Annotated in this window: 56 protein-coding genes (1 of these 56 running past the window's edge); 23 read left to right on the forward strand and 33 right to left on the reverse strand. The window is 37.2% G+C overall.

Annotated features, from left to right (window positions below):
• Nucleotides 1–281 precede the first annotated feature (281 nt).
• From ABD769_RS23200 to ABD769_RS23210, 3 genes are all read right to left on the reverse strand, one after another.
• Complete coding sequence (locus tag ABD769_RS23200; RefSeq protein ID WP_344853748.1) at nucleotides 282–899, reverse strand: porin family protein; 618 nt, start codon at nucleotides 897–899, stop codon at nucleotides 282–284.
• A 73-nt stretch (nucleotides 900–972) separates the two neighbouring features.
• On the reverse strand, nucleotides 973–2190 hold the full coding sequence (gene chrA / locus ABD769_RS23205; RefSeq protein WP_344853749.1) for a chromate efflux transporter: 1218 nt from the start codon (nucleotides 2188–2190) through the stop codon (nucleotides 973–975).
• A gap of 35 nt (nucleotides 2191–2225) precedes the next feature.
• Complete coding sequence (locus ABD769_RS23210; protein ID WP_187594816.1) at nucleotides 2226–2561, reverse strand: tetratricopeptide repeat protein; 336 nt, start codon at nucleotides 2559–2561, stop codon at nucleotides 2226–2228.
• Nucleotides 2562–2690: 129 nt separating this feature from the next.
• Here ABD769_RS23210 and ABD769_RS23215 point away from each other — a divergent pair, with 129 nt between their 5' ends.
• The 5 genes from ABD769_RS23215 (at nucleotide 2691) to ABD769_RS23235 (ending at nucleotide 7891) form a co-directional block, all read left to right on the forward strand.
• Nucleotides 2691–3428 carry an electron transfer flavoprotein subunit beta/FixA family protein gene (locus tag ABD769_RS23215; RefSeq protein ID WP_344853750.1) on the forward strand — a complete coding sequence of 246 codons (738 nt, stop codon included), beginning with the start codon at nucleotides 2691–2693 and terminating at the stop codon, nucleotides 3426–3428.
• Between the two features lie 102 nt (nucleotides 3429–3530).
• Complete coding sequence (locus ABD769_RS23220) at nucleotides 3531–4499, forward strand: electron transfer flavoprotein subunit alpha/FixB family protein (RefSeq protein ID WP_344853751.1); 969 nt, start codon at nucleotides 3531–3533, stop codon at nucleotides 4497–4499.
• Between the two features lie 69 nt (nucleotides 4500–4568).
• The gene (locus ABD769_RS23225) at nucleotides 4569–5183 is read left to right on the forward strand and encodes a bifunctional nuclease family protein (RefSeq protein WP_344853752.1); all 615 of its coding nucleotides are present in this window, start codon (nucleotides 4569–4571) and stop codon (nucleotides 5181–5183) included.
• A gap of 184 nt (nucleotides 5184–5367) precedes the next feature.
• Nucleotides 5368–6747, forward strand: coding sequence for a nucleoside permease (locus tag ABD769_RS23230; RefSeq protein WP_344853753.1), 1380 nt, complete (start codon nucleotides 5368–5370; stop codon nucleotides 6745–6747).
• Between the two features lie 22 nt (nucleotides 6748–6769).
• Nucleotides 6770–7891, forward strand: coding sequence for a DUF3667 domain-containing protein (locus ABD769_RS23235; protein WP_344853754.1), 1122 nt, complete (start codon nucleotides 6770–6772; stop codon nucleotides 7889–7891).
• A 173-nt stretch (nucleotides 7892–8064) separates the two neighbouring features.
• Here the strand turns inward: ABD769_RS23235 and ABD769_RS23240 are convergent, their stop codons facing one another.
• The 8 genes from ABD769_RS23240 to ABD769_RS23275 all read right to left on the reverse strand — a co-directional run bounded on the left by ABD769_RS23240 (nucleotide 8065) and on the right by ABD769_RS23275 (nucleotide 14720).
• Nucleotides 8065–9354: a citrate synthase gene (locus ABD769_RS23240; protein WP_344853755.1), complete on the reverse strand. Its 1290-nt coding sequence runs from the start codon at nucleotides 9352–9354 to the stop codon at nucleotides 8065–8067.
• A 132-nt stretch (nucleotides 9355–9486) separates the two neighbouring features.
• Entirely contained in the window at nucleotides 9487–10017 is a 531-nt protein-coding gene (locus ABD769_RS23245) for a DUF3347 domain-containing protein (protein WP_344853756.1), read from the reverse strand.
• 97 nt (nucleotides 10018–10114) lie between these two features.
• Nucleotides 10115–10666: a hypothetical protein gene (locus ABD769_RS23250; protein WP_344853757.1), complete on the reverse strand. Its 552-nt coding sequence runs from the start codon at nucleotides 10664–10666 to the stop codon at nucleotides 10115–10117.
• A gap of 150 nt (nucleotides 10667–10816) precedes the next feature.
• A complete protein-coding gene (locus tag ABD769_RS23255) occupies nucleotides 10817–11326 on the reverse strand; it encodes an outer membrane beta-barrel protein (RefSeq protein WP_344853758.1) in 510 nt (169 codons plus the stop codon).
• Between the two features lie 117 nt (nucleotides 11327–11443).
• The gene (miaA, locus tag ABD769_RS23260; protein WP_344853759.1) at nucleotides 11444–12373 is read right to left on the reverse strand and encodes a tRNA (adenosine(37)-N6)-dimethylallyltransferase MiaA; all 930 of its coding nucleotides are present in this window, start codon (nucleotides 12371–12373) and stop codon (nucleotides 11444–11446) included.
• Complete coding sequence (locus ABD769_RS23265; protein ID WP_344853760.1) at nucleotides 12373–13155, reverse strand: PDDEXK family nuclease; 783 nt, start codon at nucleotides 13153–13155, stop codon at nucleotides 12373–12375. Before ABD769_RS23265 ends, miaA begins: the two co-directional genes overlap by 1 nt.
• Before the next feature lie 54 nt (nucleotides 13156–13209).
• Nucleotides 13210–13572 (reverse strand): hypothetical protein, encoded by a 363-nt coding sequence (locus ABD769_RS23270; RefSeq protein WP_344853762.1) that lies wholly within the window; start codon nucleotides 13570–13572, stop codon nucleotides 13210–13212.
• 53 nt (nucleotides 13573–13625) lie between these two features.
• Nucleotides 13626–14720 carry an MBL fold metallo-hydrolase gene (locus tag ABD769_RS23275; protein ID WP_344853763.1) on the reverse strand — a complete coding sequence of 365 codons (1095 nt, stop codon included), beginning with the start codon at nucleotides 14718–14720 and terminating at the stop codon, nucleotides 13626–13628.
• A gap of 376 nt (nucleotides 14721–15096) precedes the next feature.
• Here ABD769_RS23275 and ABD769_RS23280 point away from each other — a divergent pair, with 376 nt between their 5' ends.
• Complete coding sequence (locus ABD769_RS23280; protein ID WP_344853764.1) at nucleotides 15097–15234, forward strand: hypothetical protein; 138 nt, start codon at nucleotides 15097–15099, stop codon at nucleotides 15232–15234.
• 18 nt (nucleotides 15235–15252) lie between these two features.
• Nucleotides 15253–16269 carry a LacI family DNA-binding transcriptional regulator gene (locus ABD769_RS23285; RefSeq protein ID WP_344853765.1) on the forward strand — a complete coding sequence of 339 codons (1017 nt, stop codon included), beginning with the start codon at nucleotides 15253–15255 and terminating at the stop codon, nucleotides 16267–16269.
• A gap of 21 nt (nucleotides 16270–16290) precedes the next feature.
• Here ABD769_RS23285 and ABD769_RS23290 read toward each other — a convergent pair whose 3' ends face one another.
• A complete protein-coding gene (locus ABD769_RS23290) occupies nucleotides 16291–17223 on the reverse strand; it encodes a helix-turn-helix transcriptional regulator (RefSeq protein ID WP_344853766.1) in 933 nt (310 codons plus the stop codon).
• A 99-nt stretch (nucleotides 17224–17322) separates the two neighbouring features.
• Here ABD769_RS23290 and ABD769_RS23295 point away from each other — a divergent pair, with 99 nt between their 5' ends.
• On the forward strand, nucleotides 17323–19392 hold the full coding sequence (locus ABD769_RS23295) for a TonB-dependent receptor plug domain-containing protein (protein ID WP_344853767.1): 2070 nt from the start codon (nucleotides 17323–17325) through the stop codon (nucleotides 19390–19392).
• A gap of 28 nt (nucleotides 19393–19420) precedes the next feature.
• The gene (locus ABD769_RS23300) at nucleotides 19421–20494 is read left to right on the forward strand and encodes an HmuY family protein (RefSeq protein ID WP_344853768.1); all 1074 of its coding nucleotides are present in this window, start codon (nucleotides 19421–19423) and stop codon (nucleotides 20492–20494) included.
• A 250-nt stretch (nucleotides 20495–20744) separates the two neighbouring features.
• Here ABD769_RS23300 and ABD769_RS23305 read toward each other — a convergent pair whose 3' ends face one another.
• The 4 genes from ABD769_RS23305 to ABD769_RS23320 form a co-directional block, all read right to left on the reverse strand.
• Entirely contained in the window at nucleotides 20745–20924 is a 180-nt protein-coding gene (locus ABD769_RS23305) for a histone H1 (RefSeq protein WP_344853769.1), read from the reverse strand.
• Between the two features lie 185 nt (nucleotides 20925–21109).
• On the reverse strand, nucleotides 21110–21694 hold the full coding sequence (locus ABD769_RS23310; protein WP_344853770.1) for a biliverdin-producing heme oxygenase: 585 nt from the start codon (nucleotides 21692–21694) through the stop codon (nucleotides 21110–21112).
• An 89-nt stretch (nucleotides 21695–21783) separates the two neighbouring features.
• Complete coding sequence (locus ABD769_RS23315; protein WP_344853771.1) at nucleotides 21784–22203, reverse strand: response regulator; 420 nt, start codon at nucleotides 22201–22203, stop codon at nucleotides 21784–21786.
• A gap of 1 nt (nucleotide 22204) precedes the next feature.
• On the reverse strand, nucleotides 22205–24418 hold the full coding sequence (locus tag ABD769_RS23320; RefSeq protein WP_344853772.1) for an ATP-binding protein: 2214 nt from the start codon (nucleotides 24416–24418) through the stop codon (nucleotides 22205–22207).
• Nucleotides 24419–24565: 147 nt separating this feature from the next.
• Here ABD769_RS23320 and ABD769_RS23325 point away from each other — a divergent pair, with 147 nt between their 5' ends.
• Nucleotides 24566–24934, forward strand: a complete 369-nt coding sequence (locus ABD769_RS23325; RefSeq protein ID WP_344853773.1) for a response regulator transcription factor — start codon at nucleotides 24566–24568, stop codon at nucleotides 24932–24934.
• A gap of 3 nt (nucleotides 24935–24937) precedes the next feature.
• On the opposite strand, the gene ABD769_RS23330 is transcribed toward ABD769_RS23325, so the two are convergent.
• Genes ABD769_RS23330 through ABD769_RS23340 form a run of 3 tightly spaced genes read right to left on the reverse strand, consistent with a single transcriptional unit; the run spans nucleotide 24938 to nucleotide 26305 of the window.
• Nucleotides 24938–25744, reverse strand: a complete 807-nt coding sequence (locus ABD769_RS23330; protein WP_344853774.1) for a mechanosensitive ion channel family protein — start codon at nucleotides 25742–25744, stop codon at nucleotides 24938–24940.
• A 20-nt stretch (nucleotides 25745–25764) separates the two neighbouring features.
• Complete coding sequence (locus ABD769_RS23335; protein WP_162799987.1) at nucleotides 25765–25917, reverse strand: hypothetical protein; 153 nt, start codon at nucleotides 25915–25917, stop codon at nucleotides 25765–25767.
• 19 nt (nucleotides 25918–25936) lie between these two features.
• Nucleotides 25937–26305 (reverse strand): SpoIIAA family protein, encoded by a 369-nt coding sequence (locus ABD769_RS23340; protein WP_344853775.1) that lies wholly within the window; start codon nucleotides 26303–26305, stop codon nucleotides 25937–25939.
• Nucleotides 26306–26449: 144 nt separating this feature from the next.
• On the opposite strand from ABD769_RS23340, the gene ABD769_RS23345 reads away from it, so the two are divergent.
• Nucleotides 26450–27568 carry an alpha/beta hydrolase gene (locus ABD769_RS23345; protein ID WP_344853776.1) on the forward strand — a complete coding sequence of 373 codons (1119 nt, stop codon included), beginning with the start codon at nucleotides 26450–26452 and terminating at the stop codon, nucleotides 27566–27568.
• Nucleotides 27569–27650: 82 nt separating this feature from the next.
• Here ABD769_RS23345 and ku read toward each other — a convergent pair whose 3' ends face one another.
• On the reverse strand, nucleotides 27651–28421 hold the full coding sequence (ku, locus tag ABD769_RS23350; RefSeq protein WP_344853777.1) for a non-homologous end joining protein Ku: 771 nt from the start codon (nucleotides 28419–28421) through the stop codon (nucleotides 27651–27653).
• A 129-nt stretch (nucleotides 28422–28550) separates the two neighbouring features.
• Here ku and ABD769_RS23355 point away from each other — a divergent pair, with 129 nt between their 5' ends.
• Nucleotides 28551–30821: a glycosyltransferase family 4 protein gene (locus tag ABD769_RS23355; RefSeq protein ID WP_344853778.1), complete on the forward strand. Its 2271-nt coding sequence runs from the start codon at nucleotides 28551–28553 to the stop codon at nucleotides 30819–30821.
• 846 nt (nucleotides 30822–31667) lie between these two features.
• Here the strand turns inward: ABD769_RS23355 and ABD769_RS23360 are convergent.
• Entirely contained in the window at nucleotides 31668–33140 is a 1473-nt protein-coding gene (locus ABD769_RS23360; protein WP_344853779.1) for a glycoside hydrolase family 130 protein, read from the reverse strand.
• Between the two features lie 146 nt (nucleotides 33141–33286).
• Here ABD769_RS23360 and ABD769_RS23365 point away from each other — a divergent pair, with 146 nt between their 5' ends.
• Nucleotides 33287–34363, forward strand: coding sequence for a sensor histidine kinase (locus ABD769_RS23365; protein ID WP_344853780.1), 1077 nt, complete (start codon nucleotides 33287–33289; stop codon nucleotides 34361–34363).
• Here ABD769_RS23365 and ABD769_RS23370 read toward each other — a convergent pair.
• The gene (locus ABD769_RS23370) at nucleotides 34356–35447 is read right to left on the reverse strand and encodes a metallophosphoesterase (RefSeq protein WP_344853781.1); all 1092 of its coding nucleotides are present in this window, start codon (nucleotides 35445–35447) and stop codon (nucleotides 34356–34358) included. The two genes, ABD769_RS23365 and ABD769_RS23370, sit on opposite strands and share 8 nt — an antisense overlap.
• A 331-nt stretch (nucleotides 35448–35778) precedes the next feature.
• Between ABD769_RS23370 and ABD769_RS23375 the strand changes: the two genes are divergently transcribed.
• Entirely contained in the window at nucleotides 35779–36981 is a 1203-nt protein-coding gene (locus ABD769_RS23375) for a DUF763 domain-containing protein (RefSeq protein WP_344853782.1), read from the forward strand.
• A gap of 990 nt (nucleotides 36982–37971) precedes the next feature.
• On the opposite strand, the gene ABD769_RS23380 is transcribed toward ABD769_RS23375, so the two are convergent.
• Together ABD769_RS23380 and ABD769_RS23385 are read right to left on the reverse strand one after the other, a co-directional pair.
• On the reverse strand, nucleotides 37972–38973 hold the full coding sequence (locus ABD769_RS23380; RefSeq protein ID WP_344853783.1) for a PorP/SprF family type IX secretion system membrane protein: 1002 nt from the start codon (nucleotides 38971–38973) through the stop codon (nucleotides 37972–37974).
• Nucleotides 38970–41342 carry a T9SS type B sorting domain-containing protein gene (locus ABD769_RS23385; RefSeq protein WP_344853784.1) on the reverse strand — a complete coding sequence of 791 codons (2373 nt, stop codon included), beginning with the start codon at nucleotides 41340–41342 and terminating at the stop codon, nucleotides 38970–38972. Before ABD769_RS23385 ends, ABD769_RS23380 begins: the two co-directional genes overlap by 4 nt.
• A gap of 448 nt (nucleotides 41343–41790) precedes the next feature.
• On the opposite strand from ABD769_RS23385, the gene ABD769_RS23390 reads away from it, so the two are divergent.
• Entirely contained in the window at nucleotides 41791–42201 is a 411-nt protein-coding gene (locus tag ABD769_RS23390; RefSeq protein WP_344853785.1) for an organic hydroperoxide resistance protein, read from the forward strand.
• 176 nt (nucleotides 42202–42377) lie between these two features.
• Here the strand turns inward: ABD769_RS23390 and bioB are convergent, their stop codons facing one another.
• From bioB to ABD769_RS23420, 6 genes are all read right to left on the reverse strand, one after another.
• A complete protein-coding gene (gene bioB, locus ABD769_RS23395) occupies nucleotides 42378–43379 on the reverse strand; it encodes a biotin synthase BioB (protein ID WP_344853786.1) in 1002 nt (333 codons plus the stop codon).
• A 100-nt stretch (nucleotides 43380–43479) separates the two neighbouring features.
• Nucleotides 43480–44829, reverse strand: coding sequence for a magnesium transporter (mgtE, locus tag ABD769_RS23400; protein ID WP_344853787.1), 1350 nt, complete (start codon nucleotides 44827–44829; stop codon nucleotides 43480–43482).
• A gap of 93 nt (nucleotides 44830–44922) precedes the next feature.
• On the reverse strand, nucleotides 44923–45225 hold the full coding sequence (locus tag ABD769_RS23405) for a type II toxin-antitoxin system RelE/ParE family toxin (RefSeq protein ID WP_344853789.1): 303 nt from the start codon (nucleotides 45223–45225) through the stop codon (nucleotides 44923–44925).
• Nucleotides 45218–45469: a type II toxin-antitoxin system ParD family antitoxin gene (locus tag ABD769_RS23410; RefSeq protein ID WP_344853790.1), complete on the reverse strand. Its 252-nt coding sequence runs from the start codon at nucleotides 45467–45469 to the stop codon at nucleotides 45218–45220. The genes ABD769_RS23405 and ABD769_RS23410 overlap by 8 nt, the downstream gene beginning before the upstream one ends.
• A gap of 61 nt (nucleotides 45470–45530) precedes the next feature.
• Nucleotides 45531–46652, reverse strand: coding sequence for a magnesium/cobalt transporter CorA (gene corA / locus ABD769_RS23415; protein WP_344853791.1), 1122 nt, complete (start codon nucleotides 46650–46652; stop codon nucleotides 45531–45533).
• A 3-nt stretch (nucleotides 46653–46655) separates the two neighbouring features.
• Nucleotides 46656–47267 carry a WbqC family protein gene (locus tag ABD769_RS23420; protein ID WP_344853792.1) on the reverse strand — a complete coding sequence of 204 codons (612 nt, stop codon included), beginning with the start codon at nucleotides 47265–47267 and terminating at the stop codon, nucleotides 46656–46658.
• 39 nt (nucleotides 47268–47306) lie between these two features.
• Between ABD769_RS23420 and ABD769_RS23425 the strand changes: the two genes are divergently transcribed.
• Complete coding sequence (locus ABD769_RS23425) at nucleotides 47307–48179, forward strand: lysophospholipid acyltransferase family protein (RefSeq protein ID WP_344853794.1); 873 nt, start codon at nucleotides 47307–47309, stop codon at nucleotides 48177–48179.
• 5 nt (nucleotides 48180–48184) lie between these two features.
• On the forward strand, nucleotides 48185–49198 hold the full coding sequence (locus tag ABD769_RS23430) for a glycosyltransferase family 2 protein (RefSeq protein WP_344853795.1): 1014 nt from the start codon (nucleotides 48185–48187) through the stop codon (nucleotides 49196–49198).
• Between the two features lie 104 nt (nucleotides 49199–49302).
• Here the strand turns inward: ABD769_RS23430 and aroQ are convergent, their stop codons facing one another.
• Nucleotides 49303–49719 carry a type II 3-dehydroquinate dehydratase gene (gene aroQ, locus ABD769_RS23435; protein ID WP_344853796.1) on the reverse strand — a complete coding sequence of 139 codons (417 nt, stop codon included), beginning with the start codon at nucleotides 49717–49719 and terminating at the stop codon, nucleotides 49303–49305.
• A 61-nt stretch (nucleotides 49720–49780) separates the two neighbouring features.
• Here aroQ and xerD point away from each other — a divergent pair, with 61 nt between their 5' ends.
• On the forward strand, nucleotides 49781–50680 hold the full coding sequence (xerD, locus tag ABD769_RS23440; RefSeq protein ID WP_344853797.1) for a site-specific tyrosine recombinase XerD: 900 nt from the start codon (nucleotides 49781–49783) through the stop codon (nucleotides 50678–50680).
• A 204-nt stretch (nucleotides 50681–50884) separates the two neighbouring features.
• On the opposite strand, the gene prmC is transcribed toward xerD, so the two are convergent.
• On the reverse strand, nucleotides 50885–51736 hold the full coding sequence (prmC, locus tag ABD769_RS23445; protein WP_344853798.1) for a peptide chain release factor N(5)-glutamine methyltransferase: 852 nt from the start codon (nucleotides 51734–51736) through the stop codon (nucleotides 50885–50887).
• Nucleotides 51737–51817: 81 nt separating this feature from the next.
• Between prmC and ribD the strand changes: the two genes are divergently transcribed.
• The 5 genes from ribD to ABD769_RS23470 all read left to right on the forward strand — a co-directional run bounded on the left by ribD (nucleotide 51818) and on the right by ABD769_RS23470 (nucleotide 57334).
• Nucleotides 51818–52873 carry a bifunctional diaminohydroxyphosphoribosylaminopyrimidine deaminase/5-amino-6-(5-phosphoribosylamino)uracil reductase RibD gene (ribD, locus tag ABD769_RS23450; protein ID WP_344853799.1) on the forward strand — a complete coding sequence of 352 codons (1056 nt, stop codon included), beginning with the start codon at nucleotides 51818–51820 and terminating at the stop codon, nucleotides 52871–52873.
• The gene (locus tag ABD769_RS23455; RefSeq protein WP_344853800.1) at nucleotides 52870–53736 is read left to right on the forward strand and encodes an EamA family transporter; all 867 of its coding nucleotides are present in this window, start codon (nucleotides 52870–52872) and stop codon (nucleotides 53734–53736) included. The genes ribD and ABD769_RS23455 overlap by 4 nt, the downstream gene beginning before the upstream one ends.
• On the forward strand, nucleotides 53723–54337 hold the full coding sequence (locus ABD769_RS23460; protein WP_344853801.1) for an IMPACT family protein: 615 nt from the start codon (nucleotides 53723–53725) through the stop codon (nucleotides 54335–54337). Before ABD769_RS23455 ends, ABD769_RS23460 begins: the two co-directional genes overlap by 14 nt.
• Nucleotides 54338–54458: 121 nt before the next feature.
• The gene (locus ABD769_RS23465) at nucleotides 54459–55319 is read left to right on the forward strand and encodes a nucleoside phosphorylase (protein ID WP_344853802.1); all 861 of its coding nucleotides are present in this window, start codon (nucleotides 54459–54461) and stop codon (nucleotides 55317–55319) included.
• A 56-nt stretch (nucleotides 55320–55375) separates the two neighbouring features.
• Nucleotides 55376–57334, forward strand: a complete 1959-nt coding sequence (locus tag ABD769_RS23470; RefSeq protein ID WP_344853803.1) for a tetratricopeptide repeat-containing sensor histidine kinase — start codon at nucleotides 55376–55378, stop codon at nucleotides 57332–57334.
• Between the two features lie 57 nt (nucleotides 57335–57391).
• Here ABD769_RS23470 and ABD769_RS23475 read toward each other — a convergent pair whose 3' ends face one another.
• Nucleotides 57392–57671, reverse strand: the 3' portion of a protein-coding gene (locus ABD769_RS23475; RefSeq protein ID WP_344853804.1) for a DUF1398 domain-containing protein. Its footprint extends 116 nt past the window's final position; 280 of the gene's 396 nt are visible here — the last part of the coding sequence; its start codon lies off the right edge, out of view — the gene reads right to left on this strand; its stop codon occupies nucleotides 57392–57394.

Below are 57671 nucleotides of genomic sequence, written 5' to 3' on the forward strand. Positions count from 1 at the left end.
ACTTCTCTTGAATTCAATAGTATAATAATGATAGCTTTTGCGTAATAAACCTAATGCACCCGAAGACTGATGATGGTCAACCCATTTCCTGATGATAGAAGTGGAAAGTTTCCACTTTGTTGATAGCGCGCGGATAGAAATACCACGTAGCTTTTCTTTCACAATTTTTAGCCTAAACTCAGCTGTGTGACTTCTGTTTTTTCTCATAAAAATGCCCCCAAATAGTGTCTAACTTTTTGGGGGCAGTCTAAATTTGAGGCATTTTTTGTTTAATGAACATTCTATAAACTGAAAAGCAGACCAGCGTTTAAGCTTGATCTTCCCGTTCTAATTTGATATCCCTGGTTTTGCTTAAACAAATCGGTAATACCCGACTGTCCGTCAGCTTCCAGCAATACCTTAATTTTGTTTGCGATTGGCAATTTTACTCCGATACCCAAATCAAAACCGATATCGCGGTTGTGCACAAAATCTTTTAAATCAATATTAAATTTTGATTCTTTTGCATCTAGCAGAATACCAAAATAAGGCCCAAAGTTTAAATACCAGTTTCTTTTTCTACCGAAATGCCAGTTGGCCATTACAGGAATGGTTAAGTAATTAATCTCGTAATTGGTAACAAAACTTTGTCCATTATCCAGGTTGGTTAAATATCCATTATCCCAGCCTTTTTGGTCATAACCAATTTTGGCTTTAATACTCCACCTGTCCGAAAAGAAGTAATCTCCAACCGCTGTAACGTTAAAGCCACTTCTAAATTCGCTGTTGGTTTGGGTACTTGTTGTAACAGTAGCCGCATTGTAGCCTACATGCAGTCCCACTTCAAAACTGTTTTTTTCCTGGGCCCGGGTAGTTACGCCTAGCCCGCTTAATAATAGAAGCGTTAATAGTTTCCTCATAATTTTATCTGATTTTAAATTTGCCGAAGATATAACTAAAATCTTCTTTATAAAAAATCCATGTGAAGAAATACTAAAAAATATAAGCAAGCAGAATTCCGGCGAGTACAATAACCGGCGGACTTACTTTGGTAAAATTGAGCAGTAAAAATGTAGCCACCATAATCCCTAAAAACAGCCAGTTAAACCCCATCGGAATTAACAAGAGTACAAATGCAGCAATAATGAAGCCTACACTCACTGCATTGATTCCAGATAAACTGTGACGGATCCTCGAAATCTTTTTCAGGTCATCCCAAAAAGGAACGATAAATAAAACGAGGATTAAACCGGGTAAATTGATGCCTATTACGCCAATTAATCCACCTAAAATCTGCCCCCATAAACCATAACCAAAATTTTTCATGCTCAGGGCACCCAAATAACTGGTAAAAGAAAATGTAGGTCCGGGTAAGGCTTGCTGAAGCGCAAAACCAGATAAAAATCCTGATGATGGCAAATAATGCTTCATCTCTACAAACTCGGTAAACATCAATGGTACAAGCACTTGTCCCCCACCAAATACCAATATACCGTTACGGTAAAAATTTTCGAGCAAACGGATTGGCAAACTAAAAGGCGATGTTCTGTTGATAATGGCACCAACTAATGCAAATAAGAGCAGTGCACCTAAAAAGTAGATCAGTTTTTTCGGATTGATGTTCGAGAAAAGCTTAACCCGCAATTCAGTTTCTTCTTTTGGCGTCTCAATAGCTGAGGAAATCATTCCACCGATTAATATAGACAATGGGAATACATATGCATTCCTTAAAACCAGCGTAGCAATTACCGAAGCAATGGCCAAAAAGATAGAAACCTGCGAGGAAAGTACTTTTTTACCCAGTTTCCATGCACCATAAGCCACAATACCTAAGGCAATGGGCTGGATGTATTCTAAAATATCGTTAAATTTTTGTTTTTGATCCAAAAGGGCATAACTAATCGCTGCAAAAGTCATGATTGCGGCAGTGGGCAAAATCCAGATCAAAAAAGTAATGATGGCCAGTTTTAATTTACCAACCTTCCATGCAATTCCCACCAGTGTTTGCGTAGATGCAGGTCCCGGCAACACTTGCGCCAGTGCATTCAGCTCCAAAAGTTCTTCTTCTGAAATGAATTTTGTGCTTTGAACAAAATATTTTAGCAACAATGCCAGGTGTGCCTGCGCACCGCCAAAAGAAGTGAAAGTAAAAAAAATTACATTCCGGATAAAAAGCCACTGTCTTTTAGCAGCTATGGGTTTGGTTTGCATTAATTTAAAAGGCTAACTGTAAACTGAAAATTGGCTTAATCATCTTCATAATCTAATCCGGCAGCCGAATTATATGCACCCTGTAATTCAGAAAACGCATGCATATCTCTTTTATTCCGGGCCACCTGCATTCCTTTCTGATAGGTTTCGATCGCTTTCTCTTTTTCCCCGTCTTTTTCCAGTAATTTGCCTAAATGGTAATAAGTTCCTACATAATCAGGATGTTTATCGGTTAACTGAAGGTAAAAAGAATAAGCTTTTTCTTTATCATTTAGATTGTTATACTCTGTGGCTAAGGCATATAGTATAAACGGATCGTTAGCATCACTTTCTAAAAATTCCAATAACTTACTTAAACGGGTAGATGACATTTTATTTCCTTGCTTTTTTAATTAAATTTGCAGAAAGACCTTATATAATAATGATATCATATATGAATCGATTAACAGTGAACAATTATAGTTCCAGATCGTTCATTAAATAAAAACCACTATTAACATATGAAAATATTAGTTTGTATCAGTAACGTGCCAGACACGACGACAAAAATAACTTTTACTAATGATAATACCGAATTCAATACGGCGGGAGTGCAATATATTGTTAATCCTTACGATGAAATTGCTTTATCAAGGGCCATCGAGTTAACCGAAGGCGGTAAAGGAACGGTAACGGTAATTAACGTAGGCGAAGCAGCCAACGATCCTACCATTAGAAAAGCTTTGGCTATTGGTGCAGATGATGCTGTACGCGTTAATGCAGCACCACGCGACGCTTATTTTGTGGCTAAACAGATAGCTGAGTATGCTAAAGACAAAGATTTTGATATTATTTTAACCGGTCGCGAATCTATTGATTACAATGGAAACCAGGTTGCGGCTATGGTTGGCGAATTTTTAGATATCCCATCGGTATCCATCATTAAAAAATTAACTTTCGAAGGTGATACCGCAACTATTGAAAGAGAGATTGAAGGTGGAAAAGAAGTATTAACAGTTTCTGGTAAGTTTATTGCGAGCTGTGCCGAAGGTGTTGCGGAGCCAAAAATACCAAATATGCGTGGTATTATGAGTGCGAGAACAAAACCTTTAACCGTAGTTGATGCTGTGGCAATTGAGGAAGTGAGTAAAGTAACTAAATACGAAACCCCAGCCCCACGTGGTACGGTAAAGTTAATTCCTGCCGATCAAACAGAACAGCTGATCATCTTGTTACATAGCGAAGCAAAGGTAATTTAGTTGGCAGTTTGGAGTTTTCAGTTGTCAGATAAAGAGATAATTAATCGAATTAATTCAATATAAAATTTAATTCCCAAATAAGGGAATTCAGGGAATAAATATATGTCAGTATTAGTATATGTAGAACAAGCTGAAGGTAAATTCAAGAAATCTGTTTTTGAAGCCGTTTCTTATGCCAAAGCCATTGCCGACCAACAATCAACCAGCCTAACTGCTATTTCTATCGGTGATGTTGCCGAAAGTGAGTTAAAAGAATTAGGTAAATACGGCGCAGCTAAAGTTTTAAATGTAAGCGCCGATCAGTTAAAAACTTTCGTAAACCAGGCTTACGCAAGCGTTATTGCTGCTGCTGCCGAAAAAGAAGGCGCTGATATTGTTGTTTTATCTAACTCCTTCTCGGGCAAAGGTTTAGCACCACGCATTGCAGTAAAACTTAAAGCAGGTTTGGCAGATGGTGCAGTAGAATTACCAAGCACCGATGGAAAATTTGCCGTTAAGAAAACAGCTTTTTCAGGTAAAGCATTTGCCATTACCGAATTAACTTCTGCAAACAAAGTAATCGCTTTAAATCCAAACGCTTTTGGCGTTAAAGAAAATGCAACAGATGCAGCGATCGAAGCTTTTAGTGCCGATATCAAACAATCGGATTTAGGTACGTTAATTAAAGATATTGTAAGGGCAACAGATAAAGTTTCGTTGCCTGATGCAGAACTGGTAGTATCAGCAGGGAGAGGTTTAAAAGGACCTGAAAACTGGGGAATGATCGAAGAGCTTGCCGGTTTATTGGGCGCAGCTACAGCTTGTTCTAAACCGGTTTCGGATGCAGACTGGAGACCTCACTCTGAGCACGTTGGTCAAACCGGTATAGCCATCAGTCCTAATTTATACATTGCAATCGGTATTTCTGGCGCTATCCAGCATTTGGCTGGTGTGAGTTCATCAAAAGTTATTGTAGTAATCAACAAAGATCCTGAAGCACCTTTCTTTAAAGTGGCCGATTATGGTATTGTTGGCGATGCTTTTGAAGTGGTACCAAAATTAATCGAAGCATTAAAAGCACATAAGGGATAATTTTTGTCATCCTGAGCCTGTCGAAGGATTAAATAATGTTTCGGCAAGCTCAACATGACATCGACAAATATGAAAAAAGTAAAATTAGATATTGTAGGTTTATCTTACAGCCAGACTCAATCTGGTGCTTATGCCCTTGTTTTAGGAGAAGTAAATGGTCGCAGGCGTTTACCCATAATTATTGGTGCTTTCGAGGCGCAAGCCATTGCCATAGAAATTGAGAAAATGACTCCCAGCAGGCCATTAACACACGATCTTTTTAAATCGATGGCTGATACTTTTCATATCAATATTCAGGAAGTAATTATTTACAACCTCGTTGATGGTGTTTTTTATGCAAAGCTGATTTGTAGCGATGGCAAGAACACCCATGAGGTTGATGCCCGCACTTCTGATGCTATTGCCCTGGCCGTTAGGTTTAACGCCTTAATTTATACCTACGAATTTATTCTTGCTTCTGCAGGGATCGTAATTGAAGGAAATGATTTTCTTTTCCTTGAGAATATGGATTCGTTAACGAAAGAACCCGAAGCAGACAGTTTACCAGGTGCCGGCAAACAACAGGGCTTTGGCGATCTAACGCTGGAAGAACTTCAGCAAAAACTGCAGGAAGCCATAGCAGAAGAAGCTTACGAGAAAGCCGCAAGGTTACGCGATGAACTTAATAAACGCGGAACATCTTAATTTTTCTTTAAAAATACCCAACAGATCAAAATATCTATAGATTTTTCTAAAAAATCAATAAATAAAAAAGCTAAATACCAAAATGAGCCAGATTGTTTAAAATAATTTAAGCTCATTTTGGATTATCATTCAAAATAGTTCTATATTCAGCTTTTACTTTCAATAATCAAACTAAACTATTATTATGAACGTTAAGTTTCGCTTAACTATAATGAGTTTCATGCAATTTTTTGTATGGGCTGCCTGGTTAATTACGATTGCAAATTACTGGTTTGGAACCAAACAATGGGATGGTGCAGATTTCGGGATTATTTTTTCTACAATGGGTATTGCATCCCTTTTTATGCCAACCATAACCGGTATCATCGCCGATAAATGGATCAACGCAGAAAAACTCTATGCTATTTTACACATCCTTTACGCCGCTACCATGTTCTATCTTCCTCAGGTAGAAAATCCTCATACATTTTTTTGGGTAATATTGGTGGCCATGTGTTTTTACATGCCAACCATTGCGTTAAGCAATTCCATCAGCTATACCACTTTAAAAAACGGCAATTTTGATGTTGTAAAAAATTTCCCTCCTATTCGTGTATGGGGAACCGTTGGTTTTATTGCAGCCATGTGGATTACCAATTTAACAGGTAACAAAGCCAGTGCAAATCAATTTTACATTGCCGGGATAAGTGCTTTATTTTTGGGCCTGTATTCTTTTACTCTTCCGGCATGTAAACCTTTAAATTTAATCAGCGAGAAAAAAACATTTGCTCAAAAACTGGGATTAGAATCGTTTAAACTTTTCGCCGATTACAAAATGGCACTGTTTTTTATTTTCTCTATGTTTTTAGGCGCAGCATTGCAGCTAACCAATGCCTATGGTGATGTTTTTTTAGATGAATTTAAGCTATTCCCTGTCTTTGCAGAATCTTTTGTGATCAAGTATTCTACTATCATTTTATCGATCTCCCAAATATCAGAAACGCTTTTTATCCTGGCCATTCCATTCTTTTTAAAACGGTTTGGAATCAAATGGGTAATTGCCATTGCTATGTTTGCCTGGGTGTTACGTTTTGGTTTATTCGCTTTTGGCGATCCTTCAGCCAACCTTTGGATGATTATCACCTCTTGTATCGTTTACGGCATGGCTTTCGATTTCTTTAATATATCCGGATCATTATTCGTGGAAACCTCTACTACACCAAAAATACGCTCATCAGCCCAGGGCTTGTTTATGATGATGACCAATGGTTTTGGTGCCGTATTTGGAAGTTTAATATCAGGCTGGATGATCAGTAAATATTTTACGACCTATTATACCAATATCGGCTCATTATCAAAATATGTAAAAAGCGAAGCAGATAACGAACATCTGCTTAAATTTTTACAAAATAAAGGCATCAGCGTATTACAGAATGGCGATCTAAGCCGGGCACTGGATGTTAAAGACTGGCACAATATCTGGCTAACTTTTACCATTTACGTTTTAGTGATTGCTGTTGTTTTTGTGGTTATTTTTAAACACAAACATACCCGTGCAGAAGTAGAAGCCATTAACCATTTATAACCTCTCCATTCCATTTTATCCTATGTCAGCTGGTAAGTATAGAAAAGAACATAATTGTTTAAACTGCGGTTCTCATGTCGAGAAACATTATTGCAGCAGCTGTGGCCAACCAAATCTAGAATTAAAAGAAAGTTTCTGGACTTTTATCAGCCATAGCATTGCCCATTATTTTCATTTCGACAATAAATTTTTTCAAACCCTTTCACCCCTTTTAACTAAGCCAGGCCAGGTTACATTAGATTATTTAGCAGGTAAAAGAGCCCGCTACATCAATCCGGTGAGCATGTACATTTTTGTTTCTATTGTTTACTTTTTGGTAGTGTACTCTCCAAAACATGTAGAAAAAGATTCAAACCATGATAATATAGATATTGAACATAACAAGGGTGAAAATGTAACTGATAGTGTAAATAAAGCGCTTAAGCTTACCGGAATGCCTAAAAGCATTGCGGATAGGACCACAAAATCGATTAATAAAGCGATTCAGAAAAAAGAATTTATAAAGCTGGGCTTTGCCGGTCAGGAAAAAGAACTGAACAGGCTCAAAACAGAAAATACCACCTTAAAATCGGATTCCATTTCGGATTTGATCGAAGATTTTAATGAGATCCATATTGAAAGAAACGACAGTACCTACTCAGCCTACCTGTCCCGCCAGAAAAAATTAACACCTGCCGAACAGGATAGCTGGTATGAAAGATTGATTAAAAAAAGGGCGATTACCATTGGAGAGAAATCAGAAGTAATTCAGGAAACCCTCGAACATAACCGGCCTAAACAATATTTCTTACTGATGCCTTTACTGGCCTGGTTTATTATGCTCAACTTCAGGAAGAACCATATCTATTATTTAGATCACCTGATTTTTACCATCCATGGCATGATGGTTTACTTTATCGTCTCAATTATTACCCAGCCCATTATGAAACATGTGTTTGGGGAAGATTCTATAGTGAGTAGTATTATCGAGGTTGGCGTTACCATATATTTATTCTGGTACATGTTTAAGGCACTTACCGTTTTTTATCAGCGTAAAACCTGGAGTACAATTTTTAAAATATTCTGGATTTTAATTCTTTATGCGGTTGCCTTTAAGCTTTCAGAAATAGCAATGATCAATTTGATTTATTACGTGGCTACTTAACTTAAGATTCGTCATCTCGACCGAAACGCAGTGTAGTGGAGATCCTTCGACTACGCTCAGGATGACAACTTAATAAATGGCCGTCACAGCAATGACGACTATTGGTAAAGGAAAGTAAACCCACAAAAAAAACCACCCGATATTATCGAGTGGTTTTTTTATGCTTAACTAAATTATTTTCTGTCTTTCAGCTCAACAAATTCTCTATCTGTTTCACCAACATAAATCTGGCGCGGACGACCGATAGGTTCTTTATTTTCGTGCATTTCTTTCCATTGTGCAATCCATCCTGGTAAACGGCCTAAAGCAAAAAGAACGGTGAACATTTCTGATGGGAAACCTAGGGCACGGTAAATAATTCCTGAATAGAAATCTACGTTTGGATATAATTTACGCTCAATGAAATATTGGTCAGTTAAAGCGGCTTCTTCTAACTTTTTAGCAATTTCTAAAATCGGATCATCAATACCTAAGTTTTCCAGGATATCATCACATGCTTTTTTAATGATTTTTGCTCTTGGATCGAAGTTTTTGTAAACGCGGTGACCAAAACCCATCATACGGAAAGGATCGTTTTTATCTTTGGCTTTAGCAATCCATTTTTCTGTATCGCCACCATCGGCTTTAATTAACTCCAACATATCGATAACCGCCTGGTTTGCACCACCATGTAATGGTCCCCAGAGTGCAGCAATACCTGCAGCAATTGAAGCATATAAATTACAGTCTGATGAACCGACAATACGTACAGTAGAAGCCGAACAGTTTTGCTCATGATCTGCGTGCAGGATCAGCAATTTATTCATTGCATTAACCACAATCGGGTTTACATCATAATCTTCGGTACGCTGGCCAAATGTCATCCAAAGGAAATTGGTCACATAATCATATTTATTTTTCGGATAAATAAGCGGATGGCCCAATGATTTCTTATAAACAAAAGAAACAATGGTCGGGAATTTAGCCAATAACTTAATAATGGTTAAATCCTGCTCTTCTGCGCTTTGATTTGGCTTCAAACACTCAGGGTAAAATGTAGACAGCGAAAATATTAATGAACCTAACTGACCCATCGGATGCGATCTTGACGGATAACCATCAAAGAATTTTTTCATATCCTCATGAATCAGTGTGTGCTTGCTGATATCGGCCTGTAAATCTTCCAGTTGTTTCTGTGTTGGAAGATCTCCATAAATAATCAGATAAATAACTTCTAAGAAACTTGATTTGGCTGCAAGTTCTTCAATAGAATAACCCCTGTATTTTAAAATGCCTTTTTCACCATCTAAAAAAGTGATTTTACTTTTTGTAGAACCCGTATTTTTAAAACCAGTATCTAAAGTTACAAAGCCTGTAAGATCTCTTAATTTCGAAATATCAATGGCCTTCTCGTCTTCTGTTCCTGTTATTACTGGCAATTCTATTGTCTTACCATCAACTTTAATCTCTGCAATATCTGACATATTATTGTATTGTGTTTATAGCTTTCTAAATTATATAAAATTAATATACATGCATAACAAATCTGTTAAATTAATATGAATAATTGGTCAAAATGACGTAACAATCATGCTTAATTATACAGCTTTTGGAATTTACTTCGCCTTTATCTCCTCAGCCACTCTCCCACATTCCAGCATTTCGTTACCATAATAAGGATTCTTAATTTCCTTTTCAGTTGATAACCAGTCGCCTCCATCTCCCTTGTTTGCCATCGGGCAGTGCTGCACATAAATTGTACCTTTTTCAATCTCGGTTCCTTTTAACAAAGCAATTAAATCGGCACTTAAAACTGTAAAATCTTTTCGTTGCGAAACGAGATCACTACTTGCTGCAATTTTACCGGCCACAGCAGCTGTTGGCTCACAGCCTTTGTAGGCAGCCAAACTGGTTTGTAACTGAACAGCCGATTTTTGGGCATTTGCAGCATCAGATTTTACCAGCGCATCTTTTAAAACCACATATTGGTTAAAAATCGCTAATTTCTGTTTGTCTTTTATAGCAATCTCATTTTTAACAGCAACTGAATCTGTTTTTGTCGAGTCTTTGCTTGCTGTAGAATTTTTATTCGCCTGGTTGCAGGCCATTAAAGCAGTAAGTATTGCTATTCCGAATATTCTGTTCATTGTATTTGGTTTTCGGCTCAAAATAGCAATTTAAATATTAAATAAATAAAAAAGTCCCGATTTTCATCGGGACTCGCAAAATATTATGATGTTTTAATTATAATTTGAAATTATATCCAAGTCTTAGGTTAAACTGTCCTGTTTTCATAAAGTAAAGATCAGAAGCGCTATTATTTACGTAACCTTCGTATTTAACACCAAGATCCAGGCCGTTTTTCCATTCGTAACCTAAACCACCGGTATAAATAAAGTTCATGTTGGCACCATCTTTAATAGCCAGTCCTGATCCCAGCTCAGTAGCCAAATACATTCTTTCGATCGGGAAAACCCTTACACCACCCATTACAGGGATAAATTCGAATTTAAGTGGGCTACCTTTCCATTTTAATCTGGTATAACCACCAGAAGCAGTAACAGCCACATACGGACTTAAGTCGTATTGAAGTTTAACATCAGCGCCATAACCATAATCCATTTCAGAACGGTCAGGAAATAAGCCACCATTTACACCGACACCAATTTTGAATGCCATGCCGCTTCCGCTTGTCATTGGCTGTGTCGAATCCATTGTTTGTGCTTTTAAATTTGAAGTGGTTAAAACTGCAAGTGCGGTTAAGCTTGTTGCAAAAAGTTTAGTAATTGTTTTCATTGTCAGATATTTTAATTTATTAATTAAGGGTTTAAGTCATATACGTTAAAATATCATTTGTGGATTTTTATATTTTCATTTTTTTCAGAATGTTATGAAATAAAAAAAGCCCCCTTAAAAGGAGGCTTTCAGTTTTATTGTGGCTTGATTTTACAGATTAAATCCGTAAGCTAAACGCAGACCGAAAAATCCGGTGCTACCACCATCTTTAGCCAGACCTTCGTATTTTACACCTAGATCTAATCCGTTACTCCATGCATAACCAACAGCTGGTGAATACACAAATGAAGTTCCACTGCCTGAACTTGTACCGAAACCAGCACCTAATTCTGCTAAGCCATATATACCTGAACCAGTGGTATTAAAGAAATATTTAACACCTGCTTTTACCGGAATATAACCGAAACTTGGATAATCAATACCTGTATTACCGATTTCTTTTCCACTTAAATGGGTATAGCCTGCAGTAACTGGAATAGATAATTGTTTATCGATATCGAACTGATAGCGTAAATCTGCACCTAGTGCAACACCATAAGCATCACTAGTTGGGATACCTGCAGTTACACCTATTCCTAATTTTTGTGCATTAGCATTTGTAGAAAAAAATAATGCCACTACAGCTGCTGAAGTAGCAATGATTTTAGTAATTGTTTTCATTTTAAGGATAATTTATGAGTTAAAACTAATATGCTTCAACAAACACAAAGGTTGTGCCAAAAGGGCTTTTTTGAAGCTTTTTAACCTATAAACCAACCTTAAGATGACCAATGAATATTAATTTACCTGAACTGAAACTTTTTCTAGTATCAACTGTTTTAAGTGGTCTGCTGGGGCTGATGCGTCAAGCCAGATGATATGAACATTGTCTTTTTCCATTTTCCTGAAAAACGTATTCTGCCTTTTGGCATACTGGCAAATGGCTATTCCAAGTTTAAGCTTAAGTTCTTCTAGTGTAAGCAGCCCATCAAGGTAATTCACAATGAATTTATATTCCAGGCCGTAAAAAATCAGCATTTCTTTACTAATCCCATCTTTAATCAGCTGTTCTACTTCATCGATCAATCCCGCTTTAAACCTTTCTTCCAATCTGGCAAGAATTTTAGCCCTGGTTACTTCCACTTCATTTTTTAAACCAAAAATAACGGGTTTAAGTTCCGGCCTTTCTACGGGTTCCAATTGATTGTTTTTTAAATATTCAGCAATTTCCAAAGCCCTGATTAACCTCTTTTTTGAAGAAAGGTCAGCATGTCCGGTATTTTGAATGTTATCCTGTTGTATTTTAAAAATCAGTTCTTCTATAGATAACAAATCAAGCTGATCCCTTAATCCCTGGTTTACGGGAATTGCCGTAAAAGTTTGGTTCTGCAACAAACTATGAATATACATGCCTGTGCCGCCACAAAGAATCGGGATTTTATGTTTTGCGGTTATGCTTTCAAAAGCTTTGTAAAAATCGTTTTTAAAAGCATCTACATGGTAACGTTCGCCCGGCTCTAAAATATCGGTTAAATGATAGGGAATGCTTTTTCCATTTATATGATACTCTTGCAAATCTTTCCCGGTGCCAATGTCCATGCGTTTAAATACCTGGCGGCTATCGGCGCTGATAATTTCTCCGTCCAGGGCATCGGCAATCTGCACGGCAAGTTTTGTTTTACCCGATGCCGTTGCACCCAAAATAATGATGAGGTTATGCTGATCCATTAAAATTTTAGGATAAATTTTAAACTTCCTGTATTAAATACTTCCTGAGCTGAAATCTGATTCTCTTTTTTTAGCTGACGATTTAAATGCTCATCCAAAATATAAATCTGAGGTGATAAAAAGGTGGTTTGAACAAAACCTAAGGTATCATAAGCCTCGCCTGCAGACCAATCGCAATCGGCATAAGTCATCAGGTCATTTGGTTTATAGGTTTCTGCAAAATAAGCAATCAACTTGCTTAATCCGCCGGTAATGGAATAGCCAGCTTTAACGGCAAACCTGATTAATTCTGCCGATTTGTAATTTTCAGTATGATTCATTTTTCGAAGTGCCGAAAAAGTAGCCACCGCCACAAGATCCTCTTTTTCAAATAATCCAACTTTATATCGGCTGCTCACCGGTCCCTGTAGATGGTTTTTGGTTAAAAAAGCATCAGCAACCGGCTTTGTGATTTTAAATACCTTTGTTTTCCGACCATGAATGCGGATATTTTGCCCGAGTAAAGATTTAATCCTGCCCAAAACCTGAGCCGGTTTTAAGAGCCAAACATCCTCCCAAAGGTGAATGAGTCTGATATTTTTTTTGAAATATTTTTCTTTAAGCCTGATCAGATCACCTGGTTTAAAGGAATTATTTAGACCAACTAAATTAATCAACAGACTTGTATTAACTTCTACAAGTTTAAAATCATCTTCCAAAAAAAAATGGCATTCAATTTTATGTTCAGCTAATGCTATACTAAATTGATGATGCCAGTTATAATCAGGGTTTAAAATATTCAATCGGCAGAAGGTTATTCAGAAAAATTATCTGCCGCAAATTTAACCATCAGATTTTTAAATCCATTCTTTTTCTTTAAAGTTGGTATGGATAATTTCGACCAGTGTTCCTACTTCCTTTAATTTAGTATCATCTAACTGCGTAATTGCTAGACCTGCAGTATTTTCGCCGAAATGAACCAATTCCTGATTTGTTGTAGAAAATTCGCTTGTATTTAATTTCACTTCAACTATATCCCCGTTAATATAAACTCCCGTAAAAAAGCGCTCGGTAACTTTCTCATCATTTACATCAATATTTTTTTCACTATAAAGATCATAGCCGGTTTCAGAATTTTCATGAACAGTATATCCCCGTGTTGCAAATGGCTGTATGCCTGCCCTAATGGTTTGAAAAATTTCTACAAGATCAGTTTTCATAATTTTATTTGAGTTTAGAAACTAAACACCTGTCACAGATTATTGTTTAGTTTTTATTCTGGTAACCACCATTTTTCGGCAGGGAAATGCCCATTTAATATCACGGTTTCGCCTAATTTTGGCGTAAGTAAAGGAAAAGCCTTTTCTCCTGCTGCTGCAACAACCCTTTTTACAGGTTCGTTCCATGGGTGCATGGCCAGGCTAAATTTACCCCAGTGCACAGGCATTAATACTTTTGCTTTTAAATCGATAGCGGCCTGCACAGTATCTTCGGGAAACATATGGATATAAGGCCAATACGCATTATACTGACCACATTCTAACAGCGCCAGATCAAACGGACCAAATTCCTCTCCTATTTCTGCAAAATGTGTATCGTAACCTGAGTCGCCACCCATAAACAGTTTATAATTAGCAGTCTGCAATATAAAAGCCGACCAAAGGGTTTGATTTCTTTTAAATTTTCTGCCGGTAAAATGCCTGGCGGGAACAGCAGTTATGGTTAAATCGTTGAATAAAGTAACTGATTGCTTCCATGCTAATTCATTGATTTTTTCTGTTTTAATCCCCCATCGTTCTAAATGCGACCCTACCCCTAAAGAAGTAACAATTGTTTTCGCCTGAGGTGCAATTTTTAAAATACTCGGGTAATCCAGGTGATCGTAATGATCATGCGTAATCACCAGGATATCAATATCTTTAAAATCACCGGCTTTTACCACATCTGTTCCTTTAAAAGCCTTACTTCCGATAAACGAAAATGGTGAAGGCGTTTGACTAAATACCGGGTCAACCAAAATCCTGAGCCCCTGTACCTTGATCAGATAAGAGGAATGACCGAACCAGATGATTTCGGGAACATTACTTTCCGGCTTTCCTGCAATATCCGGTGTTACAAAAGGAAGTGCTTTATCAGGCGATTTATTGGGATGTTTTTCGAAAAAGAATGCCTTTAAAATTTTAAAAAAACTTACGCCCTCGGGCTGCATCGGCGTAAACGACAGGTTTTGCAATGCACCTTCCCTGTAATTGGGCAAGTGGTGAATTTTTGCTAACCTTTGATTTTTTGGTAAACGGCCGAAAACCGGGAGATTGATGATTACAAAAAATGCAATAACCAGAACTAATATGATATATAATGCGATCATTCTAACTAAAATAAAAAACCAAAGTAGGAATATGCTTTTAAAAAAATCAGATCGCAGGTATATATGACGATTGGATTACTTCTGTAATGAAAAATCCCTCCAAAATTGAAAGGATTTGATGTTTAAAGAATAACTAAATTTTATACCTTTGGTATGGGTTAACATATAGCTTAGATAACTTATTGTATCCTGCCTGCAGGAATATAACCCGTTTAGCGAGGAGTGGTACGAACACTTCTCGTTTTTTATTTTAAACACCCCTCATAAAGAGGGGCATTTTTGTTAATCATTGGGGGTGTGCCTTTATAAATCAGCATTTATTTTAATGCCTCATTCATTTTTTATTAAATTTAATCATTTTCTATCTGTAAATCTGATGCTACTAATTCCGGAAATGATGTACGTTTCGTTCCCCGAATGTATTGATATTTACAAGCTGGAAGAAAGAAATGAGAAAAAAAAACAACGCAAACGTTTGATTAATTTTGTAATATTACATATTGAAGAAATTTAATGTAGTTTAGCACTTACAATGCAATCGAAGCCAACCACAATCAAAGAAATAGCCAGGATTTTAAACATATCCCCATCTAGTGTTTCCAGAGGTTTACACGATCATCCCAGTATTGGAGCGGTAACCAGGGAGAAAATTAAGCAGCTGGCCAAATCTCTAAACTATGAGCCTAATAATGCGGCAATTCTTTTTCAGAAAGGAAAAACCTACACAATTGGTGTAATCTTACCTGAACTTTCTGAACACTTTTTCTCTATCGCCATATCGGCCATTGAGGATGAAGCGATTAAAAAAAACTACACGGTTATTTTTGCCCAATCTCATGATAATTATGAACAGGAAGTGAAACTCGTTGAAAAAATGAAAAATCAGCGTGTTGATGGTTTACTGGTATCCATCAGTAAAGACACTTCGAAATTTGATCATTTTGAAAAATTAAACTCATTTAATATTCCTGTTGTATTTTTCGACCGCATCCCTCCTTTTAAAAATGTACATTATGTTGCCTGCAGTTTAGAAAGTGCAACCATAAAAGCAGTTAATTACCTGTTAAAAAAAGGCCACAGAAGTATTGGCATGATCAATGGTCCAAATACCTTATATGCAAGCGAAGAACGCAAAGATGGTTACATGCAAGCCATTAACTTTAACCGTTTAAAGTTCGACCCTTCATTGGTTGTGAATTGCGATTTAACTGAACAAGGCACTATAGAAGCTGCCGACCAGTTTTTAAATCACAAAAGAAAACCTACAGCAATTGTTGCTTTTAATGATTATGTAGCACTATTTCTGATCAAATATTTCAAAAAGCTAAATGTGATTAATGATTTTGATATAGTGAGTTATGCCAACTTACCCATTATCAGTTACCTGGATAATTCGCCTGTTGCATCGGTAGAGCAATACCCTTATTTACAAGGGCAGAAAGCCGCAAATATTCTGCTTGATCTGATCCACAGTCCAAATTCAGAGAACCAGGCTTATTACAATACCATTGTAGAATCAGACCTGATTGTGAATGAAGTAAAAGAATAAACAAACGTTTGCGCTGAGTTTTTAGTTTTTATTTAAACTGCCCGGCAAAATGTGGTATTTCTTTTTAAAAGCTGCAATGAAATGCTGGGCATTTTTGTAGCCTACTAAAAAAGCAACTTCATTTACACTCTTTTTTTCTTTCGACAGGAAGTAGTGTGCTTTTTCCATCCTGATTTTATACAGGTAACCAAATACGGTATGCCCCGTTAATTCTTTAAAGCCTTTCTTAAGCTTATAATCGTTAATGCCGGCTTTACGCGAAAGTTCAATCAGTGAGTTTGGCCTTTGGAGATCGTGCTCTACCAGTTGCTTTGCCAGCATAATTTTATTGATATCTTCCTGTTTAAAAGTAATGCTTTGCTGCTCCTGATTCTGGTTCAGGAACATAATCATTAAATCTAGAATCCTTGCTTCTAAAAATAAACGTTTAGCTTTTTCCTCATGTTTGCAATTAATAATGTGCTGTAAAATTAAACTGGTTTCAGGTTTAACGGGCTGTTGAAACCATTGTGATTGAAGTGAAAGGGGTTCGGTTGCTGCAGCCTTTCTAAAATAACTTTCCGTAAATTGTATGTAAAGCAATTTAGTTTGCTCTGTTGTCCTGAATACGATTTTATCAATACAACCTAAATTAATGTTTTGCTCGTTTTTGTTAATTGAGGAGAAATTATCCTGTTGAATATTGAAATTATAGCCAATTACACCACTTAAGCAAAATAAAAAACCGACAAGCGGACAGGAAGATTCGAAAAGAAAATCTTGCTGCAAATCAGTTTCAATTTTAATTAAACTCATGTGGATCCCCTTAAACCATTTCTCTTTTATCTCGATGCTTGCATTGTCGTTTTTATAGTCAACTGCAAATTCATCAACAATATTACTGCCTTCAAAATTATCGGGATAAGTGTTGTTATAAATGGTATTTCCATTTACTGAGCGTTTAAATTCCATCATGATTTAATCCGTTTAGCGGTATTAATTATCCGTTTAACGTTATCTGTTTTTTGTGATTATGCACAAATTTGCACAATTATTTATAATTAGTCTAAATAAATGAAGATATATTTATCAATTGCCTTATCGCTTTGCGGATTTGTTACTGTGGCTCAAGAAATTAAAGTTGATACCACTAAGGCAAATGATTTAAAAGATGTTGTTGTTACCGGGCAGTACGGGCCACAAACTTTAAGGAACTCTGTTTACAATATCAGAACCATTACGGCCGAACGGATTAAATTGAGGGCTGCTACCAATGTACAGCAGGTTTTAAACACCGAACTGGGTTTTCGCTTTAGTAATGATTTAACTTTAGGAACCACCGATGTTTCTTTGATGGGAATGACCGGCAGAAACATCAAAATTTTGCTTGATGGTGTACCTATGGCAGACCGGTCGGATGCCAGGGAAAGTTTAAACCAGATCGATATCAATACCATCGACCGTATCGAAATTGTTGAAGGGCCAATGTCTGTAATATACGGTACAGATGCACTGGCAGGAGTAATCAATATCATAACCAAGCGTGGTGCTGGTAAATCTTTATTAAACCTATCTGCAAGGGTTCAGGAAGAATCTGCAGGTAATGAATACGAGGCTTTATCTGGTAAGGGAAATCATATACAGAATATCAGTGCCAACTGGAAAAACAATAACTGGAACATATTGGCAGGTTTTACGCACAATGAATTTGGTGGCTGGAATTTAGCAAGTAAAACAGCTACCATTCAGGAAGTGAGCGCCGTACCTAACCGCTGGAAACCGAAAGAACAGTTTTTGGCGAATACTAAAATCGGATACAGCAATCATAATTTCAACATCTGGTACCGTTTGGATGGCTTAAAAGAAGATATTGATGTCCGTAACGGATTAAACCCTAATACATTTAAGGGATTATTGCAAACTTATACCACACACCGCTACACACAACAGCTTCAATCTGAATACAAAATCAATAATACGCTACAGTTATCAGCTATTGCAGGTTTTACCAATCTCGACCGGGCCACCAGAACAGTTATTCATGATTTTACCAATAATACCGAAGAATTATCACTTGGTGCAGGAGAACAGGATGTTGCCAGGTTTAATTCAGCCATTTTCAGGGCAACGGCTGTTTATACATTGAATAAAATGGTATCATTTCAGCCAGGTGTTGAATACAATCGGGATGCAGCCAGCGGACAAAGAATAAGTGGTTCACCGGTAATCAGTGACTATGCTGCTTTCATTTCATCAGAACTTAAGTTTGGCAAAGGAATCAATATCCGACCTGGATTCAGGTTTATCAAAAATTCGGTTTACAATGCGCCCCCGGTAATTCCTTCATTAAATACAAAGTTTAAACTAAATGATCAACTGGATCTTCGACTGGCTTATGCAAAAGGATTTAGATCTCCAGCCCTTAGAGAATTATATTACGATTTTGTAGATGCAAGTCACACCATTTATGGAAACCCAAATTTAAAGGCAGAGAAATCTGATAGTTTCAATGCCTCGATTGCCTGGGCAGGGATATCATCAGAAGACCTCAGTTTTAAATCAACACTTGCCGGATTTTACAACAAATTCAAAAACAGGATTATTTTTGATTTTGATCCTGCCAATCCGACTGTTACCACATTACTTAATATTGAAAACTTTAAAACGACTGGAGGAACGCTGGATAATACATTGAATTTCAAATCTTTACAAGCTAATATTGGCGTATCCTATATAGGCACCTACCACGATTATTCGGAAGCTCAAGACTTTGCGGGCACAAAAATATTATGGTCTCCTGAAATTACGGCGAATTTAACCTATGGATTTCCTAAAATCGATGCAAATGTTAGTGTGTTCTTTAAATATACAGGCAAAAAGCCAGGTTTTCAAAAAAGCAGTACACCAGAGCTGTATAAAGAAACGACGATTTCGGGTTTCAGCTTTGCTGATTTAATGCTGAATAAAATTTTGTTCAGCTCTTTAACCATTAACGCAGGGGTTAAAAACTTATTTAATGTTACGCAATTAAGCAACAGCTCAACTGCTACCGGTGGCGCCCATAGTACAGGTGGTGCATCTGTACCATATAGCTATGGCCGTTCTTACGTACTGGGCTTAACTTACAACTGGAGTAAACTCTAATATTAAACTACATAATTATAATAAAAACATGAACAAATTTAACTCAACAATCGCTATCGCACTTTTGGCGCTAAGCTTTACCGCTTGTAAAAAAAATACTGATGAACCTATTGTGGTTGTTCCACCATCAGACGGAAATACTTTAACACTTAATGGTTTAATTGGTGCAGAACTTGGAAGTGCAGCCGGCAATAGCGTTTATGTAGATTTTAGTACTGATAAACAAACTGCTATTGAAAGAGACAGCTGGGATTTAGGATTTTACAGTGGAACAGATTTTAAAGTTATTTTGAATTCAACCAACGGCGCTTCAGCTGTGGTGACGGATAAAACAGATTTAAATGCCGTAACTGCTACAGGCTTTGATTCTAGTGTATTAAAAGTTGGGCAAGGATCAGGTAATTTCAGCATAGTTGATGATGGCAGAGAGGCAAATATTCTAAATAAAACCGCTATTGCTACAATCTCGGCAACAGATGCTGAAAATAAAGTGTATATCGTTAACAGAAAAGGAGGATCAGCTAACGTATTAGCCAATGATGAACTTTACAAAATCAGGGTGATCAGAAAAGGTAATGGCTACACACTACAATATGCTAAATTAACCGAAACTACTTTTAAAACATTAGATATTACTAAAAATACTGAAGCCAATTTCCAGTTTGCATCTTTAGTTAAAGGAACAGCTGTAACTGCTGAGCCGGCAAAGGCAAGCTGGGATATTGTTTGGGGTTACAGCATGTACTGGACCAGCACTTTTCCATATGCATTTTCTGATCTGGTTTTTATTAACAGCCTGGGCGGAACTACTGCTTCAGCATTTTCTACCAGTAAAAAATCTTATGCGGCATTTACTGAATCGGACTTATCATCTGTTACTTTCTCCTCTTCAAGAGATGTAATTGGTGCAAACTGGCGCCTTACACAACCGGTAACAACTAATGGCATTACAACACCAATAGGTGTTAAATCAGACATATTCTTTCTTGTGAAAGATGCATCTGGAAATATATACAAACTTAAGTTTAACAGCTTTATTTCTAATGATGGTGGCACGCGTGGCAAACCGGTAATCGAATATAAACTGGTTAAAAAGGGATAATCATCGAAAGGTTTCTGAAACCGGATGTATGATCTAACGATCAGATTTCAGAGGTCTGGATAAAAAAATATGTTTTGTTAGTTGGATAAGAGCTCTCCGCGATGGGGAGCTTTATCTTTTTTAGGATTTTAAAAAAGACTTACGGGGGTCTGACAGGAAACATACCCATCCGACCCCCGCAAGCTACTATCAGCAAACGCAAAAAGGGCCCCGGCATACCAGAACCCTTTTTGTTTCTACCCGCGAAATATTATTTTCCAGAGTTTTTCTTTTCAGTTACTTCTGCACGGATTTCTTGTGCTAAAACTTTAAGATCCTGCATTGCTTTACGCACACGAGTACCAGCAGCTGCATTGCCAGCATTATAAAATTTTTCTACATCTGCTTCAACAGCAGCAAGAGCAGCTTTAACTTTTGAGAATTTTTCCATCGCTAATTGATGTTTTTAAGGTTTAAAAAATTTATTTTTTTCAATAATACATATTTACCTTGAATTAACAACAGAAAGCAAATATTTATTTACAATAAGTTTTGCACATTTTCACAATCAAAAAAAAATGCCCTGAAACTATTACAGGCCCATTTTTTACATTTTGAAGATCAAAATCGGAGGGGCTAACTGAGTTGTTTTGATAAGTTGATCAGGTTATTAAAGGTTTGGTTGGCGCTGTTGATGCAACGCTCATAATCTACTTCCGGAACGCGTTCATTTAATACTGAAACGAATTTTTTCCATTTTGTGCTCAACTCTTCACCATATACACCGTAATAATTTAAACCGGCTTCATGATCTTTAAAGTTAGGATTGGCCAAAATATGCCTTTTAATTACGTTTCCGCCTAATGTTGCACCTTCAAGCACGTATAAAGCGCCTAAAACTTCGGCAGTATTTTTTTGCGGAAGATAGAGTTCAAAATTTAAACCCGGCAATGTTAAACTATCAATACCCCAATAATTTAAGTCTTTTTCTAATGCAGAAAGTTTTAGCCTGCTATTCATTTCGAGCTCTGCGGCAATATCAGCATTGAGCATATTGGCCAATATATTTTCTGATTTCTGGTGGATGATATAATTAACCGTCAACAGTTTTTTATACTGATCGATGCTTAACGAATTGTTCATAATTTCATTTACAAACATTAACGACTCTAGTGTTTTATGGTTTTCTGCAGTTTCTGTCCTCAATAAATTGGCAATCATATCATGGTATTATTTTAATTAAAAATGATCTTAAAAAGAAAAGATCCGGGTAATAATACCCGAATCTCCCTATAAATGTTTTATAAATTCTAATTTAGCCTTAAATGTTGGTTAAACCAAAAATCGTGTACAGAATGCACACACTTCACCAGGTTTTCATATCCATCAGGCTTGGTCAGGTAAGCGTTCGCGCCAAATTCTATCGATGCCCTTACATCATCCGGATTATCTGATGTAGAAAATAAGATTACGGGAACCGTTTTCAGGTAAGGAATATCCCTGATAAACTTTAACAGATCAAGGCCAGATAAACCCGGCAGGTTTAAATCCAGTAAAATCAGTTTCGGTTTTGTTTTAGTATCTGCAAAATCCTGTAATTTCTGTAAAGCTTCTGCCCCATCCTCAACAATGGTTAAATTAAGTGTATCTTTTACTTCCTGTACAGCGCTTTGCATAAAAAATGCATAGTCTATATCGTCTTCCACGTAAAATATATCTGGCGTTTTCATTTTATCTGTTTTTAAAAGCTACGTAAAAAGTAGAACCTGCGTTTAACTTACTTTCAAACCAAACCCTTCCGTTGTGTTTTTCCACAACCCTTTTTACAATAGCTAAGCCTACTCCTGTCCCCTCAATATCTTTAACATTATCCATGCGTTTGAAAAGCTCAAACACCCTGTCGTAATATCGGTTATCAATTCCTATACCGTTATCCTTAACAGCGTAAATTATTTCTCCGCCATCAATATAACTGGAAACCTCTATTTTAGGCTTATCGGCCATCATAGAGTATTTTACCGCATTCCCGATCAGGTTTGTAAATACCTGGGCTATCATTGTTTTATCGCCTTTTAAATTTGGCAATTGCCCTAAAATCAGTTCGGAATTGTCTGCTTTAAAAGCCGTCAGCACTTCGTTCTTAATTTCAGTTAACAACGAATCCATCTTAACTGTTTCAAAAATAACATCAGAACGCCCTACCCTGGCCAGATTCAGGATTTCTTTGATCAGAAAATTCATCTTGTCTGCTCCGTTCAAAATCCTGTCTAACATTTTCCTTCCAACTTCATCAATGCTTTTATTTTTGAGCAACAGTTCGGTATAGGTTTTTATAGAGGTTAGCGGTGTTCTTAAATCGTGGGAAATGGTGTAACTAAAAGTATCGAGCTCCTCGTATGCAGCCTGTAATTTTTCGTTAAGCAGCCTAATTTCGTTGGCTTTTTTATTGATATCTGTGATGATAATTTCACGGATTCTTAATACTGAGGCAATTTCTTCGGCAAGCCACTTTTCGGAAGTGTTATTCACCACCTGCGACCAGATTTCGAAAGATTTTCTTGGAGATAGGTTTAAAAGGCCGTTTTCTGATAGTGTTGCAGGTTTTTCGGGATTACCTGCCCAGTTTACATTGGTAATCATTTCGGGTTTAAACCAGATAATCATTTCGCCCAGCTCCTTGTTTAAAGTGCAGGAAAGAATCCCGGAGGCGATGGATTTGTATTTCTTAGCGGGAGAATGAATCTCAGGTAAGCGATGGGTATAATAAATCGATTCGTCACTCGTATTTTTTAGCCAATCTGCAAGTTCGCGTATTTCATCATCCGATGGTACTGTACCAATGGTTTTAAGCTCGTTTTCGAAAATAATAGCTACACCTGCTGCTTCAGTTACATCCAGAATATTGGTTTTATGTGTGGAAATGGCCTCAACCAGGTATTTATCCCGGTTTAAATGCTCAGATAAAACACTGGCGGTATCTTTAAATTGTTTTATTACTGCAGCGTCTTCTTCTTCCTGACGGTACTCTAATGCTGAAGAAAGGATCTGGCCAATTAATTTAGAACCTTCCCTGGCTTTGTAATCGATAAATTTTGGGCTATAGTTATGGCAGGCGATTAAGCCCCATAATTCACCATGCGAAATTAATGATATACTAAAGCTCGAATGCACACCCATATTTTTTAAATACTGAATGTGTATGGGTGATACGGCACGCAATGCGCCATTGGTTAAATCGAGTGGTTGATCTTCTTTAAAGGTTATAATTGTAGAGTCGCTGGTGTTTACGTCGGCAATTAATCTGGTTAAATTTAGCTTATAAAGTTCCCTTGCCTGTTTCGGAATATCAGATGCCGGGTAATGTAAACCGAAAAATGGTTCTAAATTACCTTCCTTTTCTTCGGCTACAACTTCTCCATGCCCATCATCCAGAAACTTATAAATCATAATCCGATCATAATTGATCAGTTTTTTAACTTCCAGTGCTGCACTGCTCAATAATGCAGAAACACTCTTGCCCTGAAGCATGGATGAGGCGGAGCGGCCTATGGAACTTTGGATATCATATTGTAAAGTAACAGGCTCAAATTCAAGCAGCCAATTGCCATCAGATGAAGAAATAATTAAGTAAAAAGGATTACCATTAATTTCAATCGGATGGGGACTAATGGCATCAAAACTTTTACGTATTATGCCAAGCTTTAACAGATCTTCCAAATCGAATTCCGGATCCTGCTGTTTAATCAGATCGTTTAAAATGGAAAGTGGCTTATCCAAAAGGTTTTTAGCCTGTTCTTTTAAAAAATCTCCTGCATTCTCACTAAGATATGTAATAGAGAAATCGCTCTTATCAACTGCTATAAGAAAACCATGTGATTGAATTTTACCAGGTATATGAATGGGTTCTTTATCACAGTTGGTTAAGTCTACAGAAAATTTAGTCATATGATGTATTGATGTTGCAAAAATATTAGATTTAACGGATTAACAAATATTAAGCCTGTTTTTAGAATGTCTCTAATTTACTTATTTAGGTTTTAGGATTTATTTTTTATTATATATTTGTTTGAAATTTAAACAATCACCCTAAGCTTGGCGAAGAAGAATATTTTGGTTATTGAAGATAACCATGCAATCCTGGATGTTATTACCCTTATTTTAGAAAGCGAAGCTTTCAACGTTGCCGGATTAAATAAAGGAGCAGACTTTATTAACCATGTACATGAACTTAATCCTGATGTGATTATCATGGATATAATGCTTCCTGACGCTGATGGCAGAGAACTTTTAAAAGAACTTAAAGATACTGCTACTACAAAACATATTCCTGTTTTAATGATTTCTGCCCGTTACAACGCAAGTAATTATGCTGTTGATGATGTACTTGCCGATGATTTTATGGCAAAACCATTTAACATCGATGAATTAATGGATAAGATTTATGCCCTATTGAGGAAGTGACCATTATTCTGGCATACCAGGTAATTTCATTCCCCCAAGTTTTAGGTTTTTCATCAGTACTTCCAGAAATGAAAGCTTAGTATCGGTAAAGCCATGTGCATTTACCCAAAGATTTAAACTGATTTTAAAACCGCTGTCTTCAAGTGACGATACACCAATCCTTCTTTCAGGAGTTTTTAAGCAATCTTTAAATTCATCAACCGTTTTATTAAAAATCGCTACTACCTGATCGTAATCGATGCCATAACTAAATTTCATTTCAATGTCCAGGCGCCTGCTTCCTTCCCTGCTGATGTTGATGATTACCTCGTTAGATAGTTTGCTATTCGGGATCACTACCGTTCTGTTATCGAATGTTTTAACAATAGTATAAAATATCTGTATAGAGGTTACTGTCCCCTCCTGACTTTGGGCGATAATGTTATCACCCACAACAAAGGGTTTTAAAAGTAAAATCAATACCCCGCTCGCAAAATTTTGTAATGTACCCGATAAAGCTAAGCCTGCAGCCACACCAATACCGCCAATTAATACGGTTAAGAAAGTTAACTGGATCCCGATAATCTGCATCACCGTAAGGATCAGTAAAATTCTTAGCGTAATGAGCATTAAACTGGTGAGGAAAGGCCTGAGCGATGGATTTACATCCTTACGGTGCATACCGCCCTGCATCCATTTACCCAATAGTTTAATTAACCATAGGCCCAAAATAAGTATGGCTATGCCTAAAATTACAGAAGGTCCTTTATCAATTATCCAATCATAGGCTTTATCATAAAAATGATCAATATTACCGGCATCAATCTTCATAAAAAAGGGAATTTATTTTCTTAGGGTTTCTTGTTTTTTACGGGAGCATCTTTGGTTACATTTACTTTTTTGGCATCTTTAGCTGATGTTACTTTATCATCAGCACCTTTGGCTTTAGTATTTTTCGGTGCAGTAGCCTTGCTACTTTCCTCGGCAGTTTTAGTATTTTTCATCGTTTATTTTTTTATAATATTATTCTTCAGTATTTAACCAGGCTTTAGCTTCTTCCAGTTCCTCGGGCTTAAAGCCTTTCGATTTTCCTGGCGTAGCTACCGTAAAAATATCGGTAAACCACTCCACACCTTTTTCGGCGCTTACTACGGCAATCTTTTTCCATTTGGTAAAATTTTCAATGCCGGCTTTGGCGTCCTGTATCCAGGCGCCGGCAGTAAAGTTTTTTACATCGGTTTCTAAAACAAGCAGATACCTGATTTCTTTAAAACGCTGTGCCGTTCTTTTAAGTCCGGTGATGAGTACATCTTTTATATCGTCGCTGGTTACTTCTCCAGTTGCCCTTACGCCAAAAATATGATCTGGCAGTCCTGTTATTTCCGTTAGCATATTTATATTTTCTAATAAGAACACGATAATTCGCAAAGATGTTTGCTATTTGGTTAAATTCTAAAAAGTTGTAAGGCCGTAAAAACACTTATTTGATTGATACTGTTATAGAAACATATTCAAATAAAACATAAAAAATAACCTATGAAAACCCACACATTAAAACTTAGTGCAGTAATATGCGGCATGGCAGTTTCGCTAGCGGCGTGTACGAGCAACACAAAAACAACAACTACAACAGATTCGACCATAATTGATTCTACCGCAGCGGCAGGCTTAAAACCTGCAGGACCGGCACCTGAATGGGGTAAAACCATAAGGCCGGAAATGCAAACCGTGATTGAAAAATTGGCCAGTTATGGTGATAAACCAATTGAAACTTTAAGTGCTACCGATGCCCGTAAAAACCATACGCCAACAGATGCGGTAATGGACCTGGTAAAACAAAACAACATTACCATCCCTACACCAAAGGTTGATACCATGGGTAAAGATATTGATGTGAGCGGCGGAAAGATCCACTTGCGTGTTTACACGCCTAAAGAAGGAAAAGGCCCGTATCCATTAATCGTTTATTACCACGGAGGTGGCTTTGTAATCGCCAATTTAGACGTATATAATGCCTCTGCACAAGGCCTGGCCGAACAGGTTGGCGCTGTTGTAGTTTCGGTAGCTTATCGCCTGGCACCTGAAAACAAATTCCCGACAGCACATAATGATGCATTTGCAGCTTACGAGTGGGCAGTAAAAAATGCGGTGAGTTTAAAAGCCGACCCAGCTAAAATTGCTGTTGTAGGTGAAAGTGCCGGTGGCAATTTAGCAGCGAATGTATCGATAATGGCACGCGATAAACACATTATGATTCCTGTACACGAAGTTCTGGTGTACCCGATTGCACAATCTGATATGAATACTGAATCGTATAAAATGTACGAAAAAGCAAAACCATTAAATAAAGCAATGATGGGCTGGTTTACAGAAAAATATTTAACTACAATGATTGAGGCGCAAAACCCAAAAATTTCATTGGTTAATGCCAACTTAAAAGGTTTACCGCCAACAACCATTATTACGGCAGAAATTGATCCTTTACATGACGACGGTGTAATGCTGGCTGATAAACTGAAAGCTGCCGGCGTAAAAGTTGACAGCAAAAATTATGAAGGGGTAACTCATGAATTTTTTGGAATGGCTATTTTGGTGCCGGAAGCTAAAGCTGCACAAGCTTATGCTGCAGACCAGTTAAAAGCTGCTTTTAAGTAAGATTTTAATTTAAACAACAAAAGGGCACAGATTTTTTATATCTGTGCCCTTCTTTTATATATGGTAAAATTGCTTTTAACTGTTAAGCGCCTTTCTTTGAGCCTAAACTCTGCATTAACTGATCGTAAAGGTCATCACTTGTTGCTTTCTGAGGTTTCATCTTTTTAACTGTAGCCCGCTTACCTTTCGCTTTTGCCCTAATAATTTTTAACAATTCGGTGCTGTAATCATCTTTAAAGGCACTCAGGTCGAATTTTGAGCTGTATTGTTTAATTAGGGCTAAACCAACATCCATCTCTTTTTTGGTAATCGTAATATCATCTACTTTATTGATTTCTGATAAACTTCTGATTTCCTGTTCAAACCTGATTTTGGTAATCACAATTACGTTTTCCATCGGATGAATTACACAAAGGTTTTCGGTATTTCGGAGTACAAACCTTGCAATGCCGGCTTTCCCCGATTTTTCTAAAGCCTTTAACAATAAACCATAAGCTTTTTTACCCTGTTTCTCTGGTTCGGTATAATAAGAAGTTTCGTAATAAACCGGATTAATTTCTTTCAGATCCACAAAGTTTTCGAGCTCAATAATTTTTGTTTTTTCCGGAGCTGCTTCTTCAAAATCATGTTTGTCCAGTACAATATATTTGTCCTTTAAAAAATAGCCTTTCACTATTTTCTCGTAAGGTACTTCCTTGTGGGTGTTTTCATTTACCCTTAAAAATTTAATTTTTGCATGATCGCGTTCGTCGAGCATGTCTAAATCGAGGTTACTGTTTTGTACACCTGAAAACAGCTTGATTGGGATGTTTACCAAACCGAACCCGATAGAACCTTTCCATATTGATCTCATCGTAGTTATTGTTTACCTACTAACAACAGCCTAAATGAGATTGTTTTGGCTTTTATTAAGCATAAATTGAGGAAAGCACAAACTATTTAGATTATACGATGTTATTTAAGTATCAACCCTATTTGAAATATGAAAATAGCCTATATATCTACCTACCCTCCACGCGAATGTGGTTTGGCTACTTTTAACCAAAACCTGGTTAATGCATTAAGTTTAAATCCTGCCTATAATCCACAAAACAGTTTTGTTGTTGCATTAAATGAGTCTGATGATGTAAATGAACATCAGTACCCTGATGAAGTAAAATTCGTCATCCGTCAGCAAAACCAGCAGGATTATATCGAAGCTGCTAATTTTATTAATAACAGTGATGTAGACAGCTGCATTATCGAGCATGAATTTGGTATTTATGGCGGTAACAGTGGTGTATTTCTGTTATCGTTAATCAACAGGTTAAAAAAGCCATTTATCACCATTTTGCATACGGTTTTAAAAGAGCCGAGTTTTATGCAGCAAACCATTATTAAGGAGATTGCCTTAAAATCGTCCAATATTGTGGTAATGAGCAAAAAAGCGGTAATGTTTTTAACCAGCATTTATCAGATCCCAAAAACATCGATTAAACTAATAGAACACGGTGTACCCGATTTAGAACCGGTACCAAATAACGAAATTGCACAGAGCGAATTGTTTAAAGGTCGTAAAGTGCTGTTTACGTTTGGATTGATCAGCAGAAATAAAGGATTGGAAACTGTAATTAAGGCTTTGCCCGAAATTGTAGCCCAGCACCCTGACGTTTTATATGTGATTCTGGGCAATACCCATCCTGGTGTGGTTAAACATAATGGCGAAGAATACCGCGACAGCTTAAAGGCATTGGCCAAAGAGTTAGGCGTAGAAAATAACATTGCTTTTGTAAACAAATTTGTTTCCGAAAACGAACTTCACCAATATTTAACCGCTTGTACTTTATACATTACGCCTTATTTAAATGAAGCGCAAATTACCAGTGGTACTTTATCTTACGCCATTGGCGCCGGTGCAGCAGTAGTTTCTACACCTTACTGGCATGCACAAGAGCTTTTGGCCGATAACAGGGGAAAACTGTTCGATTTTAAAAACGATGCGCAACTGGCAAACATTGTAAACGAACTTTTAAGCGATCAGGATAAATACCAAAAACTTAAGCAAAATGCTTATGAATATGGTTTAAACCTGCGCTGGCCTGCCATTGGTACGGTGTATCTTAATGTATTAAATGAAGCGGTAACCGCTGGAAAAAAAGCAGAAAGAATTACTCCTCCTATTATCGATGTAGAAAGTATGCCGGCCTTAAACCTGAACCATATTTCTTTATTGACCGATGATACCGGCATTATACAACATGCAAGATTCGGCATTCCGAATTTAAAGGAAGGATATTGTATAGATGATAATGCAAGGGCTTTGATTATGGCATTAATGGCTACAGAGCAGGGCGAAAACCCAAAAGCATTAAAATTTATGCCTGTGTACCTGAGTTTTATCCAGTACATGCAAACAGATAACGGAAACTTCAGGAATTTTTTAAGTTTTAACCGTAATTACTTGGACGAAGTAGGTTCTGAAGATTCTTTCGGGCGCACCATTTGGTCTCTTGGATATTTGGTGTCCAGTGCTCCAAATAACTCTTACCGAGAATTTGGAAGGGAATTATTTTCACATTCTATTCCGCATTTTAAAAACCTGAAATACATCAGAGGTAAAGCAAACACCATTATTGGTCTGGCTTATTACCTGTGTGCACATCCCGGCGATGAAATGATTATTAAAGAAATTAACCTGCTGGCCAGCTCACTTGTAGCGTCTTATAAAGCGCACAAAGATGGCGACTGGCATTGGTTTGAAGATATTCTAACTTATGATAACGCGATATTGCCTTTAGCCTTGCTTCACCATTATGAGGTTACCGGAAATGCAGCATCATATAAAATTGCGATGGAAAGCATTGCATTCTTAAATAGTTTCTCTTTCGAAAACGGATACCTTAATCCGGTTGGAAACGCAGGCTGGATGAAAAAACACGGTAAAAATCCAGTTTACGATCAGCAGGCTTTAGAAACCATGGCTATGGTTTTACTTTACGCCAAAGCTTTCGAGATTACTAAGGATGATCAATACCTCAATTTAATGCATACAAGTTATCAGTGGTTTTTAGGTAAAAACAGCCTGCACATTCCATTATACGATTTTGAAACACATGGTTGTGCCGATGGCTTACAGTTTAACAGTGTAAACAGAAATCAGGGGGCTGAAAGTACGCTGGCTTATTTTATATCACATCTGGCTATCCTGAAAGCCGCAGAAGCTGAGTATGAAACACTGTCTTCCCCCCTGGTAGAAGCAGATAAATACAATTAATACCAAATTGTCTTGGAAATATAAAAGGCTGGTTCAGAAATGAATCAGCCTTTTTTAATAAATAAAAACTTTAGAGTTGAAGTTGGATGGTTAAAGTGAGAAAATGCATTACTTCGTTTCATTAAATAGTCGTTATAATTTTGAAAATCAGGGTTCGGTACGCTTCGGTTACAACAGTCCTGCTATCACTGCAAGTCCTCACTCATTACTTCGCTCCGGGCTTTCCGTTCTATCAGGTTTATTTAACCTGGGTTACGTGTTCTTAGGATATTAGATTATACTATATCGGTCTCTCTAAGACTAACAAAATGGTCTGTGAGGACACAGACCTTGGAAATAGATTAATACCCCTTGTCCTCGGGCTATGTCCTCACAGAACGAAATTTTGATTACAATAAAGATGGTTTGTGAAGACAAACACTATGGAAAAGACTGAAATTTTGATTATAACAAAAAAGGTCTGCGAGGACACAGACCTTGGAAATAGATTAATACCCTTGTCCTCGGACTGTGTCCTCACAGAACGAAATTTTGATTATAATAAAGATGGTTTGTGAAGACACACTATGGAAAAGACTGAAATTTTGATTGTAATAAAAAATGGTCTGTGAGGACACAGACCATGGAAATAGATTAATACCCTTGTCCTCGGGCTGAATCCTCACAGAACGAAATTTTGATTATAATAAAGATGGTGTGTGAAGACACACTATGGAAAAGACTGAAATTTTGATTATAACAAAAAAGGTCTGTGAGGACACAGACCTTGGAAATATTTTATAAAACCTGCGAGGTTTAAATATACTTAAATTCATTGCTCTCGCTGAAACAAGAAATTATCATGATTTATTTCTCGTTATTCTCCAGCAATTTATTCAATAGCAACTCTAGATTTACCGTTGCAAACGAAGAACTGTAATCTGATAATCCATAAGGAATAATCAGTTCACCATTGCTAATGATCGACCCGCAGGAATAAACTACATTGGGCACATAACCTTCACGTTCATCGTTATTCGGGATGATTAAAGGCTCTTTTAAATGACCGATCTCTATACTCGGGTCATCCAGATCCAGCAAACTTACACCAATGCAATACCGTCGCATCGGGCCAACGCCGTGGGTAATTACAATCCAGCCTTTATCCGTTTCAATAGGCGAACCACAGTTACCAATCTGTACCAGTTCCCAATCGTAACGCGGTTGTTTTAAAAGGACTGGATTTTCCCACACATTCACCTTATCCGAAAACATCAGGTAATTATTCCAGCCATCTATCCTGCTCATCATTACATATTTACCTTTAATTTTACGCGGAAATAAAGCCAGATTTTTGTTCTGCGCACCATCTCCATAAAGCGGAATTACCTTAAATTCGTAAAAATCTTCAGTTTGTACCAGTTTCGGGATAATTAAAGAGCCATCAAAAGCAGTATAAGTTGCATAATACAAGGTCTTACCGTCGTCCTTAATAAATTTCACAAAACGGGCATCTTCAATCCCTTTACGTTCAAATTCAGAAATCGGAAAAATCACCCGGTCCGAAATATCGGTATCTTTTGAAAAACTGATGGTATGGTAAGTATCCGACAGCCAAAGAACTTTATCGTATTCGATCAAACGTGTTGGATTTTCCTTGTACAAACTTTTCGAATCTTTAATAATATTGCTCAAACTGGTATATTCAAATTTATCGTCCAGTTTTGCTTCTATTTCTTCCAGCACCGAAGGATCTATCTGCGCATAAGCTGCCTTTTTGAGGAAAAGTTTTTTAACATAGATGGCATTTTTTACTACCTCCGCCTCATCAACATAATTCCCTACAGGTAAAACCTGGATATTATTGTTTTTATCGATCAAAGCACGGCGGAAAACAATTGAAGAAATGTGCCCCTCACCTACAGCCCTGAAACTGATGATTACCCGTTTTTCGCCTTCCACCAGGTCGGTCTGATCAGGATCATCAACAATGCTCGGGTTAAAAAATGCTGCCGATTCTATTGAATACTCGTGTGTAAAATAGGCACCAATAAGTAATCTGGTATATTCATCTATATCTTCAAATTCGGTACCCAATGCAATAAATTGTTTTTTTAACTTTTTGCAATGACGGGTTAAAATCTTGGTGATGTTCCGGTGCCTTTTAGAATACTCCTGCAAAATAGGCGAAATCAGCGAGAACACCTTCTCGTCTGAAAACTCTAAAACCTTTCTAATTACTTCTAATGCTCTCTCCTCTCCGTTGAAAAAAAAACGGGCAATAACTCTTTTCGTATCCGGATTAACCTTAACCGGTTTACGCTCTATGTATAATCTCATCGTTTAAGCTGTTTTGGTAGTAATTTTACGTTTTTCCGCACTGTTTACTGCAAAATATATTAACGGAATTTACGACTTAATTGTTTACATTATTATCATAATCTTTACCTTTAGTTTTTCATTCTTATCCTATTAAAAAGGCCTTAATGCAGATCGATCAAGCAGAAAACAACCCTCAGTCTAATGAAACTTTGCGTTTAGCAAAATTGAGCTATTATGATATCCTGGATACACCGGCCGAAAGTGCTTTTGATCAGCTAACGCAGCTGGCAGCAGCAATTTTTGAGGTTTCTAATGCAGGTATCAGTTTTCAGGCAGATGATCAGGTATTTGTTAAATCGCAAATCGGTTTACCGCTGACCGATCAATTTGTTTTTTTTGCCAGCGCGCCGATTAGAACGCCTGATGGATTTGATATCGGCCAGATTTACGTAGCCGGAGATGCGCCTGAAAAGGCAATGGAAAAGCAGCTCAATATGCTTAATTTAATGGCTGCCATGGTTGTTGAAAAACTTGAATCGAGAATTGCAATCAGGAAAACATTCAGGGCTTATGATGACCGTTTGCATGTACTGATTCACGACCTTAAAAACCCCATGACTACCATTTCATTACAATCTGAACTTCTGGGAAGAATCCCTGGCGTTGATGAAAGGGCATCAGTAATTGCGGGAAAAATCAACGCACAATCTAAAAGGATGATCGATAACCTGAACGGGATATTAAGTACTGCACGTAAAGAAGCCAACTCTTTTAAGCCTAAGAAAACGGAGGTTGACCTGAAAGAAGTACTTGAAAATGTAAAACTCGATTTAGATTTAAGTATAAAACGAAAAGCTCAGAATATTTCTATCCATATTGAAAATCCACTAAAAATATTTGGAGATCCTGATAAGCTTAAGATTCTTTTTAACGAACTGATTAATAATGCCATTAAATTTTCGCCTAAGGAAGAAGAAATCATCATATCACATCAAATAGCCGAAAATGAAATTACAATTGCCATAAAAGACCATGGTGTGGGTTTAACAACTGAAGATCTGGATAAAATTTTCCTGAAATTCCCGCGATTGAGCGCAGTAGCTACCGGGTGTGAAAATGTTTATGGATTAGGTTTGATCACGGCAAATGCCCTGGTAGAAATCCATAAAGGAAAATTGCAGGTAGAAAGTGAAGGAAAAGACTTAGGGACAACTTTTTTTGTTTCGCTGCCCATTAAATAGATTCGAATAATTCGCTTAATTTCATTTCTTCAAGCAGTACCCTTTCTGGTACTGCATTTTTATGGTACGACCATTTAATCAAACGGATAAAACCATTTTCGATCTCAATTCCGGTAATATCGCCATCACTAAAACAACAGCAGCCACTGTTAAAATACCAGGGTTTGTATTTGCCAAGTCGCGGCGGCTTATCTTCTTCTTTAATCCTTTTGTGCAGTTCTTCATTTAAAAATGCAAGCTCATCTTTATTTTTGGTTTTTTTCGCTTGTTTTAACTTCACATAAATTCTTTCCAGATGTGTTAAAGAGGCGAAAACCGGCTGGTGTGTATGCCCGGTAATTAAAGCCATATTTTCCTGTTCAGCTACCCAACTGTACATCATGGCATTATGCACGGTTTTAAGTTGATTATCGTAAGCAGGTGTATTTGGATTAATTTGGAGATAGGCTTGTAGAGGTGCCCAGATTGTGCTCACAAACCATTTGCTAAACCAGTTTCCATCGCTCTGCAAATCACCCTGATGTCCGTGAGTGAGGAAAATATCAAGCTGGCCCGCTCCTGTTTTTATTCTAAGGATAGCGCCTTCATAAATTGGGATTTTCTTCCCGTAAATCCTGTTGAGGTTAAAGCCAGCCAAAGGATCGTTGTCCCAATACAAATCGTGGTTTCCGAATATTTTAGTGAAGCGGTTTTGAGCGATAAAAGCTTTTTCAGCCTCGAAAGTATTCTTATTATGCTTAATTACCGATTCAAGCAGATTTTCCCACAGTTCTTCACTATCACCCAAGTTGATATAGTGAAAATCATCCTGATTGTAATATTCGAGCGCTTTCAGGTAATTTTTTTCCGCCAGTGTGAAATCATCAGCATAATTACGGGCACCTTTATGCTGGTCGGATAAAACGATAAATTTATCTGCATCGGTAATTTCAAAAATCAAACCGCGTTTGCCAGGTTCCTGATTAATGGTTTTGTAAAGTTTGCTTAAGGCGTCGTGAATACGTTTACGGTCGGGTCTCGAGCCAAATTTATTCGACATGCGAATGATCCAGGCACTGAGTAAGCGTTGTAAGAATTTCCGCATGTATAAAAATGAATTATTACGATTAATAACGTTTATAAATTAACAAAAAATATTGCTAATCGTTTTTTATTGCGTCATTGCTAACTTAATCACGAATCTTAAAACCATAGCAAATTGCTAATATCTGAGCGCTTAAACGAATCTCATATATCCTATACGGTTAATAATTGTTAATCACCTTTTTATAACTTAAACCATATAAAGCAATTAAGAAAATATAAGCTCGTATAGCTTTATACTATTAATTTTTTAAAAAGATTCTTTATAGCTTTCATTAGTTTCCCCATTCAAAATTAGTTTTATTAAATTCATTTTACTAAATTTGTTAGTATTGAAAAGATCAGGAAACGCAGATTTACCCCTACATTATGGCCATGTACCACCTTGGCTGGCTAAACGCATGGCTACACTTGGCCTGGCCATTACAGAAGCTATTATTGCAGAATATGGAAAAGCTGAGGTAATCCGCCGCTTAAGCAGCCCGTTTTGGTTTCAAAGTTTAGGAGCCGTAATGGGTATGGACTGGCATTCATCAGGTATTACCACATCTGTAATGGGCGCTTTAAAGAAATCCATCAACCCCTTATCAAAAGAACTGGGCATTTACATTTGTGGAGGAAAAGGAAAACACAGCAGGGAAACGCCAAATGAACTGTTAAGAATAGCAGATAAAACAGGTTTAAATGGTACCGAACTGGTGCGTGCAAGTAAACTGAGCGCTAAGGTAGATAATACGGCTATTCAGGATGGTTTTCAGTTATATCTTCATAGTTTTATTCTAAGCAGCGATGGAGACTGGGCGGTAGTACAGCAAGGCATGAGCGATAGCAGCTCGACAGCAAGAAGGTATCACTGGCATTCTGAAAATTTAAAATCGTTTGTGGAAGAACCACATACGGGCATTTGTGGCATTAATCAGGGTAAAATTTTAAACCTAACCTCAAATGATGCAGACAAAACCCGGCAAAGCATGATGAGCATCACAGCCGAATCGCCGGCGCGTATGCTGGGTGAAATACAAAATCTGGTGTTGCCCAATCATCATGAGGTAAAATCGAAAGATATAGATTTAAAACGCCTGGGCAGTATTCTATGGCTTGCACAGGAAAAGAAACCGGGTGATTTTGAAGAATTGTTATTGCTGGAAGGTATGGGGCCGAGAACGTTACAATCAATGGCTTTGGTAAGTGAAGTGATTTACGGTACACCTTCACGATTTTCTGACCCTGCCCGCTACTCTTTCGCCAATGGCGGAAAAGACGGACACCCATTTCCGGTACCAGTAAATGTGTACGATGAAACGATAAAGGTTTTAAGAAATGCGGTAGAAAAGGCAAAAATAGGCAACTCAGATAAACAACAGGCAATAAAATCATTACATCAAATTGCCCGCAATGCGGAAAAAGATTTTGTACCTAATATGGATTTTGAAAAGGTTATCCAAAAAGAACGGGCCGAAAGCTGGAAATATGGCGGAAGAACAGTTTTCGGTAAAGAAAAGCCACCGGGTAATGAGCAGTTGAAGCTGTTTTAGAGATGGGTGACGGAAAATGTAATAGGGATAATGGGGAGTAAAATCACCAGATTCAATTTTAAATGATCAATAAAGTCCGGGGTCAGATGTCCAAAAGTCCGGAGATATAGAGCAGAGGAAAACGATTTTAGCCAAACTTTGCGTCTTAGTGAACAGCCAAGGAGGCCTGCAAAACACGGAAGATAAATTCTTAATGTGCTTAATTTCTTAATGGTTAGTAAAATGGATAAAGTCTGGGGTCAGATGTCCGAAAGTCCGGAGTTATAGAGCAAGGAAAACGATTTTAGCAAAACTTTACGTCTTGGTGAACGGCCAAGGAGGCCTGCAAAACACGGAAGATAAATTCTTAATGTTCTTAATTTCTTAATGGTTAGTAAAATGGATTAAGTCCGGGGGGTCAGATGTTCGAAAGTCCGGAGATATAGTGCAGAGGAAAACGATTTTAGCAAAACTTTGCGGTTTAGTAAAAAGCCATGGAAACTTGGAAACATGGAAGATAAATTCTTAATGTTCTTAATGGTTAGTAAAATGGATAAAGTCCGGGGTCGGATGTCCGAGAGTCCGGAGATATAGAGCAGAGAAAAACGATTTTAGCAAAACTTTGCCTCTTAGTAAACAGCCACGGAGGCTCAGAAAACACGGAAGATAATTCTTAATGTCCTTAATTTCTTAATGGTTAGTAAAATGGATTAAGTCCGGGGTCGGATGTCCGAAAGTCGGGAGATATAAAGCATAGAAAGACGATTTTAGCCAAACTTTGCGTTTTAGTAAACAGCCACAGAGGCCCGGAAAACACGGAAGATAAATTCTTAATGTGCTTAATGATTAGTAAAATGGATAAAGTCCGGGGTCGGATGTCCGAAAGTCAGGAGATATAGAGCAGAGAAAAACGATTTTAGCTAAACTTTGCCTCTTGGTACCGTTGTAATTAAAGATAATGGTAATGATGGCTCAGAAAACATGATCTATAAATCTATAAAACAACAACCCCTAAAACCTGGGGCAAGGCACTTTAAAACCTTTAAAATTATTATGCCGGTAAATGAATGACAATTCGTATGTACGCGGCGTAGCGCTCAGCAATTTGCTCCCATAAACCGTGTAATTCATTCCGGCGCTGATGTTTCCCATGGCTACTCCAACATACGGATAAAATGAAGCTTCGTTAAATTTGTACCACATGCCAAAGTTTAGCTTCATTTTGGTTTCATCACCGGGTTTAAGTCCCAAAACAGTACCAAAAATCATATCTCTATTATTTTTTTGGGCATTATACACGCCTGTTACATTTAAATCAATATTGTTATTTAAAAGATAAAGTAATCCAAAATTAACAGTTTTCCGTGCCGATACAATATCGGTACTATTGCTTAAAAGCGCTTCCTGGGGCTTTGTAAGGTGATATTGTGCATAACCAACAGCAAAACTCCAATAATCAAAACTGGCAGCAAAATTGGCCCCGATATTCAGGTCGAAATATGATGTTTTGTCATTTTTTAAATCAAGGTAATTAGGCATAGCGCTGTTAAAACCTCCGTCGCCATTATATTGAGAAGCAAAAGTAAGTTTGTTATAATCCAGATACTTCGAAACATACGAAACCTGTGGCGCCAAACCAAATTTAAACCGGTGCCCCTCATCCATATACTGATAATAAGAAACACTTGCACTGATATATTGCGATTTTAAGGCTTTATTTAAAGATTCGTCAAACAATCCGCTCAAACCCAAACTGAAATAACTATTGGTAAAATTTTCATCTTCTACCAGTTTTAAATCACCTGAAACACTATAGGTATTATAGGGATCACCAAGATTGCCCCATTGTTGCCTGGTATTGGCAGCTATACGGTAATCACCATCAAAAAAGCCCGTAAATGCCGGGTTTAAAGTTAAAGGAGCCGCGAAATATTGCGAAAACTTCGGATCCTGTGCCGAACAGCATATTGTAGCCAGGCAAAAAAATAAAATGAGTAGCTGTCTGTGCATCATAATATGAGTATGGTTTTTCCTTTTGATTGAAATTTACCTCCAAATGTGTCAATGCCTTCTGCAAACCACGAAAAAGTTTCCAGGGGTTGCATCTGGCTTTTAAACTGCCCGTCCCAGCCTCCGTTGGCCAACGAGTCGCTTTGGTACACCAAAATTCCCCATTTGTTATACACTTTAAAGCTGATCAGTTTCTGGATGCTCACCAAAAATGGATATAAACGGTTATTGGTATCTTTTTGAGGGGTAAATGCCGTAGGAACAACAATTTTAGGTTGAGGTAAAATATCCACTTCTATTGGTGCTGATGCTATACATCCGCTTTCGTTCTGGATAGAAATATAATAAATACCTGCTTTGTTCACCTTTGTAGGATCAGCTACCGGACGTTTCAGATAAGCATCTTCAAAGTAGCCCGCCTTTACAAAAACGCTGCTGCCTTTGGTAATTTCTGAAGAAGTTAAATCTATAAAACCATTATCAAAAACTGCTTTGGGTTTATGCAGCACTAAAACCGGAGCGGTATTAAAGTTCACCTGAACTTTACCGGTAGTAAAACATCCGCCATCATTTTCAGCTTTAATATAATAAATACCTGCTTTTGCAATAGTTTTAGGAGAGGTAACCTTATTCGTCAATGCCGCATCGTAAAAAAACGAATACTTTAAATTTTCCGTTGAACCAATGTAAAGTACCGGATTGGTAATATCTACCTGATCAGGATAACACGCCGCTTCAGGGTTTTTAACCTGGAGCACAGGAAGATCATTAATCACAACTTCTATTTTATTGCTAACCATGCATCCTTCTGCATTAATTGCTTTTACATAATAAGTACCCGGTTTATCAATATGTAACGGATCGGTAAGCAGAGTGCTCAGTTCCCGATCCTTATAAAAACTGTACTTAAAGCTTGCATCACTGCCCGAAAAATTTTCTGCCGATGTAATATCTACCGTTAACGGAATACATACAGGTTTAGGATTGGTCACTTTTAAAACGGGTTTATCTTTAACGGTTACCTCAATAGAAATGATTTTGCTACACCCCATTTGGTTGGAAAGCCTGATAAAATACCTGCCCGTTTTATTAATGTGCTGTGGATCTGAGATGATTTTCGTTGCTGCTTCATCTGCAAAATACGATCGGCTAATCCCTTCTAAATTACCCATATACAATGCTGAATTTGTAATGTCAACACTTTCCGAATAACATACCGCTTCCGGATTTTTGGTATTTATATTTGCCGCGTCGAATACCGAAATATCAACCGGAACAACACTTTCGCAGCCTTTGTTATTGGTGCTTTTGATATAAAAAGTTTTATCGGCTGTTATTTTAACATGGCTATTTATAAGCTTGCTTAAATCTTTATCTTCATAAACCAGATAAGTAAAACCTTCCGATTTATTCAGAATGTATTTTGCATCCAAAAGATCAATTTCAGCATCCTGGCATACCACATCTTTTTTTAAAACTTTAAGCTCATAATCTATTCCGTGAATTACAGTACTTACTGTACTTGGACATCCAAAACCGGTGTAAGGGACTAAATCGAGCAGAATGCGGGAGCCGTCGGCAGGTTTAGGTTTAATATTAATCGATTGTCCGGAACCATAATTAATTGTCCGGTCTGCGCTATACCAATTGTAGGTTTGGTAGCCACCCGGGCCAGATAAACCGACCGCATCTGCACTGGCACAATAAGTATTGCCGGTAATTAAATCTCCGTAAACATTATTGATATCTATGTAAGCATAGCCAAAATGCTGCCCTCTCGAACAATCGGTACTGATAAATTCGACAAGTAGTTGCTTGCCCTGATAGCCTGATAAATTAATGGTTACAGGCGACCAGTCTTTATAAATAACACTTTCGTACTCCGCGGATTTTTTGAAACCCGGCAATGATGAAGTAGCTACATATTCGAATGATGCACATGGAATGTATTCATTCTTCTCTACATCCTTTATTCTGGCAATAAAACGGGGCTGCTCAAAAGGTTCGTGATCTGGATCTTCTAAAACAACTGCATATTGATAAGTTAATGTAAATTCAGGCCGATCGGCGGGAACAGTCATCAGGTAAGATATTCCGTCAATCTGCGCACCGGTAACATTGTTTCCCAACTTAACCGAATAGTTTCCGCCAGAAGGTGGGATCAAATGAAAACCGCCATAAGGATCAACCATGTTTTTATTGCTGATGATCGTATGTCTGCCTGAAATCGGTTTGGGCACCTCATTCATTGTGACTACATTCTGATTGTTTTCAATCGCAATTGTGCCGGCATAAATCTTCCAGTTCTGAAAATTTCCATTTTCAAATCCAATATTCTCCGGAGAGGATTGCGCACATAATTTAGATGGCATAGCGAAACTTGCTATAAGCAACATCAGAAACAATCGATTTAACAACGGGATGATTTTAAACAGTAATGATATAAAAATATCGTTTTAGTATGTTCAACGCTTTTGTGTCAAGATAAAGCCATACTTTTTTACACGAAACCTGATACCGAAATATGAGTATTATAAACGATAACTTTCGCCGGGTCTATAGGATATTAAATTATAATCGATTGATTTTTAGGCGCATTAAAATTATCCTAGCCTATCCTATAATAATTGGCATACGGATTTCTATCGGATTTTCAACTGAATAAGAGCTGATGAAATACCCTTTTTTTTACATGAAATGACCAAAAGATATTCATAAAATTGTCATATATACGATTTAGAGTATGTTTATACAGTCTTTCTGATATATAAAACAAAGACAACTATAAATTGTTAATCTAAATCAATTAACAATATTATTATGGAAAAGCTATATACAGCTGAAGTTACAGCTACTGGTGGAAGAGACGGACACATTAAATCGAGTGACGGGATTTTAGATTTCGAATTAAGAAAGCCAAAAGAATTGGGTGGACAAGGTGGTGCAACCAATCCGGAAGAATTATTTGCTGCAGCATGGGGACCATGTTATTTAGGTGCTTTAGGTTCAATAGCCGAACGTGAAGGTGTTGATGTTAGCGACGCAAATGTTAAAGTACTGGTTTCCTTTAATAAAGATGGAAATGCATTTGCACTTTCGGCAGATCTGGATGTACATATTCCCGGAATATCACATGAAGAAGCACAATCTTTAGCCGATAAAGCGCACAGGGCCTGCCCATATTCTAAAGCAACAAAAGGAAATATTGAAGTAAGGGTTACGGCGGTTTAATTAAAAGCGGCGGCGTCCCGAATATTCGGGAGAGAGATATCTTGCGATACATATTGATTTCCTGTATTGCGTCAGTTACTTCTAACTGACGCAAAAGCAAAAAAGTCCCGGTTAAAATTTAACCGGGACTTTTTCGTTTTTCAGATGATAACATCTGACAGCACAATTATTTTGAATTAAACAGCTTCTTCTGCAATTCTTGTATTTACCGGGCGACCATTTTTAAAGGCATCGCGGGTTTTTAAGCCTAATAATTCAAACATGGCCATATCATCTACAAAAGCAGGATTTGGCGTAGTTAATAACTTATCGCCTGCGAAGATAGAGCTAGCCCCTGCCATAAAACAAAAAGCCTGTTCTAAAGTGCTCATCTCATTTCTACCTGCAGATAAACGTACTACCGAATTTGGCATTACGATCCGCGCTGTAGCAATCATCCTTACCATATCCCAGATTGGAACACGTGGCTGATTTTCCAATGGCGTTCCTTTTACCGGAACCAAAGCATTAACCGGCACGGATTCAGGGTGTTTTTCCATGTTTGATAAGGTTTGCAACATCGAAACACGATCTTCAACAGTTTCGCCTAAACCAATAATACCACCACTACAAACTGTTAATTTTGCTTTACGCACGTTTTTAATGGTATTTAAACGGTCATCGTAAGTTCTGGTAGAGATGATACGTTTATAATCATCTTCAGAAGTATCGATATTGTGATTGTAAGCATATAAACCGGCATCTGCTAAACGTTGCGCCTGGCTTTCGGTAAGCATGCCCAGAGTACAGCAAACTTCCATATCCATATCATTTACAGCTTTAACCATTTCAATTACACGGTCAAAATCGCGGTTATCGCGTACTTCTCGCCATGCAGCACCCATGCATAAACGTGATGCGCCACCTTCTTTAGCTTTTACAGCAGCGCTAACTACCTGGCCAACCTGCATTAAAGGCTGTACTTCTAAATCGGTATGGTAGCGGGCAGCCTGCGGGCAATAGGAACAATCTTCGGCACAGCCTCCGGTTTTGATCGAGATTAATGAACTTACCTGAACTTCATTATAATCTTTATTTTCTCTATGGATACTTGCAGCTTCGTAAACCAGGTCCAGAAATGGCCTGTTGTAAATTTCGTATATTTCTTCTTTTGTCCAATCGTGTCTTGTTGTTTGCATGTGGATCAGATTTTACAGATTTAATTTTATGTAGTCTTAGTTAATTAACAGGCGCTTTATTTAGTCTTTCGGGTATGACGTCCCAAAATCCTAAACCTGATTATAATAAAAGTTTACTGGCCAATCCTAAAATTAAAAGGAAACCAAAAACGTCGGTAAAAGTAGTAATAATTATAGAGGATGCAATGGCAGGATCTATACCTACCCTTTTTAAAATAAGCGGAATACCTGCACCTGTGATGCCTGCAATAATCAGATTACCCGTCATAGCCAGGAAGATAACCAGGCCAAGCATCGGGTTTCCATCAAAAAAGAAAGCAAAAATAAATACGATTAATCCGTTTGATGCACCATTAATTAAGCCTACGGTAAACTCTTTTAAAACTGTCCGGTAAGCCTGTTTATCCGTTAAATCGTAAAGTGAAATACGCCTGACCGTTACAGCAAGTGCCTGAGTGGCCGCATTTCCGCCCATTCCGGCAATAATAGTCATGTAAGCTGCTAAAGATGGAATTAATTTGATAGTTGGATCGAAATAACGTACTACTGATGATGCTAAAAAAGCTGTTCCGAGGTTAATGATGAGCCATGGCAAACGCGATTTTACTGCTTCTACCCAGTTACCGCTCAATTCCTCATCCTCAGATACCCCTGATATTTTCAAGATATCTTCGGTACTTTCTGCCTCCATAACATCGATCACATCATCGAAAGTTACCCTTCCCAGTAATTTTTGATGTTCATTAATTACCGGGATACTGGTTAAATTGTATTGTGAAATCAGGTTGGCAACCTCTTCCTGATCGGTATCGGGATGAACATAAACCGCATCTTCCTTAACCAGTTCGGTTATTTTGGCATTGTGTTTGGCTTTGATAATGTCTTTTAACGAAACAATTCCTTTAAAAATTTCTTCGTCATCTACCACATAAATGGTATAAAACTCTTCCATTTCCTCACTTTGACGGATAATCTCGTCTATCGCATCTTTTTTGGTGAGATTGATATTTACACAGATCAGTTCTGTGTTCATTAAACCACCGGCAGTTTTTTCGTCGTAGGTTAAAAGATTACGGATTTCAGAGGCATGATCTTCAGTAAGATCTTCCAGAATTTCTTTCTGCTCATGATCTTCCAGCTGGGAAATGATGTCTGTTGCATCATCGTAATCCAGCTCCTCAACAATTTCGGTACGTTTATCGGGGTGAAGTTCAAAAAGTAAATCTTCAGGGTGGGATTCTTCATCCATTTCCGAAATAATTTCGGAAGCGATCTCTGCCGGAAGCAGATTAATGATATGCCGTTGTTCAGATTTATCCAAACGTTCGAACAAAATTGCGATTTCTGAGGCATGATATTCCTCTAAAACTACTTTTAAAGTTTCATCGCCGGCTAAAATTGCATTTTTAACCTTGAGTACGTCGCTTTTATCTATTTCGAATGACTGCATCTATAACCTAACCAAAACGCCCTAAAGCTACAAATATTAAAAATTGAATTTTTACAATAAGTGATTTTTAATACTAATCATTTATTAGTGTAATTAAAATTCTGACAATTTAGCTCCTAAATCCATCTTAGCGTGTAAAATCCTAACTATTTCGATTTCTCCATTCTCGATTATCAGATAGAAAATGATATGTTCGCCGGCTTTAAATCCTAATACATTTTGGTTTGTCTCCTTATAATTTCTACCTATTTCAGGTTTCTTTGCAATCTGAGTACAAAATCCAATGAGTAGCTTATAATATTTGTCTGCTTGATTTTCAGACCAAACATCATAAGTATAATTCCAAATTTCACTTAAATCTTCAATCGCTTTTCTACTAAGAGAGAAACTAGCCATTTTCCCTCTTTTTGGCTTTCAACATTTCAAGATGTTTTTTAGGATCAAAATCCTTCACCGTTCCGCTATCAAGTCCTGCCTGAAGTGCTTCTTTTAAAATTTTGATTTTATTTTCTTCATCTTCCAATAATCTTAACCCTGCCCGAATAACTTCACTTGCATTTTTAAATCTTCCTTCAGAAATTCTTTCATCAACAAAATTTTCAAAATGATCTCCTAAAGCCATAGATGTATTTCGTCCCATCGTTTTAATATTAAAATATTACTAAAGTTACCAAAAACTGGTACATTTTAAAAATAATGTCTTATTTAAACCAACCTTTACGCCAAAAATAAATTACCTGTAAAATCGCAATTACTGCCATAACAATCCAGGTGTATAAATAACCGTGTGCTGCATATAATTCTGGCATATTGTCTTTCAGTATTTTTCCGGTTGCCGGGTCTTCCCTGCTAAAATTCATCCCGTAAATCCCTGCAATAAAGGTTAATGGTATAAATATGGACGAAATAATGGTCAATACCTTCATAATTTCGTTCATCCGGTTACTAATGATCGATAAATTCATATCAATGTTGGCAGAGGCAATCTCTTTTAAAGATTCTATAAAATCAATAATCTGGATGCAATGGTCGTAAGCATCTTTCATATAGGTTTTGGTCAAATCAGATATCAAGGGGCTATCCGTACGGATAATATCATTTAACTTATCCCTTTCCGGCCAGGTTACTTTTCTGATGGTGATCAATGATCGCTTAATGGCCTGTGTATCGTACATGATCCTTTTATCAGGATGGTCATACAAGCGGTCTTCAATCGCATCCAGCTCTTCCCCCCAAAAATTCAATAAGGCAAAGTAGTTATCTACAATCACATCCATGATGGCGTACATCAGATAGCTGCTGCCCCCGATACGGATGTTGCCTTTCCCTACTTCCAAACGTTTCCGCACCGGTTCAAAACAATCGGCATAGGTTTCCTGAAAGGTAATCAGCGTGCGTTCTGATAAAATAAAGGAAATCTGATCGTTGCAAAGCACATTATCATCATTCAGATATAAGTGCCTGCTTACCGAAAAAATATACTTGTCGTTATCGTATTCATCCAGTTTAGGCCGCTGGTAAGAACTGGTAATATCTTCAAGCACAAGCCTGCTGATATCAAGTTTATTATAAAGCGTTTCAAAAATATTAGGATCAGCCAGCCCTTTGATATCAAACCAGTAATAGAAATCTTTGTTCTCGATCAGTTTATCAATGTTATTGATATTCTGGATTTCTGTTTTCTTATAAGTTTTTTCATTATAAGTATGCAACACAATTATAGGCTTTAAAGCCTCTTCATCAATGGCATACAAACCCGGACTGGTACCCGGAGCTGGAACTTTATAGTGTTTATGACGGTTGCGTGGCTTGTTTTTTCCCATAGGTTATAAATATAGCCGGGCTTGCGGACCCTGGTTAAATAACAGATCAACAATACTTAAGTTGGGTAAAAATTGATGTTTATCTTCAAAAACCTGATAATATGGCTTATTGTTTACAATATCTTCCTGTTTTTTAGGGTTCATGGCTGCGCGAAAATCCAGTTCCGGTTTGATATCGTCAAAGTATTCAGGGGTAACTTCGAAGTTTTTATTCAATTTGAGTTTTTTGTTAAGCCATTCTAAAAGTTCGAGATTGTAGTCAAACAGAAACTCAAATTTACCGGTATAAAAACGGGATAATTCATCTTCGTAAAACTCGAAATAAGCAGAACTCCGGTAACAGCTTTCTAAACTCAGCCAGTGCAACCGCTGCCAGTTAAAATCGTAACTGATCCGTACATCTTTCATTTTCGTATGTGTTTTAGCACCCTTAACCACCGGAACGGTAATATCAAGTTTGCCATTGGGCGAATAAATACTGGCCCTGTTACGGTAAGTTTGCTTGGCTAAATGCTCATGTTTTTCGATTAAAAAATCTTCTCCAAGCTTTTGCAATAAACTAAAATAACCTACTGGCGGAAGATAAAATAACGGAAGTATAGCTGTATTCTGCATTTGAAAATTTATGTTTGTACCTGAAACGTTTTAAAAATAATGATTAAAAGAGGGATTGCGCACGTTGGCGTATTTTTTTTATACCTGTTGTCGCTGCTTCCTTTGCCTTTGCTGTTTTTTTTTGCAAGATTACTATATTATCTGCTTTATTACGTAATTGGCTATCGAAAAAAAGTTGTCAGGCAGAATTTAACCCAATCTTTTCCAGAAAAATCAGCGGCTGAAATTAAAGCCATTGAAAAAAAATTCTTCTTGTACCTGGCCGAACTTATTTTTGAAATCATTAAAATGACCAGTATTTCGAAAGCGGAAACCTTGAAAAGGGTAAAGTTTACGGGACTGGAACAATTGGAAGTTCATTTTAAAAACGGAGAAAGTGTATTGGCCTGTACCGGGCATTATGGAAACTGGGAATTGGGCACTTTAGCGCTTGGGTTAAGCATTTCAGCCAAAACCATGGTCATTTTTAAACCCATTAAAAATAAAATTTTTGAAACCTGGTTTGATTGTATGCGCACCAAATATGGCAATATTTTTATCGCGATGCGCCAGACTTTACGTGGCATGGCTGCCTATAAAAATGAACCTACTCTTTTGTGTTTCGCGAGCGATCAATCCCCCACGAGGGAAGAAACCAAATATTTCGCAGATTTTTTAAATCAGCCCACTGCGGCACTTTTAGGGGTAGAAAAAATTGCAAAATCGACCAAAAGACCGATATATTACTTTAAAGTAAATGTGGTTAAAAAAGGTTATTATCATATAGAAGTGTTGCCAATGTGCCTCGAACCAGCCAAAATGGATGAATTTGAAATCACCGACCTGCACTTTAAATTTTTAGAAAATATTATAAAAGAACAGCCTCAATACTGGCTCTGGAGCCATAAACGCTGGAAATTTAAACCCGAATAAAAAGAATGAACCCATCAGTAGCCGTTGTAATATTAAACTGGAATGGAAAAGCATATTTAAATCAGTTTTTATCCGGAATTTTACGTTCCGAATATGATAACCTGCAAATAATTGTAGGAGATAATGCCTCAACCGACGATTCAGTTTCATTTTTACAGGAAAACTTCCCAACTGTTAAAATTATTCAAAACGACCAGAATTACGGATTTGCAGGGGGCTACAACAAAGTATTGGAACGTGTAGAAGCCGATTATTTTATTTTACTTAACTCAGATGTTGAAGTTATTCCAAACTGGATTAAACCGGTGATCAACCTGATGGAAAGTGATGCGCAGATTGCAGCAGCGCAACCAAAAATTAAATGGCATTTAAATAAAAATCAGTTCGAATATGCCGGTGCTGCCGGCGGATATCTGGATATTTATGCGTTTCCTTTTTGCCGTGGCAGACTTTTTAATGTTTACGAGCACGACAATGGGCAATACAATGAACAAAAGGAAGTGTTTTGGGCCAGTGGTGCAGCTTTTTTTATCAAAAGCAAATGTTGGAGGGAAGCCGGTGGTTTAGACGCCGATCTTTTTGCCCATATGGAAGAAATCGACCTTTGCTGGAGATTAAAAAACCTGAATTATAAAATTATGTATTGTCCCGATGCCGAAGTGTACCATGTTGGTGGCGGAACTTTACAAACGGAAAATCCATTTAAAACTTACCTTAATTTCAGAAACAACCTTATTATCATGCAGAAAAACCTTCCTGCAGGTGATGCAATTTTCCGGATTACCATCCGCATGTTTATTGATTTTATAGCCTGGTGGCATTTTTTACTCACAGGGAAACCCAAATTCACTATGGCGGTAACTAAGGGACATTGGCATTTCCTGAAGTCCTTATCAAAAACAAACAAAAAACGAAAGGTAGTTCAAAAAACTTACTCCGAACATACAGGAGTGTACCACTACAGTATTGTTTGGGCGTTTTTTATTAAGAAAATCAAATATTTTTCGCAATTGACATAGAAAGTGTAACGGAGTAAGCTTTGTGAAATTGATTGCAAAGCATTCTTATTACGCTAGGTTTGTATGGCTGTCAGATGGTAGCATCTGACAGCTTTAGTTTTAAATTAAACCAACAAACTTTCAATAGCCAAACGGTAACCTTTTATACCGAAACCGGTTAAAACACCCTGACAGTTTTTTCCTGTTAACGAAACATGGCGGTATTCTTCGCGGGCATAAATGTTCGAAATGTGAACTTCAACAACAGGCGTTTTAATGGCTGCAATGGCATCTGAAATGGCAACTGAGGTATGCGTATAACCACCGGCATTAAGCACAACACCATCATAACTGAAACCAACTTCGTGCAATTTATTAATGATTTCTCCTTCTACATTGCTTTGGTAATACTCAATTTCAATCTGGGGATAAACGGTTTTTAATTCCTTAATATAATCTTCAATATTGGTATTTCCGTAGATAGATGGCTCACGAACGCCCAATAAGTTTAAGTTTGGTCCGTTAATAATTTGTATTTTCATGCTATGTAGTAACGTTAAATGTTGTAACGTTGCAATGTTATAAAAAATCTCATATAAAAGCATGCTTTGGCCATCATATATTAAAGGATTTAAGTCTTATTTAAAGCTTGAGCGGTCATTATCTGGCAATTCTGTAGAGGCTTATCTGAATGATATTGACAAACTTGCCCAATATTTTAAGTCATTAAATGAAGAACCAAAACTCACAGATATCACCATAACTGACTTAAAATCTTTTATTTCGTGGTTAAATGAACTTGGTATGCTTGCCAGCACACAAGCCAGGGTAATATCAGGACTGAAAGCTTTTTTTGCCTATTTAATGCTCGAAGATGTCATCTCTAACGATCCAACCACTTTACTGGAAGCGCCTAAACTGAGCCGAAAATTACCTGATACGCTCAATATACATGAGATTAACGAGTTGATAGCCGCAATAGATGCTTCAAAACCAGAAGGCATGCGAAACAAAGCCATTATGGAAGTATTATACGGTTGTGGCTTAAGGGTTACTGAATTAACAGAACTAAGGATTTCGAGTCTTTTCCCGCAGATTGAATTTATAAAGGTAATTGGGAAAGGAAATAAAGAGCGGCTGGTTCCCATTGGAAGTGTAGCTTTAAAACTGCTTGATATTTACATCAATGAAGTACGTGTGCACGCAAACATTAAAAAAGGACATGAAGATTTTATCTTTTTAAACCGTTTTGGGGCTAAACTTTCGCGTATTTCTATCTTTAACCTGATTAAAAGTCTGGCCATAGCAACAGGACTAAAGAAAACAATCAGTCCGCATACTTTAAGACATTCGTTTGCTACACATTTAATTGAAGGCGGTGCTGATTTACGTGCGGTACAGGAAATGCTGGGCCATTCGAGCATTACCACAACAGAAATTTATACGCACATTGATAGAGATTATTTAAAAGAGGTAATCACACAGTTTCATCCGAGGGCTTAGTAATATTTTTTAACCACAAAACACTAAGACACTAAGTTAGAACTGACCGTCTCGAGCGAAGTACAATGCGATCGAAAGATCCGCAAAGAGATAGATCTCTCCCTGCCCGAAGCAGGCGGGCATTCCACTGCGGTTCAGTCGAGATGACGCCCCCTATGTACCTTATCCATTCCCCATCTTACATCATCCATCCTACCTCATCCATCAAATCCTTGCTCTTATCATCCGATCTTTCCCTTGCATATCTTTCCTTAACTCAATATTTACAAAGTCTTTATCTTTTAGCATTTCAATAGTTTCTTCACCTAAATATTCGTTGATCTCAAAATATAATTGTCCTTTGGGTTTTAAGTTGGTTTTAGCAAAATCGGCAATGGCTTTATAGAAAATCAGTGGATTTTCATCCCTTACAAACAGGGCCAGATGAGGTTCGTGCAATAGTACATTATCACGCATTTCACCTTTTTCTAAATCCCTGATATATGGAGGATTACTTACGATAACATCAAATTTTTCTTCATATTGAAAAGTCAAAATATTCGCCGTTATAAAATCAATTTCCACGCCAACTTGAAGCGCATTTTGCTTGGCCACCTCAATAGCCTCAGGTGAAATATCTAATGTAGATATCCGGGTATTCGGTAAGTATTTTTTTAGGGTAACCGGAATACAGCCAGATCCTGTTCCAATATCCAGAATCTTAAAATCATCAACATTAGTCCGCGAACTGCAAACAGAGATGATCCACTCTACCAGTTCCTCTGTTTCGGGCCTTGGTATCAATACATTTTCATTTACTTTAAAAACCAATCCATAAAAATGCGCTTCTTCCAGAATATGCTGAATGGGTTTGCCGATCTGCAAATCGTTTAGGATGCTCAGCAATTTTTGCAAATTGATAAAACTGATTTCCTGGTCTTTCAGCATCATCAGTTTATTGCGGGATAAGTTTAAAACCTGCTCAGCGGCTAAACTAAACAACCACTTAGCCTCTTCGCTGCCGTATAACGACATTAATTCCAATTTGTATTGCTCTTCAAGCGCGCCTATATTCATGTAAGGCAAAATTACTTATTTGCGACGATAACAAATCTGTTTTGATCAGCCCATGACGCTTTTTTTACTACTTTTGCGCTAATGAGCGATGAATTCTATATAAAACGTTGTCTGGAGCTAGCCGCCTTAGGTATGGGTAACGTAAGCCCGAACCCAATGGTAGGATGTGTAATTGTACTGAATGACAAAATTATCGGCGAAGGTTACCACCAGGAATATGGAAAAGCACATGCAGAACCAAATGCTGTAAAAGCTGTATTTGATCAGTTCGGAGAAGAAGCCGAAGCAATGTTAAAACAGGCCACCGCTTATGTGAGTTTAGAACCATGTGCCCATTTTGGCAAAACCCCGCCCTGTGCCGATCTTTTCGTGAAACACCAGATTAAAAGGGTGGTGATAGGCAACAGAGATCCATTTTCAAGCGTTGATGGTAAGGGAATTGAAAAACTTAAAAACGCCGGAATTGAGGTAATAAGCGGTGTTTTAGATGAAGAATGTCGTTACCTTAACAGAAGATTTTTCACCAGGATACAACAGCAGAGGCCTTATATTATTTTAAAATGGGCTGAAACGGCGAATGGCTATTTTGCAACAACTGATGGTCATCAAAAATGGATTAGTAGTGCTTTGGCCAAACGTTTGGCGCACCGGTGGCGTACTGAGGAAGATGCAATTTTAATCGGAAAACAGACTGCCATAATGGATAATCCGCAATTAACAGCGCGGGAATGGCCGGGTAAAAACCCTGTACGCTTGGTGATCGATAAAAACCTGCAGGTTCCAATATCCAATCACATTTTTAACATAGCGGCCAAAACCATCATATTTAACGAAATTAAAACCGATGTTGTTGGTAATGTCCATTATATCCAAATGGAAGATATGCATTTTTATTTCGCTCAAAAGGTTGCATTTCAGCTTTACTTAATGGATATACAATCCGTAATTATCGAAGGTGGGGCAAATATCATAAATCAGTTTTTGTCTGCTAATCTTTGGGATGAAGCACGTATCTTCACCTCATCAAACAGCTGGAAAGATGGCATTCCTTCACCCACTATAAATGGAAACCTGAAAGAACATATCCAAGTTGAAAATGATAAACTCTCTATCTATATAAACGACATAAATAAATGATTTACATTATCTTAAGCATCTGTTGTAGTGTTACGGTTGCTATTCTGTTAAAGCTCGCCAAACGATACCAAATCAGCATTATTCAGGCCGTTACGGTTAATTACCTGGCTGCACTTATCTTATGTTTTCTGTTTTTAAAACCCGATGTATCGCTGGTAACTACCAGTGCGCCATGGCCAAATTATATTGCGCTGGCCATATTGCTACCATCCATATTTTTATTTCTGGCAGCATCAGTTAAAAATCTGGGTATCGTTAAAACTGATATCGCGCAACGTTTATCATTGTTCATTCCCATATTAGCAGCTTACTTTATTTTTAAAGAAGATTTTAATAATTTCAAAATTATAGGTTTAGCTATCGGATTTGCAGCAATCATTTTAACTTTTCTCCGCAAATCAGATAAAAAAGACGACAAAGGGAATCTGCTATATCCCATAATGGTTTTTGTTGGCTTTGGCGTTATTGATGTCCTTTTTAAACAAATTGCACTTTATAAGGATTTGCCTTATACCACTTCCCTTTTCACTGTTTTCTGCCTTTCGTTTATCGTATCGTTGTTGATTGTAATCGTGATGGTCATTTCGGGCAAGATAAAGTTACAGCTGGTAAACGTAGCCTGCGGACTAATTTTAGGCTTCTTTAATTTCGGAAATATCCTTTTTTATATGAAGGCACATAAAGCACTGGCAGAAAATCCATCTACAGTGTTTGCCGCCATGAATTTAGGTGTTATCATTGTTGGAACTTTAATTGGCGTAATTGCCTTTAAAGAAAAATTAAGCAAACTGAATTATGCGGGTATAGTTTTGGCCATTGCCGCCGTTATTTTCATTACATTATCGCAAAATGCTGTTCGATGATTCCTATAAAACCATCGAAAGTGCCTCAGAAGGTATATTTCGCGATAAAGGGAGTAAATTTATTGCCTTTTCTTACCCGATCCGTAGTGAAGAAGAAGTAAAGCCAATTATTGCTAAACTCCGAACCGAACATCCAAAGGCCAATCATTTTTGTTATGCCTACCGTTTAACACCAAACCGGTCAGTTTTCAGGGTGAACGATGATGGGGAACCTTCTGGCACAGCCGGCAGACCAATATTGAACTGCTTGCTATCTGAAGATATTACCAATATATTAATCGTTGTAGTCCGTTATTTTGGTGGCACTTTACTTGGTGTTCCGGGTTTAATTAACGCCTATAAGAACGCTGGTTTAGAGGCCATTAAAGCTTCGAATGTAGTAAGCAAGACGGTTAATGATATTTATGAAGCCCATTTCGAATACCTGCAGATGAATGATGTAATGAAATTAACCAAAGAAGAAAATTTACAGGTTTTGGCTCAGCAGTTCGACATCAATTGTATCTTAAAATTTGAGGTTAGAAAAGCTCAACTCAACCAGGTTTTAAGTAAATTTGATAAAATTGAAGGTGTTAAGTTGAAATACCTAAGCACAATTTAAAAACCACAGCTTTTTAGCGCTGCGTTAATCAGGGAAATCTGCTGGAAAAATTGAGGGTAAACAACAAAACCAAAATATAATTAATGACCCCAGATAATCTGCGGGATAATATAAACCAAATATGAAAATATCCGAAAGCGACCTAATCATCAATCCTGATGGCAGCATATACCACTTAAATCTTCTCCCCGGAGATATTGCAGATACTGTAATTACGGTTGGCGATCCGGACCGTGTTGGCGAAGTAAGCAAATATTTCGACCAGATAGAGTTTAAAAAAGGTAAGCGCGAATTTATTACCCATACGGGGTATATAGGAAAAAAGCGTGTAACAGTGCTTTCAACAGGTATAGGAACTGATAATATCGATATTGTTTTTAATGAACTGGATGCATTGGTGAACATTGATTTCGAAACCCGTGAAGTAAAAAAAGAACTGACCTCGCTAAATATTATCCGGATAGGTACCTCAGGAGCGGTCCAACCCGATATCCCGATGGGTACGATTTTAGCTTCTACACATGGTTTGGGTATGGACGCTTTAATGAATTATTATCTTCAGCAATTCTCTGGTGATGAGCAACTTATACTGAATGATGTTAAAACGCATTTTGGTCATTTAAAAAATATTAACCCTTATTTAACTGCTGCTGATGAAAGTCTTTTAAATACTATTGGTAAAGATATGGCACACGGCATCACGATTACGGCACCTGGTTTTTACGCCCCGCAAGGCAGAATAGTAAGGGCAAAAAATGCAGTTCCTGATTTTATCGGACTCATTAACAGCTTTAGAAGCAATCAGCACCGCATTACTAATTTGGAAATGGAAACGGCGGGGATTTATGCCTTGGCAAAAGTTTTAGGACATAAAGCGCTTTCTGTAAATGCGATTCTGGCTAGCAGGGTAAAATTCGAATTTAGCAATGAACCAAATAAAATTGTAGAACAGGCGATTAAAACGGTACTGGAAAGGATTTAAATTTAAATTAGCATATCATTTCAGTACATTTATTGCTCAAGCAGTAAAAGTCAATTATGAAGAAATTAATCCCTCTCTTTATTTTTTGTAATTGCTATATCTTATCTGCCCTGGCTCAGGGGAATTTACTGAGCAAACAGCTTATTGAAATGAAAAAGGCCGGGTTAAATCATTACAGGCTTCACCAAACCCATGCCTATATTGATACACTGAACAGAATTTCGTATTTATATTTTAAAGAAAATCCTGATAGCAGTTGGTTTTATGCAGATAAAGCTTATAAACTTGCTATAAATGATCAATACCTCTATGGACAGGCTAAGGCAAAGCTTAATTTTTCTGGTAATTATTATTATAAGAATAATTATGACAAAGCATTTATTGAATTGTATGATGCCTATAAAATTGCTACTAAAACTTCAGATCAGGCTTTAATAGCCATTTGCCTAAACGATATCGGTTTGGCTTACGTTCAGCAAAAAAATTACCCTATTGCTTTAAAGCATTTTTATCGTGCGCTAGAGCTTTCTACAAAGATAAAAGATTATAACACCCAAATGCTAAATGAGTTTAACCTTGGTTTTTGCTATGCCATACTTTTTGGTAAATATAAAAAACAAGCCTATTTTAATAACTCTTTCAAACATTACCAACTTGCGCAGGCAATAGCTAAAAATATAAATAATCAAACTTACTTTTTTACCTGCTATAATCGCCTGGGCGACTTATTTATTCTTAAACAAGACTATAAAAAAGGAATAAAATATTTTGAAACGGTACTTTACAATCAAAAAGAAGTTTCAGATTGGGAACTCGGCGCTACTTATACTAGCATGGCAAAGGCAAACATTGGCCTAAAAAAGTTTGACAATGCTATAAAGTTTGCAGAGTTAGGATTTTCTATCGCAAAAAAGAATAAGGATCAAATAAATATTGAAAAATCCTTGTCTTTACTGGCGAAAGCCTATCAGGAAAAAGGGAATTTCAAGAAAGCTTATGAAATATTAGATCAGAAGGCGCATTATGCTACCTTAGCCTCCGATGAAGAAGCCAAAAAAAGAGTAAATGAGTTATTAATTATTCAGAAAAACCTCGAAAATCAGTATTTAACCAAAGAAATTACTGCACAAGAAAAGAACATACACCTCAATCGTTTATTGATTATAATAAGCATATCTTTTTTATCGCTGGTTTCCATTTTATTGGCAATAGTTTATCTTAAATCAAAACAACAGAGCAAACTGAACAGGCTATTAGCTGATAATAACATCGATATTTTACAACAGAAAGATCTGATAGCACAGCAGAATATAGAACTACAAAACAACGACGATTATAAAAACAAACTTATACTGGTAATTGGTCATGATTTGCGTTCGCCATTTGCCACTACATTACAGGCAACCCGGTTTTTTAAAGAAGGTGATTTTAGTAAGGAAGAACTTAATCTTTTTATTGATGATTTTCAAGAAAAAATATTAAGCAGTCTTGAAATGTTGAATGATTTGATCACATGGACAAAAAGTAATAAATCAACCAGGGCCAACAGAATTCCTTACAAACTTAGTAGCGTTACCGATCTGGTTATTAAAGAATTAGCTCAGACCAGTTTATTGAAACAGATATCCTTAAATCATTATCACTCAACAATAAACGACATCGTATTAATCGATGAGAAACAGGTAATGGTTATCTTAAGGAATCTGATTACCAATGCCATTAAATTTACCAAACCGAAAGGCAATATCGAAATTTTTTACAGTGCAGAAACAGCAACCAATAACATTTTTCTTCATATTAAAGATAATGGAATTGGAATGGATCAAAAAAAAGCTGCTAAGCTTTTTGCTGTTTTTGGTGATGAAATGTCTTCAAGAGGAACGGCTGGAGAATCAGGTTCTGGAATTGGCTTAAGTCTGGTAAGCGATTTTGCGAGATTAAATGATATCAAAATACAGATGAAAACGCAAGAAAATGGTGGTACGGAATTTATATTGGGTTTTACGCTTGTTTAATGCCACTCTGATGACTAAATCAGCCATCAGAATAACATCATAATTTAATTAAGTGTATTAAACTTCAGCAATGTTTTCCTTTACCAGTTCATTGCCTTCGGCATCCAGGTACTTACAGGTCATTTCTTCCAGATCGGTTACCCATTTCTCCACTCCTGCATCTGCGGCCTGTTTGCAAAAAGTAATGTAATCTGTTTCGCCCTGCTGGTGTATTTTTAAAGCATGCTCAAGTTTTCCGGCAGAAGGTTCATCGTTGATAATTAAAGCCGGGTATCCATCAGGACTCACTTGCTGGGCGTTATCTTCATTGTCAAAATAAATGGATAAACCATTGCTC

The organism is Pedobacter jeongneungensis (assembly GCF_039538295.1).
Lineage (GTDB): Bacteria > Bacteroidota > Bacteroidia > Sphingobacteriales > Sphingobacteriaceae > Pedobacter > Pedobacter jeongneungensis.

Excerpts from the sequence above, each read along its gene's own strand:
- ABD769_RS23200 (WP_344853748.1), bottom strand. The coding sequence starts at position 899 with ATGAGGAAACTATTAACGCTTCTATTATTAAGCGGGCTAGGCGTAACT.
- chrA (WP_344853749.1), bottom strand. The coding sequence starts at position 2,190 with ATGCAAACCAAACCCATAGCTGCTAAAAGACAGTGGCTTTTTATCCGG.
- ABD769_RS23210 (WP_187594816.1), bottom strand. The coding sequence starts at position 2,561 with ATGTCATCTACCCGTTTAAGTAAGTTATTGGAATTTTTAGAAAGTGAT.
- ABD769_RS23215 (WP_344853750.1), top strand. The coding sequence starts at position 2,691 with ATGAAAATATTAGTTTGTATCAGTAACGTGCCAGACACGACGACAAAA.
- ABD769_RS23220 (WP_344853751.1), top strand. The coding sequence starts at position 3,531 with ATGTCAGTATTAGTATATGTAGAACAAGCTGAAGGTAAATTCAAGAAA.
- ABD769_RS23225 (WP_344853752.1), top strand. The coding sequence starts at position 4,569 with ATGAAAAAAGTAAAATTAGATATTGTAGGTTTATCTTACAGCCAGACT.
- ABD769_RS23230 (WP_344853753.1), top strand. The coding sequence starts at position 5,368 with ATGAACGTTAAGTTTCGCTTAACTATAATGAGTTTCATGCAATTTTTT.
- ABD769_RS23235 (WP_344853754.1), top strand. The coding sequence starts at position 6,770 with ATGTCAGCTGGTAAGTATAGAAAAGAACATAATTGTTTAAACTGCGGT.
- ABD769_RS23240 (WP_344853755.1), bottom strand. The coding sequence starts at position 9,354 with ATGTCAGATATTGCAGAGATTAAAGTTGATGGTAAGACAATAGAATTG.
- ABD769_RS23245 (WP_344853756.1), bottom strand. The coding sequence starts at position 10,017 with ATGAACAGAATATTCGGAATAGCAATACTTACTGCTTTAATGGCCTGC.
- ABD769_RS23250 (WP_344853757.1), bottom strand. The coding sequence starts at position 10,666 with ATGAAAACAATTACTAAACTTTTTGCAACAAGCTTAACCGCACTTGCA.
- ABD769_RS23255 (WP_344853758.1), bottom strand. The coding sequence starts at position 11,326 with ATGAAAACAATTACTAAAATCATTGCTACTTCAGCAGCTGTAGTGGCA.
- miaA (WP_344853759.1), bottom strand. The coding sequence starts at position 12,373 with ATGGATCAGCATAACCTCATCATTATTTTGGGTGCAACGGCATCGGGT.
- ABD769_RS23270 (WP_344853762.1), bottom strand. The coding sequence starts at position 13,572 with ATGAAAACTGATCTTGTAGAAATTTTTCAAACCATTAGGGCAGGCATA.
- ABD769_RS23275 (WP_344853763.1), bottom strand. The coding sequence starts at position 14,720 with ATGATCGCATTATATATCATATTAGTTCTGGTTATTGCATTTTTTGTA.
- ABD769_RS23280 (WP_344853764.1), top strand. The coding sequence starts at position 15,097 with ATGCTACTAATTCCGGAAATGATGTACGTTTCGTTCCCCGAATGTATT.
- ABD769_RS23285 (WP_344853765.1), top strand. The coding sequence starts at position 15,253 with ATGCAATCGAAGCCAACCACAATCAAAGAAATAGCCAGGATTTTAAAC.
- ABD769_RS23290 (WP_344853766.1), bottom strand. The coding sequence starts at position 17,223 with ATGATGGAATTTAAACGCTCAGTAAATGGAAATACCATTTATAACAAC.
- ABD769_RS23295 (WP_344853767.1), top strand. The coding sequence starts at position 17,323 with ATGAAGATATATTTATCAATTGCCTTATCGCTTTGCGGATTTGTTACT.
- ABD769_RS23300 (WP_344853768.1), top strand. The coding sequence starts at position 19,421 with ATGAACAAATTTAACTCAACAATCGCTATCGCACTTTTGGCGCTAAGC.
- ABD769_RS23305 (WP_344853769.1), bottom strand. The coding sequence starts at position 20,924 with ATGGAAAAATTCTCAAAAGTTAAAGCTGCTCTTGCTGCTGTTGAAGCA.
- ABD769_RS23310 (WP_344853770.1), bottom strand. The coding sequence starts at position 21,694 with ATGATTGCCAATTTATTGAGGACAGAAACTGCAGAAAACCATAAAACA.
- ABD769_RS23315 (WP_344853771.1), bottom strand. The coding sequence starts at position 22,203 with ATGAAAACGCCAGATATATTTTACGTGGAAGACGATATAGACTATGCA.
- ABD769_RS23320 (WP_344853772.1), bottom strand. The coding sequence starts at position 24,418 with ATGACTAAATTTTCTGTAGACTTAACCAACTGTGATAAAGAACCCATT.
- ABD769_RS23330 (WP_344853774.1), bottom strand. The coding sequence starts at position 25,744 with ATGAAGATTGATGCCGGTAATATTGATCATTTTTATGATAAAGCCTAT.
- ABD769_RS23335 (WP_162799987.1), bottom strand. The coding sequence starts at position 25,917 with ATGAAAAATACTAAAACTGCCGAGGAAAGTAGCAAGGCTACTGCACCG.
- ABD769_RS23340 (WP_344853775.1), bottom strand. The coding sequence starts at position 26,305 with ATGCTAACGGAAATAACAGGACTGCCAGATCATATTTTTGGCGTAAGG.
- ABD769_RS23345 (WP_344853776.1), top strand. The coding sequence starts at position 26,450 with ATGAAAACCCACACATTAAAACTTAGTGCAGTAATATGCGGCATGGCA.
- ku (WP_344853777.1), bottom strand. The coding sequence starts at position 28,421 with ATGAGATCAATATGGAAAGGTTCTATCGGGTTCGGTTTGGTAAACATC.
- ABD769_RS23355 (WP_344853778.1), top strand. The coding sequence starts at position 28,551 with ATGAAAATAGCCTATATATCTACCTACCCTCCACGCGAATGTGGTTTG.
- ABD769_RS23360 (WP_344853779.1), bottom strand. The coding sequence starts at position 33,140 with ATGAGATTATACATAGAGCGTAAACCGGTTAAGGTTAATCCGGATACG.
- ABD769_RS23365 (WP_344853780.1), top strand. The coding sequence starts at position 33,287 with ATGCAGATCGATCAAGCAGAAAACAACCCTCAGTCTAATGAAACTTTG.
- ABD769_RS23370 (WP_344853781.1), bottom strand. The coding sequence starts at position 35,447 with ATGCGGAAATTCTTACAACGCTTACTCAGTGCCTGGATCATTCGCATG.
- ABD769_RS23380 (WP_344853783.1), bottom strand. The coding sequence starts at position 38,973 with ATGATGCACAGACAGCTACTCATTTTATTTTTTTGCCTGGCTACAATA.
- ABD769_RS23385 (WP_344853784.1), bottom strand. The coding sequence starts at position 41,342 with ATGCCATCTAAATTATGTGCGCAATCCTCTCCGGAGAATATTGGATTT.
- ABD769_RS23390 (WP_344853785.1), top strand. The coding sequence starts at position 41,791 with ATGGAAAAGCTATATACAGCTGAAGTTACAGCTACTGGTGGAAGAGAC.
- bioB (WP_344853786.1), bottom strand. The coding sequence starts at position 43,379 with ATGCAAACAACAAGACACGATTGGACAAAAGAAGAAATATACGAAATT.
- mgtE (WP_344853787.1), bottom strand. The coding sequence starts at position 44,829 with ATGCAGTCATTCGAAATAGATAAAAGCGACGTACTCAAGGTTAAAAAT.
- ABD769_RS23405 (WP_344853789.1), bottom strand. The coding sequence starts at position 45,225 with ATGGCTAGTTTCTCTCTTAGTAGAAAAGCGATTGAAGATTTAAGTGAA.
- ABD769_RS23410 (WP_344853790.1), bottom strand. The coding sequence starts at position 45,469 with ATGGGACGAAATACATCTATGGCTTTAGGAGATCATTTTGAAAATTTT.
- corA (WP_344853791.1), bottom strand. The coding sequence starts at position 46,652 with ATGGGAAAAAACAAGCCACGCAACCGTCATAAACACTATAAAGTTCCA.
- ABD769_RS23420 (WP_344853792.1), bottom strand. The coding sequence starts at position 47,267 with ATGCAGAATACAGCTATACTTCCGTTATTTTATCTTCCGCCAGTAGGT.
- ABD769_RS23425 (WP_344853794.1), top strand. The coding sequence starts at position 47,307 with ATGATTAAAAGAGGGATTGCGCACGTTGGCGTATTTTTTTTATACCTG.
- ABD769_RS23430 (WP_344853795.1), top strand. The coding sequence starts at position 48,185 with ATGAACCCATCAGTAGCCGTTGTAATATTAAACTGGAATGGAAAAGCA.
- aroQ (WP_344853796.1), bottom strand. The coding sequence starts at position 49,719 with ATGAAAATACAAATTATTAACGGACCAAACTTAAACTTATTGGGCGTT.
- xerD (WP_344853797.1), top strand. The coding sequence starts at position 49,781 with ATGCTTTGGCCATCATATATTAAAGGATTTAAGTCTTATTTAAAGCTT.
- prmC (WP_344853798.1), bottom strand. The coding sequence starts at position 51,736 with ATGAATATAGGCGCGCTTGAAGAGCAATACAAATTGGAATTAATGTCG.
- ribD (WP_344853799.1), top strand. The coding sequence starts at position 51,818 with ATGAGCGATGAATTCTATATAAAACGTTGTCTGGAGCTAGCCGCCTTA.
- ABD769_RS23455 (WP_344853800.1), top strand. The coding sequence starts at position 52,870 with ATGATTTACATTATCTTAAGCATCTGTTGTAGTGTTACGGTTGCTATT.
- ABD769_RS23460 (WP_344853801.1), top strand. The coding sequence starts at position 53,723 with ATGCTGTTCGATGATTCCTATAAAACCATCGAAAGTGCCTCAGAAGGT.
- ABD769_RS23465 (WP_344853802.1), top strand. The coding sequence starts at position 54,459 with ATGAAAATATCCGAAAGCGACCTAATCATCAATCCTGATGGCAGCATA.
- ABD769_RS23470 (WP_344853803.1), top strand. The coding sequence starts at position 55,376 with ATGAAGAAATTAATCCCTCTCTTTATTTTTTGTAATTGCTATATCTTA.